The organism is Amycolatopsis sp. NPDC034160 (assembly GCF_055575355.1).
In genome coordinates, this window is record NZ_JBVISU010000004.1 from 1 (window position 1) to 57,671 (window position 57,671).

Sequence of the window (57,671 nt, forward strand, 5' to 3'; positions counted from 1 at the left end):
AGTCTGTCGGGATGGTTCTTCTTCACCCAGCCGGCACCGAGATGTGGCCGGATGGTCAGCGGGCCGAACTCGTCGAACGCGAACACCCGATCCGGGAAGTTGCTGGACACATGCTCGATCCGGGCGAGTTTGATATCGCGGTCGGAATCGTTGGACTCCTTCCACGTCTTGGTGCACTGGAAGGTGATCCCGTGCTTGCGCAGAAACTGCCGCAACCGTTCCCGCCCGACCGTCACCCGGCGGGTCCACGGTTGTGCGTCAGATAGCCGGAGAGTTTCCGCAGGCTCCATCGGGTGAACGGCTGGTCGAGTGTCTCCGGTCGCGTGGTGGCCGTCGCGACGATGAACGCTTCGTCCTCAGGACTGATCAGGCGGGGACGGCCACCCGCCCACTGAGGGTCCAGGCAGGCCAGGCCCATCTCGTTGAACCGGTGGATCACCCCGCGGATCGCGTCCTCGTCACCTTGGACCGACCGGACGATGGCGGGGACGGTGTTTCCGCTGGCCGAGGCCATGATCACCATCGCCCGCCGCAACCGGACCGACGACCCGGTACCTCTGCGCACAATCTGCTGCAAACGCTGTCCCTCCTGATCGGTCAGCCGACGCGCTCGAACTCGTTCTGCCATCCACCCAGACTGACACCCAACGACCAACCACCACGAACATCGACCGGCGTGTCACCAACCCGGCCAACGATCATGGACACAGCACCAGCGGGTCATGGACACCTGGTCAACACCTTCCGCCCGCGAACATGCGTATTCGGCCAGGCCAGGATCCCGACGAGCGTCACCACCAACTCAAGGGAAGCCTGGCACCGGCAGTGGACGTATCTGGTACCTGCTCGACGAGGACAAGCACACGGTCTGGGAATCGAGCAGAACAGCGTCGAGCTGCTGGCAGGGGCGGTCCCGGGATCACAGCAGAGGCTCTACAAGGATTCCTGGATACGCCTTATCACGGGCGCCCAGATGTGGTGGACGTCTTCGAGCTGCTGCTGACCGGGAAGCGCTTTTCCGCTGTAGCGGTACGGTTCCCAGGCGGTGCGGAGGAAGACCATGTCGCCCTCAACGTGGACCACGCCTTCACTGACGAGTGCCCCCAGGGCGCGGTTAAACTGTTCCGGCGGAAACGGCTGACGGCCTTCGAGCTTCTTGATGAACACTCCTCGCTCACCTTCATGACCGTGGTTACGGGTGAGGTTCATGACCTTGTTGAGGAAACGGATCACCCTGTAGTCGAGGTCTTCCTCTTCTTGTAGTTCGGCGCGGTACTCGTACCAGGGGTAGGATAGCTTGAAACCGGCCGGAACCCGCAATTCCAATTCGCCCGGCCGCGGAAGGTGCTCCGAATCCGCGTGCAGATCGAGCCGGTCGGTGGCTTCCAATACGACAGAGGGTTCGTCGTCGGCTGTGCCTCCCGGGCGCCGCGCGAATTCGAGAGACGCGGCTTCGACGACGATCTCGGCCGCGCGCACGAAGAAGTCGGGTCCGATTTCGGCTCCTTGCGGACCGCCTTGCAGCACGACCGTGCGGTGGCTGTGAACGGAAAGCTCCGACAGTGGGCCGAGAAGTCTGAGTGTGTGGTCACCTTCGGTGAGCAAGCTAAAACTGGTCACCCTGCTCGCGGCGCTGGTGGACAGCGAGCCGTTGTAGTGGCTCTCGCCGACGACCTGTGTCAAGCCGGCGCTCGCCGCCGACTCGCTCCACTCGGAGGCGATAAGGGAGGCGTGCAACGCCGCGAACTGCGACTCGGTCAGCACGAGCGACTCGTGTCGATTCATGAAGTCGAACAGAAAACCGGACTGGTGGCCGATTTCCAGAAGTCTGGATGGCGACAGGCAACACGCGTCGAAGACCTTCGACGCGACGTACGCTTCGAAGATCGGACTGGCCCAGCCACGTTCAGTGCGAAACGGGTGTTCGCCCGCGAACTCGGTGACCTTGCGAATGTATTCTTGCCGGGCTTCCACGGCGTCCAGGTACGGCAGGCTCGGTGCTTTGCCTTCTTCAAGGAAATGACAGAGCCAGAGTATTTGCTCTTCGGGGCGGTAGGCCTGCCCTGGCTTCAGGCCCAGCGAGCCGGCGAGGAGCTCGACCTTCGCCTGGTCGCGCTCGAGCAGACGCACGAGGATCGTTTCGAGCAGGTCGACGAGGTCACCGGTCTCTTGACCATGCTGTTCGAACCGCTGCCGGATCGACAGCAGGTTGGGCTTGCCGATCAACATGGCGGCGGCCGCGTCAAGGACGGGCGCGTAGCCGACGAACTCTTCACCGTAGCGGCCTTCCGCGGACTTGCGTAGAGCGTGGATCAACGCGTCCCGGGCGCCGCGATACTCGGCACTGGTCCGGTCCGCGTGGGGATCACGGCGAGCCACGACCTGGTCGACGTAGTCGACACACTGCTGCCGCGCGAAGTGGGAGATCTCCCACCATGCAACTTCGACGCCGCGATCTTCCAGCATCACCCAGACGTCCTCGATCGTCCGCTCGCGGCCCAAGAGCACGAAGCGGAGCCCCTGCTTCGTCCACGTCGCGAGCGAAGCCACGAACTCTTCCCAGGACTTGCCTGAAACGCGGGAGCGTGCTTCGTCGAGCGAGTCGATGACGACCAGCGCCGGGGGAGTGGTGGGCAGCCTGCCCGCGACGTCGTGGCTCCCAAGGTACTTGACCAGTATGTATTCGAACGAGGTGCCGCCGACGGCCTGATCCTTCTCCAGTTTCCACAGTGGCGCGCCCAGGCGTGTGGCCGTTTCGAACGCGGTGGTGCTCTTGCCCGCCGCACCCCTGGCCGATATCAAGGTTACGGCGGCGGTCGGGCTCGAAAGCTTCTCCAGGAGGACTGGAGGGACAAAGAACCCGCCGGTGTTTCGCGAGGGAACGCCAAAGGCTTCCTGGCCGATGCCCGGAAGGGGGGAACACACGATCTTTTCGCAGAATTCGTCGAATTCTTGCCTGGTGCCGGTCATGGAGACTCCGATCGCAAGGTCTTCGGGTTTTCGGCAAGTTGTCCCGAATCGGTGGTCATGTGCTGCCCATCTGCAGGAAGGCCGCCCACTCGGCGATGTCCTCTTTGGGGGCGTCCGGCGGATCGAGCGAAGTGATCAGCTCAGGCAGCGCCGAGGTGTCAGAATTCGGATCGAGCATCCAGAGCTGGGCCTGCCGCAACGACTCCGGGACATTCATGCCCGCGGTCAGGTTCTTGTGGAACTGGTAGCTCAGGTAGACGGCGTTGCGGTCGAAGAGCGACCAGAGGGAGCCGATGACGGAGCGGGCACCGATGACCAGCATCGTGCTGGCCAGGCTCATCGCTTCGTCGTAGTCACTGCCGGAAAGGCTGGTCATGCAGCAGGCGAGTACCACGATCCCGAGGGGCAGCTCGCCGGTCGGATTCAGGTTCAGCAGGGCTTCCACGGTCAGCTCGGTGTCGGCGGCCAGCTCGAAATACGACTGGTGGGGGGCGTCGATCCGGGCCAGTGCGTGGGTGGCGAGGTGTAACAGACCTGCTCCGTCGCGAAGAGCATTGCTCACCTCGGTCGCGGTGCCCCACCCGTCGGGCGCCCGTTCACGAGAGACCTCGTCCATGTGTTCGCCGATACCGCCGAAGAACTTCGCTTCGGGATAGAAGGATTCCCGAAGGCACTTCGCCTCGGGGCCGCTCGAAGGCAGACCGCCTGCCGGGTCGCCGACGAGCACCGTTCCTCCCGCGATCGGGGCGCGCGAGGTCACCTCGGCGAGCATTCTGGCCGAAGGTGTGTAGGACACGCAGACGTCTTCGAGCAGGTGGCGTGCACCGGTTCCGGTCGGCACGCGGATCGCGTGCCAGGGAACCATTCCGAGTATTCCCATCGGGGTGAGCACGAGCTTCGGGACGTTGCCGGAGCGTGCATGACGTCTGGCAAGGCGACCGAGTTCCGTGCCCGCTGTCCGGCCAACGTGGTCGCACAGCTCGCGGAGTTCGACGCGCCAGTCCGCCTCGGCCGCGGCTCGTTCGGGTCCCTCGGGCTTTTCGTACCAGCGGGTGTAGGCGGCGACGTAGTCCGCGATCGGCGAACCGGCGTGCGTGGTCAGGCCGCGCAACGGGACGAGTTCGATCTCGCCCTCGCGTGGCACGGCGACGGCGTAGGCAGACCTGCCCGGGCCGGGCGACACCAGGTACACGAGCAGGTCCGAGCCGTGCGCGGCCAGTGCCTGCCGGATTTCGCCTACGGGTGGCGGGTTCAGCAGGGTGTCACCGAGCGAGCGCAGGACCCGGACCCGCAGGTTGGTGGGCAGCGTGCCGGCGTGGGACAGAACCGGGAGTTCGAGCTGGTCGGTGCCCGCCGTTTCCTTCCACAGCGCGGCCAGCTCCGTTTCGCCCCTGGCGCGTAGCCGGGTGTGCACGTCACGGTTGGAGTTGGCCGCATGCAGGACCAGACCACGCTGGGCTTCGAGGACGCGAACGAGATCCTCGCGCGCATCGTCCTCGACGCACCAGGTCAGGATCTTGTCAGTGGTCGCTATCGCGCTGGTGGCCACCGCGAGTGCGTCGGTCGTACCGGATTGCACCAGCACCCGCCAGGTCAGCGCCGTCATCGCGGCGATGGAGACTTCCCGGCTCCTGTACCGGTCGCCAGGCTCGTCACGAGCACGGAGCAGGCTGCCCAAGGTGGCGGCCGTGGACTCGACGAGGAACGGATTTTCACGGCCGTAGGCGGCGATCAAGTGCTCGTACTCGGTGATCGCTTGGTCGAGCCTTGCCCGGTCGCCCGGGCTGAACGTGCTCAACAAGCCGTCCGCGACGGTGAACAGCCAGGTCGCCGCCGGGCCGAGGATCGGGTGCGTGTGGTCGATGCTCCCGCGCAGGCCGTCCAAGTCGGCCGCGATGCGTGCCACCTCGTTCGCCTGGTGCTTCTTGGCGGCCAGTGTCAAGGAGGGGATCAGGATCCCCAGACGCCGGACCAAGTAGGTCGGGTCGTCCGGTGACACCGGGGTGGCGTCCGACGGCGGGATGCCGGTGTCCTCCGTGGCGATGAGGTTCCTGATCGCCGCCAGCATCGCGGCGAAGGGCGTCGAGATGCTCGGAAAGGAGAACCGCTCCAGCCCCTCCGTCAGTTCGGCGAGTTCCCTGTCCCGATCAACCGGGTTCATGCCGGTCATCGTGTTGGACGTGAACGTGAACAGGCGGGCCAAGATGTCCATGTCCGCCGCGTCCTGTGCACTGGACGAGCCTTTCCCCTGGCGTCGCGCCTCCGAATCGGAGGTTCGCAAGGTGGCGAGACTTCCGTCGCGAAGGCCGTGCACACTCCCCGAGAGCGTGATCAGATCGGTCAACAGGTCCCGTATCTCCTGATCGGCGGTGGTTCGCAAACCGGTGATCAACGCGTCCGTGTCGGCGCCTTCGGCCGCGTCATCGGCGATCGCGGTCACCGTGTCGAGCAGCCCGCGTACCATCGTCCGGAGGAACATGAAGTCCGGCTCGCCGGCGAAGTCATCCGGTCGCACCAAGGCGAGCAGAGCCTGTGCCCGGTCGGCGTTGGCACGGAATCCCGTGGTCGAAGTCGGGATCAATTCGGAGGCCCGCAGCGCGGCGTAAATCGAGCACAGCAGTGCGGCCGTCGACAAGTGCTCACGATCGGCGGCGTGGTCCCGGGAAGCCGCCATGATCAGCTCGACGTCGTGGTCGAGCCAGTCGGCTATCGGATTGCGTTCGAACACGGTCCGCATCTCGTAGCCCGACAGATGCGCCGCCGCCAGCAGGCGACCGGAGATCTCGAACAGGGCGAGCCCGGGTTCGGGAGCCCCGTGGGCGAGCGTGTCCGTCGCCGTCGTCAGCACTTCGGCCCAGTCCGCGTCTTCCCCGGTGCGGACCGCTCGTTCGCGGCATGCCGTCGCGAGCGTCACACACGAAAGCCAATCGGGGCGTGCCGTGGCGTCGACGCGCAGCAGGGGGATGGCGGCACGCAGGTCGTCGACGCGGTCGTCGTCCGCGCCGCGCACACCGAGCAGGAAGCCCAGTGCGCCGCAGACGACCGGATCGTCCTCGGGACGATCGAGCGATTCGTTCACGATCGTCAGGCAATCGATCGCCCTGTCGCGGTCCGCCGGAACCGGTTCGCCGGAGATGTTGAAGCGGGTCGACAGGCTCGTCCCCAGCAACCAGTTGCGGTGGATCCAAGTCGGCGAGTCTGGTGCCGACAGTTCGACGGCCCTGGATGCCGCGGCGATCGCGGCATCCAGGGTGAGCGGCTGGTCGTCGTCGAGATAGCGCCTGCCGAGCAGATCGCCAAGGCTCGCCTGAGCCGCGGCCACGAGATCTCCGTCAGGCAAATCCGCCACGGCGGCGGACAGCGTCTCGATTCCTTGGTGGAGCGCGCTCTTCTGGCCGGTCTCTTCGTGGTGCGCGTACCAGGCCAGCCCGATGAACGCGATGATCTCCGCCCGCCGTCCAGGGGACTTGACCAGCTGTACCAGTGATTCCAGCTCGGTGATGAGCGCCTCGGTCTCGTGTGCGAGCTCGCCCGGGCCGCGTGCCGTCTCGGACCGCACGGACAGCCTGTCCCAGCGGATGTTGACGAGGTCGAGTACGAGTGACTCGAACAACTCACCGTCGCCGAGCGTGGGCCATCGACCCGCCAACGTGTCGCGCAGCGCGGCGTCCGACCACCGGACAGCGTCGTCCCAGTCCTGGAGAACGGTGGCCACCGACTCCTCGCGGTTCGCGGCCTCCGCGAGGTCGGCGGAGTAGGCACGCTCGGTGTAGACCCGGCCGAGATCCCACTTCCACGTGGCGGCTTCCGGATGCTCGCCAGCCTGCCCGAGAGCGTAATGCAGCAAGGCCATGACCACCGGGAGGTGCAGACCGAGGCTCTCGTCCCTGATCGCCAGCACCGCGCCCGCCAGATCGCCCGCTACCGCCGGGTCCACTGTGGATGGATCGGTGGTGATCCTGGCCGCGTAGCCGGCCGCGAACTCCAGTATTTCGTCCTCTGTGGACAAGAAACTTCCTCCGCACTCGGCGAAATTCGGACGTGTTCGACCCGGCGTCCGTGGAATTCCGGCGGACACCTCATGTCTGGTGGGTCTTAGATCCCGCTGTCAGTGTGCTGACGGATGGCTGCGCGAAGCCGTGTCGCTATCACCAGTCGCGCCGTCCCGGCGGTGCGTTACTCCGATGCCGGGTGGCGGGCCGAGATCGAGGGCCGCCCGGTAGTCGGGTTCCTTGGTCCACCGCGCGGGCGGGGACCATTCCCGCGGCCGGGTGAGCAGTTGCTTCTTCCGTTCGTGCACCCGGGTCAATGCGCGCCAGTAACGCATGTCGAGACCGACGACGTGTGCCTCGTAGGTGTCGGCGCGACGCTGGACTTCGCGGAGGTGGTCGCGGACTTCGGCCTCCAGCTCGATGATCGTCACCGAGATCGTCTTGATTTCCTCCTCCTTCGCCGCGACCGTGGTGAGGAACGGCTTCAATCGCTTGCGTTGCTCGTTTCGCCGTCGGGCGGTGATCGTGCTGACCGGCAGTTTCCGCTCACCCGCACCAGGTGCGGAAAGGTCGTCTTTCGCCGCCGACGTCTGCGCTTCGGCAAGGTCCCGGCGTGCCTCGGCGAGCTCGCCGGTCAGGATGGCCACTCGCTCGTAGTCGCCGTCGATCTTTTTGCAGGTCTCGCCGACCATGCCGATGAGCGCCTCCAGTTGCCGCGCGATCACCTCGTCGCGGCGGCTCAGGAGGGTGCGCGTATGCGGCGTCGGGCGCACCGGCGTCAGTTCGCCGTCGTTGTCGTCGAGCACCGGGATGCCCTTCTTACCGTCGCGTCGCCCGTGCCAACGGTGCCGCCATTCTTCCCGGGTGCCGATTCGCAACCACGAGAACACCCCGGGCGCCAAGGATTTGCGTGCTCTCCCGCTCATGCGCGATCTCCCTGTGCTTGCAGATCTTCTTCCGGTGGGTGTTCCATGAGCGCCGAAGTCGCGGCCGGGTCACCGAGAGAATTGGCCATCCAGTGCCGCACGTCTTCCTTGAGACTCACCGATGTGAAAAAGGCCTGCTTCGCGGCGTCGGTGGCTTGTCCGTCGAGGCCTTCGAGCACGCTCTGTTGCACCTTGACGGCTTTGTGGTGGCGGTTTTCGACGTGGTTGGCGTGCCGCAGCAAGCAGCGCAGCCGCCATCGGCGCCGCGCGCTCCGGCGCCGTTCCTTCTGCAGCGGATCGTGGTCGAGCACGACGATGCCCATCGCGACGGCGCCGGTCAGCAGGAGCAGGCCGCTGAGCAGCAACGCCATCCCGACGTCGACGGTGCCTGCCGCCAGTTCACCCGCCGCGTTCCCGGGCGCCGAGCCGCTGGTGATCTCCAGCCTGGGGCCCGACTGGTTAGGGCGGCTGAAGCGGAACCAGGTGGCCACGCCGATACCCGCTGCCCAGCACAAGTAGAGCACCACGGAGAAGAACCGGTGCACCCCCGAACGATGCTCGAGCCAGCGCAGCAGCAGATCGCACGCGTAGCCGGCGGCGAGGGCGAGCGCGACCGCCGAGGCGGCGGCGATCGACCAGTTGGTGAACTCGCCGGACCGGTAGTCGGCCCTGCCGAGCATCGTGTGCAGCACCGGGACGTCGACGACGATGAGCGCGATCAACACCAGCCGGGCGAAGGCACCCGCGAACGGGCTGTCGCCGACGTTGCGCAGACTCGCCCGCAACCGCCGCGCACGCTCGGACATCTTGCTCTCAGTAGGATTCCGCGGGGGATCCCGGCGCTCCTCGATCTGCTTGTCGAGGTCGCCGAGCTTGCTCTCTTCAGCGGTCAGGTCGTCGGCGACGTGTGCGACCCGGCCCGCGGCCTTCTCCTCGCGGAGGCGGTGCCGCTGCGCGATCCGGTAGGTGCGCTGGCCGTATCGTCGTGCTTGGTCCTTGATCAGGGCCTGGTCGTTGCCGAGATCGGCGTCGATCTGCCGGTCGAACAGGGCACCGGTGCCGGCGTCCACGGCGCCGGAGGAGATCGCCGCGTCGCACTTCGCCCGCAGCCGCTTCGAGTAGGCGATACCGGTGATCTTGGGGGCCGGTATCCGGAAGTCGGCCATCAGCCAACGCGGCCGCCACCACCACCGCGCGCCTGCCGGACCCGGCATGGTCTTCTCCCGCTGATCGCCACGCACCGGTCAACGCCTCCCGCTCTGGCAGAAGTCCCATTTCGTCTGTCTACTGTGGACGGCGACGTGCACCGCGCGGTTCTGGGCCGCCTTTTCCGGCACCAGGTTCCCGGCCGCGTCGAGATCCGGCACGTACTTGCAGGAATAGCTGCCCGCACCGTCGGCGCCGACCCGATCGGCCGAGACACCGAGCCCGATGAGCAGCTCGCGGATCACCCCCGCGCGTTGCCGGCTCAAATCGACCTGTCCCTGTTTGTCCCCGTCCCTCGCCGTCGTGCCGAGCAGGCTGACCAGGTCGCCGGTTTCGAGTACGTGGGCGGCCAGGGGCCGCACGGCGTCGATCGCCCTGTTCCGGTCGATCAGCGTCGCCTCCTTCGGCTTGAAGAACGCCGCGGCGGGCAACGGCGCCACGGCGGATCGCGGGCCCGGCTCGGCGATCTTCGCCGGTTCGATGGGTGTCACATACGGGGCATGGGGCCACGCCTTGCCCTTGCGTTCGGTCTTGTCCACGACGACCGGTTTCTCGGCACCCGCCCGTTCCAGGACGGCGACCCAGATCGCGATCAGGTTGGCCCGAGTCGCGATGTCGAGTTCCGCCTGCGGGGCGGCGACGTCGCCGCATCCCCGCACGGTGATCTTGATCCCATGCAGGTCGGGCAACCGCTTGCTGCGCTCGAGAGAGTCGGCGACGTCCTTCGGCTCGGCGTAGAGCATGCCGTCCTCCTGGAACCGCAGGGAACCCTTGGTGGACAGGCAGGACGAGTCGATGGTCATGAGCTTCGGTTCCACGGTCAGCTCCCGCGAAGCCAGGTGGATCCCACCGAGCAGATCCACTTCCGGGACCTTCGGCTCGGCCGAAGCCAGCATGGCGCGGATCTGCGTGCCGAAACCCGCGCGCTCCTCCTCTCGCCCGGGGCCGTTGTTCGCCCAGGACCGCAGGTCGACCGTGGCCAGGTGCCGGGGGGAGCCGTCCAGCGGCACCATGATGAGCTGCCGCTGGTCGTCCACGGCCTGGTCGACGAGCTTGTCGTACACGCCCTGCCGGGAGTTGGCGTGTGCGTCGTAGACATACGCGATCGAGCCGTTGAACGGTGGTTCGCCGGCCTCGCAGCCGGTCAAGCAGGCGGCCAAGATGATCGAACCGAGCAGCCGGAGCCGTCCGTGGAGGCGAGTGGGCGACCAGTGGCGCCGGCGGGGACCGGGAGGCGTCATCGAGGGAGCTCCTTAGTGAGGTTCTTCTCCTGGCCCGCGTCGTCCGACCCGATGCCGGACAGTTCGCGCAGGCAGGTCAACGTGGTCTCGATGCGGCGCCGGTCGGTGAGCAGGGCGGTCGCCGCGCGGGTGGGGAGCAGGCCGCGCGCGACGAGTTCGGTGGCGACGCGACGCAGCGCGGCTTCCTCGCCTCCCGGGCCTGCCTGTCGGACGGCGTTGACGAACACGGCGACTAAGGGGGCTTCCCGGTCGCGAACCGAGTCGGTGATCAGGTCGGCGACCGAGGCGCGCAGCGCGGCCCGGTCGAACTCGGCGGCGGCCGCCGGGTCCGCCGTCGCGGTGGCGAGCCGGCCGAAGTCGTCCAGGCCGGTGAGCAGCCGGCAGGCCGACGGACGCCTGCGACCGAGCGGGCGCTCTATGTGGGCCTCCCAGAAGGAGACCAGCTCGGGGTGGGTGCCGGTGCCGACATTGACGCGCCGCCCGGTCCGGCAAGCGCGCTCCACGACGGAGAGCGCGGCGTCGACGCGGCCAAGGTGATCGGTGACCGTTCCGCCGAGGTGACCGCAGAGGCGTACCGCGATCGTGCGGTGGAGGTGTGCTTGATCGTCAAGCGGTTCGGCTTTGCCCGCCTCGTCGGCGACAAGCTCGAACACCAGCCGATCGAACTCGTCGCGGAGGGCGCGGCCGTAGCGGTTGGTCGCCACCGTCCGCGGTCTGGCGAGTGCCCCACGCCGCGCTCTGGCGGCCCTGTGCAGGTCACGAAATCTGCGTCGCAGATGTTCGCGCACCGCTCCGCCGGGATTGATCAGATCCGGCCTCCTGTTCAGGTAGTGATCGGCCAGCACTAGGGCGTCCACCAGGAGATCGCGACAGGGGCAGTCGCCGGTGACCGCCAGGCTGCGGTCACCGGCCGGGCCCTTCGGCGTTCTGCGGACGCCGAAGCGTGCGCACCGCAGATCTCCGGTGCGCAGCTCGGTGTCACACCGGTCGGCGGTACGCGAGTGGAGGGGTCGTGCTTCGTTCACCACCTCGTACCAAATCGCTTCCGCAACCTGCGGGTTGTCAATGATCATGAGTCCTGCCATACTTTTAAATGTGTTTGCTAGCTCTGTTAGCAGCTAGTAAAGAGTAAACGAGCATATGTGGCAATACTTCAGAAGGTAAAAGTTGCAACCTCTGGATATTTCAGACGGTATACCGGCGATCTGGTTGCCTGGATCGCCCTGTGTGGTAGATCAAGGACGTACGTGAGCGCAGAGGAAAGAAGGAGTCCATGGCCCTGCTGTCGGCCGTCGTCCCGCCGCCGACCGTGCGAAGGTCGGAGCTCGTCCCGGCCAGGCTGGCTCGCCAGGTGGCTCCGTTGTTCGGTGTCCGGTGGGAGGACAGCCCCTTCGGGCGGACCACGTGGGTGTGCGACTTCAACACGATCACGCTCGCCGAGATCTCCCGGGGGGCGCCGTCGCCGACCCGTGCCGAGCTGGCGGAGCTGCGGAAGACGGCCGGAGAACCGGCTGAGCCCTGGTTCCTTCACCAGCGGGCGGTCGTGTCCGGCACCTCACCCGCGCTGCCGAACGAGATCGTCAACGCGACGATGAACCGGTACGGCCCGCACACCAAGTCGGCCGTGCTGCTGACCGCGGCGAATGTGCTGTTCGAGCCCATCACCAAGGCCATGCTCCACGCGTTGCCGTTGCTTCGCGGGGCGGGCGGGACCGTGCACCCGGCGCACGCGATCACCGGATGGGCCACCGTGGTGATCGAGACCTTCCGTTCGCAACCCGCGTTGGCCATCGCCGCTTTCAAAGCCAGGGCCATTCAACGGATCCTGCTGGCCGACCAACGGTTTCCACGCGCGGACCGGCTGCGGGAGCTGCGGATGGCCAGGTCGGAGATCACCGGCGGGACGGGTTCCGCGGAACCGAACCCGGCGACCAGTCCGCGGGACCTGCGGCTGCTCGACGAGACACTGGGAGTGCTGGCCGTACGGCCACCTCGCAACACCCGGACGTCGTTCGACGAGATCGGCGCCGGCCGGATGGACGTGCACACCTTGCGGTCGGCGCTCGCCGAGGGGCTGATCGACCTGTTGCTCGACGCGGCGGAGACGGCAGGAATCGGCTATGTCTGGCTGAGTGAGCGCAGCCCTGACCAGGTTGTCGCCGAGGCACTTCTCCCGTCGGACACGATCGTCGGAGTGCTGCTGTCCCGGGTACTGGCTTCGCAAGGACGGCTGGCCGAAGCGTTCAAGGAGAAGCTGACCCCGCTACGGCTGCCCGAGTCGGCTGAACTCGCGGGCTTGTCCGTACAAGCCAAGCGGGTGCTGGTCATCGCGGCCGTCGGAATCGTGCGCCGGCACCGCGCGGTCGTCGGTGAGGCGATCGGCGTCGACGAGTTCGCGGCCGAGCTCGACGGTGTGGTCACCGTCATCGACACACTCGATCCCGACGACCCCGTCGCCGTCACCGCGAGGTGGCGGCTCGCGGTGATCCGGTTCGACATCGTCCGGCACGGCAGGGACGCCGAAATACCGGCCGCTGTAAGGGATCTGCGCGAGCACATCAAGCGTGGCACGGCCATGAGGGAAGCCGGAAAGCTGGACCGCGGTGTCGTCGCAGACCTGCTGTCCGCCTCCTGCATCGAACTCAACGCCGCGAGGCACACCTTGGCGGACGAGGCGGCGGGGCTGGACGCGGAGGTGAGGCGGCTGTGGGGGACGTTCGCCGAGACCTTGGAGATCGATTTCGCGGCGCTGGACTCGCGACAGCACGAAGGACTCGGCTTCCTGGTCCACAACTACGCGACCTATCTCGGTTCGCACCCGGACTCCGTGGCGGACCTGAGCGAGTCCCGCCGACTGTTCGAAGAGTTCGTCATACCGTTTCGCAAAGCTCTTGACGACCGGGTCGGTGCCCCGATCGCCTACGGCAGGGCGCTCTACCTGGCCGCCAGCACGGCCACCCGGCTTGCCGAACTGGCCGTCGCCGACAACCGGATCACCGACGCCCACGGCTTGCTCGCCGAAATACCCGAGCGTCTCGACTGGGTGCTCGGGCAACCCGACTTCCAGGAACTCCTGGCGAAACCGTCCGCCGACACGATCCCGCTGGTGCTCAACGTCGCGCCCGCACTCCTGCTCACGGTGGAGCTCGATGTGCATCCGGCGCCTGTGCGCGCGCGGGAATGGCTGACCTTGATGATCAAGTCTGCCGAGGAGGCCTTTGGCACGTTGACGAAGGGTTCGGCGGAGGAGTCGAGCCTGTATGAACGCTTTGTCGCGTTGAAGGACCGTGCCTCCGCGATCGAGTGAATCCTGTTCATCCGTCGAACGCTGTGGCCACCCAGTCGGCCCCCGGGCCGGAATAGGCGGTCAGGGCATGGCGTACCGCGCCCGGAGTCATGCCGGCGAGCTGACTCAATGTCGCGTAGTTCTCGACGACGCCCTTGTCCTCCCAGCCACGATGCGGACAGGCCGCGGACGGCCCGGCCTCCGACGGCGCGGATCCGCCGCGCCCGCGAGCACCGCAGTCACACGGACCGTCGCGGCCGGCGGCACCGGTCTTCGTGTTCAACTGGAGTGGTGCGCGAACCGCCAACGCCGCGGCGATCTTCGCCTTGGCCTCGACGCTCGGTGACCTGCGGCCGGTTTCGGCGTACAGCTTGCGTGAGACGGCGATGATCACGGAAGCCCTGGTCGTCCAAAGCGGCGGTACGACCACGTCTGGTATCGCCCGGTTGCCCAGCCCGTCCCCGACAGCCGCCGTAATCAGCTTGGTCAGCCTTTCCCGCACCTCGATCACCCCGTCGTCGTCGTGGCTCGGCAGGTTCAGCACGGGCGGCGTGTCCGGCAGTTCGAGGAATCTGTCGACCAGCCTGCGCAGCCGGTCGAGCCGGAACATAAGTACGTCCGCGCCGGGCTTCCCGCTCGCGTCGTCGGGGATGATCCACTGTCGTATCCAGAGGCATTCGGAGCGCTTGCCGATGCCCGCGTACAGCTCGGCCATGGTCCAGTCGACCAGGCGTGTGACCAGGTCGGGATCGTCGAGCATGCCGTCCTGGTGATGTTTCATGGCGTTGGTCAGAGTGACGGCCGCGATCGCGACGGTGCGGGGCCTCGGACGAGGTGCCCGGCGCAGCACGAGCCCGTCGAGCGTCGGATGCAGTGCGAGAAAGACCCGCTCGGCCTGCTCGCCGTCCGCCTTCCCGCCGAGGAACCGCGCCTGCGCGAACACCACGCGAACGGCGTCCTGGCCGCCGTCCCACCGCTTGGTGTCCCTGATCGCGGAAGCACTGGACATTTTGGCCAGCTCGATGAGGAGCGCCGCCATCTCGCCGTGGTCGAAGGAGCCGGTCGAGCCGTCACGCATCCGATCGATGGCGATTTTCAGCGCGACGGTCTCCGCGAAGAAGATGGGGTTGCCGAGGTTCTTGAAGACCCGGTGAACGATCGTCATGTCGTTGCCGTTCGCGATGAACCGCATCGCCTCCGCGTGTGCCCTGTCCATCAGATCGAGCACCGTGGCGGCGGTCGTCGCGGCGGTCGCCGCCGGATCCGCGACGACCGAGGCGACCATCGTCAGCCGCAGTGGATCGGCAACGGTCCGGGACCTCAGCGACTCGACGACCTCGCTCGCGGCCCTGAGCCGCGCGATCCCCTCATCGGTCAAGCCGTCCGCCCGGACGAGCAGGCCGAAGTCGATATCAGGGTGCGCACGCCGTCGCTCGCGCAACGCGGCGTACCGCTCCGCCGCGTCGTCTGTTTCGGAGTAGACGCGCCCTCGCGCTTCACCGTGGATCAGGGTGGCCGCGACGAGCAGCGGCCGGTCCTTCGGCGCGATGCGTGTGCCTTTGTTCCCCAGGTATCGGACCGTCGCCACGGCGCGTTCGGCCATGGCGGTGGCGAATTCCTCCTTCGCGTAGCCGTCGAGTTCGTAGCGGCCGGGCTCGGTGGCCGTCAGCAGGGCGAGCACCTGGTCCACACACTCTCCGATCCACTCAGGCATCGCCGATCCTCCTGGTACGCAAGCGGATACCGGTCCGGTCGTGGCCCGGTCTGATGCCGAGCACCGCGTCCAGCACGGCGGGATCGGCCTCGGATCTGAACGGCACCCATGGCGAACGGCCGTCGTCGAAGCCTGCGACGAGTTCCAGCTCGGGTTCGTGTGCCGGGTCCACCCGCGTGATCCGTAACGTGATCCGCGGCTTGCGCACGGTCAGTGTCCGCCAGCGCATCGTCGGCTCCACACCGGCCTGGGCGGCGAGTTCCGGTGGCAATTCGACGGTTCGCCACTCCTGTCGCCCTGCCGGTGAACTCCGTTCGACCGACGGCGGGGGAGCGATCAGCGCGGCGGCCACGGCGGTCAAGAGGTCTCCGCCCGCGAGACGGGTCCACAGCCCGTGTACCCAGGTGCCGGCTCGCGCCCTCGCGCCTTTCTGTGAGTCTCTCTCGGCGAGCGCGTTCGCGCGGTAGGGAGCCCAGCGTTCGGCCAGCTCGGCCAGCTCCTCGACACCGAGTTGCAGCATGACGCCTCGTGATTCGCCGTTGATCACCGCGAGCGCCAACGAGGTGAGCCTGCTGCCGAGCAGCCAGGGCAGTTCACCGCCGTGATCGGTTCGCATGTCCATGTCGACGAACGTCGGCGGGCCGTCCGGGTCGTCGGCGACGAACATCGCCGCGAGCCCGTCATGGAACCGTTGGTACACGGTGGGTTCCGGGGTCGTCACGGTGAACAGCAGTCGTTGCTCGTCCCGCAGATAGTCCACTGTGGAATAACCGTTCCATGCGGTGGTCATGCACCGGCTCCTGACGTCGGTCGATCGGCGGCGAACCGCTCCACAACCACCTTGACGGATGGCTGCCCGCCGGAACGCCCGGCACATACCGATGATTCGTGCCGGATTTCCGCCGTTCGCAGGTCTTCGGCCTTCTTCACGACAACCCGATGAACCCGGGCTCGCCCCGGGCGACGGAGAAGGAAGTAGCCGGTCATGACCTTCACCATCAGCAACATCCAGTACGGCGGAGACGACGACATCGACCCCGGCAAGGGCCTCCGCTCGTGAGCCCTGAGAGGAAGAAGCACAAGGATCGCCGCCCGCCTCGCCAGCGAGCGGTCCGGATGGCGGCCTCGCTGACCGGCATCGCGCTCGCCGTGGTCAAGCTCGTCCGTGAGCTGTCCGACCGCTGAGCCGCCGGACCTGGTGGTGCGTTCCGCGCACCACCAGGTTCACGGGCAAGGGGTGGCAGGCGAAGTACCCGGTGCATGTGTGGTCCATTCAGCCGCGGTCATCGGATCGCCTATAGCGGCACAGATCCGGCCGATGGCGGTGGGCACGTCGGCGACGATCAACGAGGCGAGGTGATCGTAGGTGCCGACAGCGAGGGATTTCCCGCTCTCGGTGAAGGCGACCGAGTAGATGTCCCCGGCCGTGGCCGGTGCGGCGGAGAGCACCGGCCGTAGTGGGTCCGTGATCGTCCACAGCCAGACCTGCCGGTCCTTGCCGCCCGCGGCGAGGACCGTGCCGTCCTCACTGATGGCCGTGGTGATGATCGGGCCGCCAGGGCCGGTGAGGACGCTGGTTTCCTTGGGGGCGCGTGGATCCGAGACATCCCAGACGCGGATCGTCTTGTCCGCGCTGCCGGTCACGAGCAGATCCGCCGTCGGGCTGAACGACACGTTGTAGGCATAGTTCGTGTGCGCGGAGATGACGGCCAGCCGTCGAGGTTCGGCCGGATCGCGGATATCCCACAACCACACGGATTTGTCCACGCTCGCACCCGCGACGACCGTCCCATCCCGGTTGAACGCGACCCCATAGACGCTTGCCGAGGGGCCACGGAGCACTCCCGCGGGCCGGCTGGTCCCGGCTCCCCGTACATCGAACAACCGGATCTGGTGGTCGTCCCCGCCGGCGGCGATCATCGTGCCGCTCCGGTTGAACCCCACGATCTGGGTGACTGAACCGGTCGGTGGCGACGGCGATCCGACGAGCAGGGGACGCCCCGGATCGCGAACGTCCCACAACTCGACCGTCCCATCGGCTCTGGCGACCGTCGCCAGCAGGCCGTCCGGCGCCAGGTTCGACGCGCCGGACAGCCTCTTCGCCCCGGCGGTTCCGGTGACCTGACCGATCGGCCGGAGGGTGTCGGCCGCGGAGGCCACGGCCAACATCGCGGTCGCGCTCGTCCCGGCGAGCACTCGGCCGCCGCCTGCCGAGACCGAGAACACGCCGTCGCCCGGTGCCTCCAAGGCGGGGCCCGGCACGCGCCATGCCCGCACGATCCCGTCCCCTCCCGCCGTGAGCACGGTGGTCCCGCCGTCCGCGAACCGAACGGCGGTCACAGGTCCGGGATGCGGCAGCGAGACCGCCACCGCACCGGTCGCGGCATCCGCGAACCGGACCACGTTGTCCGAATTGGCCAGCGCGACGAACCGTCCGTCCTGGCTGAACTCGATGGCGTTGACCCAGCTGGTCCCGCCGCTGAAGGTCCGGACCAGCCCGCCGTCACCGATTCGCCACATCGACACCGACTGGTCGGAGTTGCCCGCCGCCACGGTCGACCCGTCCGGGCTGAACGCGATCGAGCGATAGGTCCGGGTGGCAGGTCCCTGAAGCCTGATGCTCGGTTCGCCCGGGGCCTTCCAGCTGACCACCACGCCGTCGGTTCCGGCGGCGGCCAGCCGCTTTCCGTCCGGTGCGAACCGGACCGCCTGTACCTCGGTCCCCGCGTCGAGCGTGCTCGAGAGCTTCCCGTCGGCCTGGTAGAGCCGCACTTGGTGGTTGCTCAGGCCGACGGCCAGCGTCGTGCCGTCGCGGTTGAAATCCAATCCGTGCACCGGCGCGGGCGAACCGGGGAGCGCGGGCCGCTCGAGCAGACGAAGATCGTCGGTGACGGTCCAGCGGTGCACGATCCCGGCCAGACCGCCGGCGACCAGGGTGGTACCGCCGGGGTCGACAGCGAGCGCGTAGAGCTCGCCGTGCGGCTCGGTGGAGGCCTGAAGCCGCCGATAGCGTCCTTGGTCATCGCGCTGCCACATCCAGATTCGCCCATCGGTTCCGGCCGCGGCGATCACCTGGCCGCCCCTGAGCGTCACCACGGCTTGCGCCACTCCCGACGGTCCCGTCAGCCGTGACACCGTGGGCAACCGGGTGGTACTGAGCACGGCGGAACGCGCCTCCACCGTCTGCGCGGTCCGGTATGCCGCGACCGCCAGCTGTGCGGCGAGCGCGGGATCCGAGGGCAGAAGTGTCGCCGACCGCAGCGCCAGTAGGCGAGACAACGCGAGATCACGTTGTGCGGCGGTTTCGCTTCGTTGCCGTGTGGCGTCGACGCCCAGCACGCTGGCGATCACCAGCAACAGTGCGAGGAACACGGTGAGCGCGCGTAGCCGACGGCCTGCCCGGCGTCGTCGGCGCTGCTCGTCTGCTGCCTGTTCCTCGCTGACCGCGAGGAACGCCAGCTCCTCCGAGCTCAAGGAAAACCGGGCGGAGTCACGCAACGCGACAGCCTGTGCGAGGGGTACTCCACGCAACGTGGAGGCAGGATCCTGCCCGTGCCGATGCCATTGCGTCGCCGCGACCGTCAGCCTGCGGTGGGCCAGGAGGCCCGCCCGGTCCTCGTCCAGCCACGACTGGAACCGTGGCCAAGCGGAGATCAACGCCTCGTGGGTGATTTCGACACTGTCCCGGTCGGTGGTGACCAGGCGCTGCTCGACGAACACTTCTAGCACCTGGGCGAGGTCGGCCTCGTCCGCGCCACCGAGGAACTCGTCGACCTCCACCCGCCGACGAGTGTCCGCGACACCGTCGCCGATATGCACCAGCCGCAGGAAGACGGATTTCGCCAGCTCCTTCTGCGCTGGGTTCAGCAGTTGGTAGGCGGCCTCCGCGGTAGTCGCGACCGCTCCCTCGATGCCGCCGATCGCCAGATAGTCGGCCACCGTCAAGGCCGTGGCCGGTCCGTGCTTCCAGGACTGCATCAACGCATGCGACAGGAGGGGCAGAGCTCCGGCCTCGTGGGCGGCGACCCCATCCGGGTCCCGGGTCGACGGAGCGAGATCCCGCAGCAGCAGATCGACCAAGCCGGGTTCGACCGCTACGCCTGCCTTGTCCGCGGGGCCGGTAATCGCCGCGACCACACCGTCATGACTCATCGGCGTCACCAAGTGCTGCCTCTGCTGGAGAACTTCCAGCAGCGATCGATGGCGTAACGCACGGGGGTAGAAGTCCGCCCGTAAACCGAACACGACCACCACGCCTGATCCGGGCAGGCCCGCCATCCAGTCGAGATAGGCGCGTCGTTGCATTTCGGTCACCTCGCCGCCGAACACCTCCTCCAACTGGTCGACGACGATCAACGCCGGCCGCTCGGCCGGGAGTTCAGGTCGTGCTTGCGTGGGGCTCGTGAGCACAACCTGCCAGCCCGGTCTCAGGGTCGAGACGAGCCCGGCTCGCAACAAGGACGACTTGCCCGACCCGGATGCCCCCACCACCGGCACGACGCCACCGGAATTCCGCAGCTCGGTCACCTGCGCGACCAGCCTGCTGATCTGGCCCTCTCGCCCGAAGAACCACTCGGCGTCGTCCGGTTCGAAGGCGGCGAGACCTCGATAAGGGGATGTCCCTTCCGGTGTGCTGTGCCCGGACCGCCGCACCTGGATCAACGCTTCGTTCAGCCGACGTACTTCTTCGATGTCGTCGACTCCGCACGCGGCGAGGATCTTCGGCAGTACGTCCGGCTGGCTCAGCGGTGGCAAATGTCTACCGCTGAAGTAGCCACCGACCGTGCTGAAATGCAGGTCGGCATCCTTGGCCACCTGCCGGATCGTCCGGCCGGCCCTTTCCCGCAGCTGCGTCAGCTCTTTCGCGAATCCCTCTCGGGTACGGACTTCTGTGGACCGCTCATCCTTCGATGCCATGCTCACCCCGGCTCGTGCACCACGTACGGACTTGTACGGATTCGTCGTGACCCCTCGTGCGCTGGCGCTTTGGTGTTCTTCAATGAGCTGCCGAGGGAGTCCGGCTCGGCGTGAATCGCTCGCTACTTACTTCTTGGCGGACGGCAAGAGGGTCGCGTCCAGGCTCGTCTCTGTTACGTGCATCGCTTCCGTCGCCACGACTTCGAAAAGATCGACTGTCTCTGAGCCTGCCGTCCTACTTAAGTCACGGGAGAGTCCTATGAACGTACTAAGTTCTGGTGACGACGACGACAAAGGCTTTCCTCCGCCCCCTCGGGGGCAGTTGTGGAGGGAAGGCGGAAAGATCACTTCCTGATATTTCCCAAGCTCGATTGTTGCCGATTCGTGAGGACTCGGTCTTGTTCAGTCCGCATCGGCTGAAGCGGACTATCGCCGGTAGCTGTGAATCGAGGCGGCCGGAATTTCGCCATTTTCGAAGTATTCGGCGGCTGCGGTTATGGGTCGGGCGATGAGGCCCAGGGCGCCTCGCATACGTTTTTCGGCGTTCTGGCCGGTTCGGTCAAACGGTGGCGATGGCAAGTTCACCCAGACCTTCGAAAAGCGAAGCGGATTCGGTCCCGTGTCGCTTATGCGCTCGCTTGAGGAGGGTCACCTCGGCCACCGGTGCGCCTCGCCGCGCAGGTCTTCGCGGAGACCGCTGTTCCACTGCGGACTCAGTCGACGCAGGGACCGTCATCGGTCTCGACGGCGAAAAGCTCCGGCAGACCGCCTGCTGGGTGGAGGTCACCGCGACCTCAAGACCCCCTTGAGGATTCAGCAAGATCACCCGGCCGCCGTCACGCCGAGTAGATCCGTGCACTCCTCGGCCGGGAAGTCGAGGGACTCGGAAATGTCGAAATCAGCGACCAAGGTGTCGGCGAGCCTGACGAACGTTCACGACACCCTCCGCTCCCGATCGTGAGCCATCGTGTGCAGGGTGCGGTCTCTCCCGGTCCGCCGACCCCGACGCGCGCATGCTCACTGTGGCCAGCGTGGAGCGCCTCGAGCAGGGGCGTACGGCCCTTGTCGTGTACTCCGCATCTTGACAAGGATTTCCTGGGGGGTGCTAGTGGTCAGGCCATGGCGTGCCCTCCTGAGAGGGCGGATTCTCGGAAAGTTGGTGCAGTTCAGTGAAGACCGCACCTATAAGGCTTTGTCCGGGTTCGCCGAGGGGCATGGAGTCTCTCCCGAGTGAAAATTGTGGTCCCCCGCGAAGGAACAGCCGATGAAGCCCGATAAGCCCAGCGTTCCCCATCCGGTGCGGGGTCGATCGCATCCACATGAGGTCCTCTCCAGACCAGAGGACTTGCCACGCCGGCGGCTGGAGCTGCACGAGCTGTTATCCAATGTCTTGCCAGACGCAGGGTTCACAGCCGACATGGTTCCGGACGCCGATGACCCACAGCCCTGGCACACCATGACCACGAGCTGCTGGCGGCGTTGCGTGAGGAGGGGTTCGACGGATTCACCTGGTCGGAACTGTCGCATCGCCTCGCCGGCTACGGGCTGAGCATCATCGGCGCCTGGATCTGCAACGGCGAGATCTACCGGCGCACTGCGGAGAAAGGCAGGCCGGTCGAGCCGCCCTCACCTGTGCTGACCCGCGACGAGCGACAAGCCCTGGCGAATGACTCGGTCACCATGGGGATCAACATGTTCCTCAAGAAAGGGTTGATCGGCAACGACTGGGATCCACTGCGGGGAGCGCGGCTGTCGACCTACTTCATCGGCGCATGCGTGCTGTGCTTCGCCAACCTGTGCCGTCGCCAGCTCGACCAGCGAAAACGCAGCGATCAAGACGTCTTCATCCCCGACTTCGCCTGGGACGCCGCGGTACCGTCGGCCGAACGGGTTGCCTTGGCCAGGATCGGGCTCGGCACCATCCTCGCACCCAAACCGAAGGCCAAGAACACAGTTCAGTACCCGGCCGACGTCGTCGACCTGGTCGTCACCTACTCCGTGCTCGGCTATCACTCGACCGAGATCGCCGAAATGTTCAGCAGCGAGGCCGCTCGCTACACCGCGAGCACCGTCCGCACGATGCTCAGTAGCTACCGCAAACAGGCCAAGAACCAACTCGAGGGAGGCCAGGCATGAGCGCCACCGCCGTCCTGTCAGGGAAGTCCGCCGAACGGCTGGTCAACCGTTCCTCGGTTGGGACCCGAGGCGCCCGCAAACTCGCGGACCGCGCTGACCCCGACGCCGTGGCCTGCGTACTCGACCGCATCGACAGCGCCACCGTCCCACCGGCCGTGCCCGGTGACGCGGCGCCGGACAGAATCCCGGGCTACACCACACCGGAAACCCTGCCCCGGCCCGGCGGAAGGCTCCTCAAAGAGGATCTGGACCCCCTGGTTGAAACCGCCGGCGATGGTGATCCCGCCGCGATCCAAAGTTTGCTCCGGATGATCGGGCCGGTCGTCGTCCGGTACTGCCGTGCGCGGATGGGAGGACGCGACCTGGCCTACCTCGCCGCCGATGACGTCGCGCAGGAAGTGTGCATGGCGATCCTCAAAGCGCTTCCGGGCTACCGCGACCGGGGTGGTTCGTTCCTGTACTTGGTTCATGCCATCGCGGCCAACAAGGTCGCCGATGCCTATCGGGTCGTCGCCGCCGAACGCGCCGAGCCTGTGCCGGAACTGCCGGAGCGGCCCTCCATCGGCGAAGGCCCGGAAGCCAAGACACTGCACCTTGATCTCGGGCAAAGACTGAGCCGGCTGCTCCGCACACTGCCACGGGTTCAGCAGGAGATCCTCGCCTTGCGGATCGCTGTGGGCCTTTCCGCAGCGGAGACCGCCGAGTCCCTCGGCATCTCCGCCGGCAACGTGCGGGTCACGCAGCACCGCGCGCTCGCGCGTCTCCGGACGATGGTCAAGGAAGATGAGTTCTAGGCAACAGCGGCCCCAGGAAAGAATCAGCGATCCTCGACAAGGGAGTCGTGGAGAGCGAGCGGCGCCGGTTCACGAAAACGGCCCTGCGTGGAGAAGGCGGGAGACAGCCCGGTTCTCCGCTCCGCCGATCATCCAGGGCCTGACTCGAAACAGAATCGGATCCGACGGCGCACACAGTAGAGCCAACGCTGCGCGGGGCAAACTCACCGCCGAAAGCCAGAAGCAGTCCGGACCTAACCGGAACACCTATGGGACAAAGGACACGACGATGAACCTCACCAGATGGACCCCTTCCCCGCCTGCCCCGTGCACGTGTGTCGCTCTCCCGCAGCGATTCCGCCACGCGGCCGCCACACTCCTGACTATCGCAGTGCTCGGTCTCGGCACGATGCTGCAGATGTCCGGTCACCCCGCCGAGCAAATCCTGCACCCGTTCTCCGGGCTTGCCGTCGTCGCGGCTGGACTCAGCTGGGCCTCAAACACAGGCCGCCGACTCCCCACGCTGCTGACCCGACCGGTGATGGCGTGGTGAATCGGGCAACCGCGCCCGGCCAGGTCCGCGCGCCGCTCAACCGGCGCCGGTGGCACCGCGGCCGCCGACCGCGATCCACATGCACTCGAAGCAGCCGAGGCAGTTACGGCGTGTCCGGTCGGCGACCTGACCCGAGTTTGTGGACTGAGCTGGACTACTCACGCGAACTGGCTGCGCCCGGTGCGGTGGACATAACGGTGGCGACGCCATCCGTACCGGATGTGCGGTTTGGAGCACCAACCGCAGGCGCGGTATGCCGCGACCCGCCGGGATGCCCGGTCGGGGATATCGGGCTGGGCGCTGGCTGTCATTGCAGCATGCGGTCGCACCCGAAGCGGATGCGCAGGAAGAACGACCGCGCCGGGGCTAGGCTCTGCGATGCTGTCCACGTGGGGCGCGGCATGCGACGGGGCTCACCATTGCTGTGCTGTGCTACGACGGTAACAGTGGTCGGAGGTAAAACCGCTGGTCACAGAGGCTAGTGCGGTCGTGGAGCGTGACAGGACCGTGTTGCCATCCACTGGTTTTTGGGTGGCATTGAGGCACGTTTACCTCTACACTGAATCACAGGCCTAAGGCACGATTCAACCTCGGAGGGGGCTGTGATGGCCAACGTCAGGGCACTGATCGAACGGGCCCTTAAGCAATCGGGTCTCTCCCAGCGTGCTCTCGCGGCGTCGACGGGTATCTCGCAGTCGACGTTGTCGCGGATTGTCGCCGGCGAGAGGGATGCGAAACTGCCGGAGATCGCAGCGATCGCGCAGGCCACCGGTCATACCATCGCTGAGCTGACTGGCACTGGGACATTGGCTGACCGGGTGCAGTGCGCGCCACGATCGACGAACGAATCGGACATGCAGGAGATGCGTACGACGCTGCTGCACTTCCTGGAGCTGGACGCCTATCTGGATGACCAGGCTGTTCCGGCGACGGTGTGACTGGCTGACACGAGATGGACGTTGAAGCTGAAGGTCGCGCCGCGGCCGAGGAGTTCCGTGCCACGCATAGCCTGGGCATCCAGCCGTTGGGTGACCTGGTAGCGCTGATCGAGCAGACGACAGGCGTCGATGTCGCAGTGCTGGATGCGGGTCCTGACGAACACGGCCTGACGATGCGTGACCCACAGCGCAGTGCCGTTTTCATCGGTGTCGCGCGCAGTCTCCGCCCGATGCGCCAGCGCAGCAATCTCGGACATGAACTGGGCCATGTGATCTTCGGCGACTGGGTGGAGCCGCGAGACGTCAAATGGGGAGTTCGGGACGACGTGGAGCGGCGGGCCGATGTGTTCGCTCGGCATCTGCTGGTCCCGCTTGCTGGCCTGGCTGATTTCCTGGCCGAACAGGGCGCAGTCTCACAGGTGACGTTGTCGACTGTGGTGCAGCGCTTCCTCGTCTCACCGGCGTTGGCGGCCATCCAGCTGTGCGAGGGCGGGCACATCGATGTTGAGACCAAGCGGGAGTGGATACGTGTGACCACTCCTGAGCTTGCTACTCGGTTCGGGTGGAGTGATCAGTACCAGGCTTTGCAAGAGGAAGCCAATCATCGACGGGCGCCGCAACGTCTGCTTGCTCGCGCAATCAGGGGCTACGCCGAGTCCGTGGTATCGGCGCAGGCGATTGCCACGCTGCGAGGTGCTCCGCTGGCCGAAGTCGAGGAGGATTTGCGGGCTGCTGGTGTCGTTTCTGTAGATCGACCTGTGACGTGGGCCAATCCGGCTGATCTGCCCGTCGTGGACGTTGACCATGCCGAACTGGACGCCATCCTCGGTGCGCTGGATGAGTCGCAACAGTCCGACGATCGTGGGGCTGAATGAGTCATCGGCCGATCATCGATGCTGGCCCGAGCCTGAACTTCTTCTCCGTTGGTCGAGAACGGCTGCTGTTTGCAGTGGTGGGTCCGCTCGCTGCACCGGAGAGCGTCCAGGGCGAAGTATTGAGTAAGGCGTTGCGCGACCAGCGTTTCGCTCCGGCTGCGACCGTGTGGAGGAAGCTCCCGCAGAAGTTGATCGAAGTTCTGCCCGATAATCCGACGCCGCAGTTGGAACAGGTAGTCCAGCGGATCACGACGCTGCCGATGAGTCAGCGCCTTCGGCAGCCTAAAGACCTGGGTGAGCTGATGGTGGTCGCTCACGCAGTTGTGGCGGCTGAATCCGGCGACGATGTTCGCGTCCTCATCGACGACGGCAACGGTGCAAAGACGGCCGAGTTCGAGCGAGTCCGTCTCCAGCGCATGCGCGATCGCGGCGACGTGGTGGGCTCGCTCATCTTGATGAACACCACCACGGTTCTGGAGCTGGCGGTTCGTCAGAACATGATCGCAGATCGTGGTGAAATGGCGCGGGCTGTACGGGCGGTTGCGCGGACTCGACGACGGACTGGTACCGATCGAATCCACCGAACTGCTCTCTCAAAAATTGTGGATGCCACCGTCGGCTTAACGCTGCCTGGTGCTGGACCGGATCGAGCTCAAGCTTTGCCCGCCGGGAATCAGGAACTCTGAACCGCAACAGCTCTGCTCGCGCAGCCTTCTGAACACTGTCTGTCACAACCCGAGCGGATGCGGCCGACGGTGAGGTTGTACCTGTAGGTCGGGATTCGGTTGCGTCACCTGCAACGTTGGACGGCTTGTTGATCCCGTGAGGCGGTGGTGCCCAGGCTGTCGCCAGGCCGTCGCAGGTCGAACCAGGGTGAGTCTCGTTGAGTACCCCTGAGGGGGTTTGAGCAGGTCAGAATGGGCGCGTCTGGGTAAACCCCCTGGTCACAGCCTTGCCGAAACAGTAGTCGTACCACTCGACGGAGGAGGCGAGTGCCGCGGCGGTGGCGGCCCTCCTTCGCTGGGACACGGTGATCGTCGGTTCGGGGGCGGTTTCAGGGGCGTGCTGTGCACTGTCGGCCATCTGGATGCCCTTCCCTCGGCGCTGCTGCGGCGATGCAGGTCCGGGCAAGTTAACAACCGCTTAGTATGTGGTCAACGTCTCATCGGGTAATTCTCGATACCGACCGGTTGGTATGTCACTCTGGTGGCGGTATCGCCGACGGAGGTCGATCAATACTGGTCAGGAGAGTTTCGTGCCGAGCATGCGAAGCACCAGCTCGCTGTACTCCTGGGCCAGCTGCTTCGGCGTCTGGCGAGCGCGCTCGGTGTACCAGCGGGCGACGTCCACGCCGAGCGAGAGCACGGCCCGCGCGGCGGTGCGCGGATCGCCGACGGTGAACACGCCCGCGTCCGTGCCTTCGGCGATGACCTCGCGCACGACCCGCTCGATGCGGCGCCGCAGTTTCGCGACGACCTCGAACTCCTCGTCCGGCAGCGCGTGGAGTTCGTACTGCACGACGCGCGCCACGGTGTGCCGCCGAGCGTGCCAGGCGACGAAGTCCTCGACCAGCAGCCGGATCCGCTCGACCGGGTCGGTCTCGCGCGCCACGACGCTCTCGACCAGTGAGAGCGTCTGCTCGTGGCCGTATTTGGAGATCGCGAACAGCAGCGCGGCCTTGGACGGGAAGTGCACGTACAGCGCCGCGGGGCTCATGCCCGCGGCCGAGGCGATGTCCCGGGTGGTGGTCGCGTGATAGCCGCGCCGGGCGAAGGATTCGACCCCGGCCAGCATCAGCCGTCGTGCCGTCTCCGGCTGGACGTCGGGCCACAGTTCGGCCGACAGCGACATGGTCATCCGCAGATCCTCTCAGAGGCTCGCACCGGATGGTGGGCTTGACACCGGCGCCGGACGTTTCCATTGTAAGTGAGCGCTCGCTTAGTGATTGCGGTCGCCAGTGAACACAGAGGAGATCGAAGAGTGAACTCGTTCAAGGACCGCGTCGCGATCGTCACCGGCGCGAGCCGGGGTATCGGTCTCGGGATCGCCAAGGACCTGGTCGAGCGCGGCGCGAAGGTGTGCATCACCGCGCGCAAGCCGGAACCGCTGGCCGAAGCGGTCAACGAACTGGGTGGCCCCGGTGTGGCCATCGCCGTCCCCGGCAAGGCCGACGACACCGCGCACCAGGACGAGGCCGTCGCCAAGACCATCGAGGCCTTCGGGCGACTGGACATGCTGGTCAACAACACCGGCATCAACCCGGTGTACGGGCCCACACTCGACATCGACCCCGAAGCCGCCGCCAAGATCTTCGCCGTCAACGTGCTGGCGCCGCTTTCGTGGACCCGCCGGGCACGGGACGCGTGGATGGGGGAGCACGGTGGCGCGGTGGTGAACGTCGCCTCCGTCGCCGGGCTCGGCGCGTCGCCCGGGATCGGCATGTACGGCGTCAGCAAGGCGGCGCTGATCCGGCTCACCAAGGAACTCGGCTTCGAACTGGGCCCGAAGATCCGCGTGAACGCCGTCGCGCCGGCCGTGGTGAAGACCAAGTTCGCGACCGCGCTCTACGAAGGCCGTGAGGAAGAGGTTTCCGCGTCGTACCCGATGAAGCGGCTCGGGGTCCCGGCGGACATCGCGAGCGCGGTCTCGTTCCTGCTGTCGGATGAGGCGGGCTGGATCACCGGGCAGACCGTCGTCCTCGACGGCGGCGTGACGCTGGCGGGTGGCCTGTGACCGCGTCGCTCAGCGGATCCGGTGTCGTCGTCACCGGCGGAGGCGGCGGCATCGGCGCCGTCCTCGCCCGCCGGTTCGCAGCCGAAGGCGCCCGCGTCGTCGTCGGCGACCTGAACGGGGATGCCGCGGCCGAGATCGCCAAGGAGATCGGCGGAACCGCCGTCGCCGGTGACGCCGCGAGCGAGGCGGGTGTCGCGTCACTGATCGAGACCGCGCGCGAAACCCTCGGCGAGATCGACATTTTCTGTGCCAACGCCGGCATCGCGCCGATGGGCGGCGTTGACGCGCCCGAGGAGGACTGGGCGCGGATCTGGGACGTGAACGTGATGGCGCACGTCCGCGCGGCGCGGCTGTTGCTGCCGCCGTGGCTGGAGCGCGGCCGCGGGCACTTCATCTCGACGGTGTCGGCGGCGGGATTGCTGACCAGCCTCGGTTCGGCGTCGTACTCGGTGACGAAACACGGCGCGCTCGCCTTCGCCGAATGGCTTTCGGCGACCTACCGGCACCGCGGGCTCACCGTGCAGGCGATCTGCCCGCAAGGCGTGCGGACGGCGATGCTGGAGAACAGCGGGCCCGCGGGCGAACTGCTCATGGGCGCGGCGGCGATCCAGCCGGAGCAGGTCGCCGACGCGTTGTTCGAGGCCATCGCCGAAAAGCGGTTCCTGGTGCTGCCGCATCCCGAGGTCGCGGACTACTACGCCGCGCGGGCCACGCAAACCGATCGCTGGCTCGGCGGGATGAACAAACTGCAGCGGAAGGTGGAGCAGGCCTTCGGCGAGTGAGCCGGTTCTGGGGTGGGGCTGTGAAGGCCTCCTTCCTCGGCTGATCCGAGAAAGGGGGTCTTCACGGCTTTTCTGACCGGCGGTCGAATCGGGTTACCTAAAGCGGGTCTTACGCGGTGGTTTTGCGGGAGTTGGTCATTCATGGCCACTCCGGCTGGACAGTCCGCATCGCCACCGACGCGCGACCTGAATTCGTCCCGCTTCAATACTTGGACCCACTACAACAAGGTCTGATCAGGATGGTCGCCCGGGGCGGGTGGTCCCGGGCGACCTAATCCCCTTGGTAGGGCGGGAAGTTCGGCGGACGGCGTTCGTTCCAGCTGGCCAGGCCCTCGGGCAGTTCGGGAAAAGTGAAGGAAGTGTGCATCAAGGCGGTGGCTTCGCGCGCGGATTCTTCCAGGGAGAGACCGGCTTCTCGGGTGACCTGTCGTTTGATCAGCGCCATCGAGCGAGGCGCGCTGTAGGTGGCCAGTTCCGCGGCGTACGCGTGCGCGCGTGACGCGAGTTCTTCCGGCGGCACGACTTCCTGGACCAGGCCGTACTCGTACGCTTGTTCGGCGGTGAAGGTGCGGCCGGACAACAGCAGGTCGAGCGCCCGGCCCCGGCCGACGAGTTCCGGCAGGAGTTTCGCGACGCCGTACTCGGCGATGAGGCCGCGGCGTACGAACGCGGTGGTGAACTTCGCTCCGGCGGCGGCGAAGCGGACGTCCGCGGCGCAGGCGATCACGAAACCGAGGCCGGCGCAGCCGCCGTTGACAGCCGCGACCACGGGCACGTCGGCATAGGCCGCGGCCAGGACGTTGCGGAAGCCTTCGTGGCCCGGTGAGGCCGCGGTGCTGGAGGAGACGTCGGCCAGCAGGCCCAGATCGGCGCCGGGGCAGAACGAACGCCCGCTGCCGGTGACCACCACGGCGCGCACCGCGGGGTCGGCCGTCGCCTCGCCCAGCAGTTCCCCGTAGCGGATCTGCATTTGCTGATCCATCGCGTTGCCGCGCTCGGGTTTGTCGAAGGTGATCTTGGCGACGGCGCCGTCGACGGCGAACCGGACGGTGTCCAAATTGGACTGAGTCACGTCGGCCTCCTTGCCTCATAGCCATACTAAGCGGATGCTTAGGTCTTCGTCGAGCCCTTGACGCGCACTGATACCTGCTCATACGGTCTGTCGTACCGACTGGTCGGTGTGGGGATTGTCAAGGAGGACGCCTGCATGAGCCCCTACGATGCGAAGCCGTGGCTGGCCGCTTACGACGACCGGATGAAGGCCGCGGCGACACCGGAGGCGACCACTGTCCCGGCGTCCTTCCGGCGCGCGGTTCAGCATTCGCCGGACGCCACCGCGATCGCCTACTTCGACGGCAGGATGAGCTATCGCGAGGTCGACGAGCTTTCCGACGGTATCGCGCGGCATCTGATCGCTTCCGGATTCGCTCCTGGTGACCGGCTCGCCGTGATCCTGCAGAACATCCCGCAGTTCGTGTTGGCCCTGCTCGGTGCCTGGAAAGCGGGCGGGATCGTCGTCCCGGTCAACCCGATGTACCGCGAACGGGAACTCCAGCACGTCTTCGACGACGCCGGGGTGAGCGCGGTCGTGTGCTCGCAGAGCGGGTGGAACCGCCGTGTCGCCCCGCTCGTTCCCGGCAGCGGCGTGAAGATCGCGCTGACCACGAGTGAACTCGATCTGCAGACCCGCGACGACGCACGCGTGTTCGGCGGGGTCGTACGGGAGCCGACTCCCGGCGCGGCCGACCTGCTCAAGGTGGCGCGGGCCGCCGCGGGGGATCCGCCCCCGGACCTCGGCCTCGGCCTGGACGACGTCGCGCTGATCAGCTACACCTCGGGCACCAGCGGGACGCCGAAGGGCGCGATGAACACCCATGGCAACCTCGGTGCCAGCGGGGTCGTCCTTCGCATTTTCAGCGGTCTCGGCGAAGGCGCCACGTTGTTCGGCCTGGCGCCGCTGTTCCACATCACCGGCATGGTCTGCGAGATCGCCTCCGCCATCGACATCGGCGGCACGCTCGCGCTCGCGTACCGGTTCGAGCCCGGTGTCGTGCTCGACGCCTTCCTGGAACACGAACCCGTCTACACGGTCGGCCCGTCGACGGCCTACATGGCCTTGATGGCGCAACCCGACGTCGGTCGTGCGCATTTCGCGTCGTTCCGGTTGCTGTACTCCGGCGGGGCCGCGCTGCCGCCGGCCGTCGTCGACGTGTTCCGCGAGCGGTTCGGGCATTACATCCACAACGGTTACGGCCTCACCGAGACGTCCGCGGGCTGCATCGTCGTGCCGGGCAGCTTGGAGGCGCCCATCGACGAGGAGTCAGGGACGATCTCGATCGGCTTGCCCGTACCCGGCACCGTCGTGCGCATCCTCGGTGAGGACGGCGAGGAACTGCCGTTGGGGAAGGCGGGCGAGATCGCCGTCGAAGGGCCGACGGTGGTCCCCGGCTACTGGAACCGGCCAGAGGCGACCGAAGCCGCCCTTCCCGGCGGAAGGCTTCTGACCGGCGACATCGGCTTCATGGACCCGCGTGGCTGGGTCTACGTCGTCGACCGCAAGAAGGACATGATCAACGCCTCCGGCTTCAAGGTGTGGCCGCGCGAGGTCGAGGACGTCCTGTACACGCATCCGGCGGTGCGCGAAGCGGCCGTCGTCGGTGTCCCGGACGACTATCGCGGCGAGACCGTGAAGGCCTACATCAGCCCGGCGCCGGGCAGCATGCCCGACCCGCAGGATCTCGTCGCGTACTGCAAGGAGCGCCTCGCCGCGTACAAGTACCCGAGGGTGGTCGAGGTGCTGGACGAGCTGCCGAAGACGGTGAGCGGCAAGATCCTCCGCCGTGAACTCCGGGCCAGGGGCTGAGCCGATGAGCCTGGTCGAAACCGTCCGCGGTCCCGCCGACACCGCCGAACTGGGCCGCGTCCTCATGCACGAGCACCTGTTCGTGCTCAGCCCGGAGTTCATGGCGAACCATCCCGAACACGACGGCTTCCGCGAAGACGAACACGTCGCCGACGCGATCCGGCGGCTGAACGAACTGAAGGCCGCCGGGATCGACACGATCGTCGACCCGACCGTGCTCGGGCTCGGCCGCTATATCCCGCGCGTGCGGCGGGTCGCGGCCGAAACCGAGCTCCGGATCATCGTCGCGACCGGCCTGTACACCTACAACGACGTTCCGCACTACCTGCACCATCGCGGGCCCGGCCTCATCTTCGACGACGGCGAAGACCCGTTGATCGGCCTGTTCACCGGCGACATCATCGACGGGATCGCCGGCACCGGGGTGAAGGCGGCCCTGCTGAAATGCGCGACCGACGAGCCTGGGGTCACCCCGGGCGTCGAGCGGGTGCTGCGCGCGGTCGCGAGGACGCACCGGGAGACCGGAACGCCGATCATGACCCATACGCACGCACCGACCCGGCGTGGACTCGAGCAGCAGGCGATCTTCGAGGCCGAAGGCGTCGACCTGAGCCGGGTGCTGATCGGGCACAGTGGGGACAGCACCGACCTCGCCTACCTGACCGAAATCGCCGACAAGGGCTCGTTGCTCGGGATGGACCGGTTCGGACTGGACCCGTTGCTGTCGTTCGAAGAGCGCGTCGGCACGGTGGCGGCGATGTGCGAGCGCGGCTACGCGGAAAGCATGGTGCTATCCCATGACGCCTCCTGTTTCATCGACTGGTTCGATCGCGACCGGATGGCCGAGATGGCACCCAACTGGCATTTCCTCCACATCACCCAGGACGTCCTGCCCGCCTTGCGCGAGCGTGGCGTCAGCGAATCCGACATAACGACGATGCTGGTCGACAACCCCCGCCGGTTCTTCGAGCGCACCGGCGCGTAGGGTCCCGTTCCCCGGACCTCGACAAACCGGCCGGTATGCTGAGCGTCCGCACGAAAAGGAGCCGGCCATGACACGAGCGACCACCCGCAGGGCCGGGACGGCCGAGTCGAGCGGCGACGACCAGGCCGCCGTGCCGCGACGGCTGCTTTCCCACGCCACGAAACTCTTCGCCAAGAAGGGTTTCGACCGCACCTCCGTGCAGGAGATCGTCGAGGCGGCCGGGGTCACCAAGGGTGCGATGTACCACTACTTCGGCTCCAAGGACGACCTCCTTTACGAGATCTACGCCCGGGTGCTGCGCGCGCAGACCGAGCAACTGGAAAAGGTGGCTTCGAGCGAGGCGCCACTGCGGGAGCGGCTGCGCTCGGCCGCCTCCGATGTCGTCGTCAGCACGATCGACAACCTCGACGACAACACGATCTTCATGCAGTCCATGCACCAGCTCAGCGTGGAGAAGCAGAAGGCCGTCCGCGCGGAACGCCGCAAGTACCACGAACGGTTCCGCACGCTGATCGAGGAAGGCCAGGAGTCCGGCGAGTTCCGCGCCGACAAACCGGCCGACGTGATCGTCGACTTCTTCTTCGGCTCGGTGCACCACCTCGGCTCCTGGTACCGGCGCGGTGGCGCGCTCTCGGCCCGCCAGATCGGCGACCACTACGCGGATCTCCTGCTGGCCGCGCTGCGACCCGAATAGCGGCGATCCCGGTGAGCACCGGGATCGGAGGGGCTCAGCCCGGTGGTGCGGGTACGAGACGTTCGGCGAACAAGTCGCGGCGGCGTTCGAGCACCGTTCCCACCTCCCATCCGGAGGTGAAGACCAGCATGCCTCTCGCGACTTCGGCGGCGGCTTCCGGTGGCCAGCCCTGTGCGGCCAGACTCGACCGCATCGCTTCGGCATAGTCGGAATAGGTGAAGTCGGGCAGTTCGGCGACGAGCGCCGTCGTCGTCCCTTCGTGCGAGTTCAGTCCGCAGAACGACCGGCCGCAGCCGCAGGCGGAATCCGGCGACGTGTCGCCTTCGACGCAGCACGGGGCGATCCAGATCAGTTCGCCTTCGACGCAGTCGTTGAAGTCGTTCTCCCGCGCACCCTGGGTCTTCGAGGTGGCCACGAGCAGTTTCATGGTGACTCCCTGTTCGCTCTGATGTTCGAACAGGTTTTACCGGCGGGGTCCGACACTTTCCGGGGCGGACCCCGCCGGGGGATCAGGCGGGCAGGTCGATCAGTGGGGCGAGGGCCGCGCGATGCCGCCCAGGAGTGCCCAAAGCGATCTCGTCGCTCTTCGCGCGCTTCAGGTACAGGTGTGCGGGGTGCTCCCAGGTCATCCCGATCCCGCCGTGCAGCTGGATCGCTTCTTCGGTGGCGTGGACGGCGATGGGGGAGTTGCGGGCCTGCGCCACCGCGACGGCGATCGCGATGTCGTCGCCGGAAGCCAGGCAGTCGGCGGCGTAGCGGGCGGTCGCCCTGGCGTTGACCAGATCCGTGTACAGGTTCGCCAGTCGGTGCTTCAGCGACTGGAACGAGCCGATCTGACGACCGAACTGGTAGCGCTCCTTGAGGTAGCGCACCGTTTCGGTCAGCGCCCATTCGGCGATCCCGAGCTGTTCCGAAGCGAGCAGACCCGCCGCGGTCACCAGCGCGGTGTCCAAAGCGGACGGTGCGGCGGAAGAGTCGGCGACCCGCTTCGCCGTCACGTTCTCCAGGGTGACGTCGGCGATGCGCCGGGTCAGGTCCAGTGAGATCGCCTCGGTGACCGTCACCCCCGGCGAAGCGGCGTCGACCGTGTAGAGCCCGGGGCCGTCGGGGCCCACCGCCGGGACGACGATCAGTTCGGCCACCGAGGCGTCGGCGACACTGCGGACCCGACCGCTGAGCGTGCCGTCCGCGGCCGCCGTGACCGTCGAAGGGAAGTCGGTGCCGGGTGCGGTCGACAGCGGTACGGCCAGCGCCCCGATGAGCTTGCCCGCGGCCAGTTTCCCCAGTGGTTCGGCCACTTCCGCCTGTGTCGTGTCGGTCGCCAGCAAGGCCGTCGTCGCCAGCACGGCACTGCCGAGATAGGGGACGGGGGCGACGCTGCGCCCGAGTTCCTCCATCACCACGGCGACTTCGCGCGCCGAAGCACCGTGCCCGCCCAACGCCTCGGGGACGGCGAGGCCCGCCGCGCCGAGATCGGCGGCGAGGGTCCGCCACAGCTTGAGGTCGTACGGTTCGGCCGTTTCGGTCCTGGCGATCAGCGACGCCGGTTCCGCGCGGTCTTTGAGCAGGTCGCGGACGCTCGCGCGAAGGTCCTCTTCGACCTCGGAGTACAGCAGGTCGCTCATCGGGGCAGGTCCTTCCAGGCGACGTCCTTGTCGATCCGCGGTTCGGACGGGAGTCCCAGCACGCGTTCGGCGATGATGTTGCGCAGGACCTCCGAGGTGCCGCCCTCGATGGAGTTCCCCTTCGCGCGCAGATAGCGGTAGCCGGCTTCGCGGCCGAGGAAGTTCACGCCGTCGGGCCGCCGCATCGTCCAGTCGTCGTAGCGCAGGCCTTCCTCGCCGAGCAGTTCGATCTCCAGCCCGGAAGCGGCCTGGTTCAGCTCGGAGAACGCGACCTTGACCGCCGAACCCTCCGGCCCCGGCGCGCCGGCGGCCAGTTGCTGTCGCAGCCGCGAACTCACCAGCCGCAGGCTCTCGCCCTCCACCCACAGTTTCAGCAGGCGATCGTGCAGTTCCGAAGTCCGCAGTTCCGGTCGCTCGCGCCAGGTTTCCGTGACGACGCCGACCATGCCGCCGTCACGCGGGAACTCGGTCCCGCCGATGGCGACGCGTTCGTTCATCAGCGTGGTCTGCGCGACCTTCCAGCCCTCGCCGACCGCGCCGAGACGGTGCGCGTCGGGAATGCGGACCTCGCTGAGGAAGACCTCGTTGAACTCGGCCTCGCCGGTGATCTGGCGCAGCGGCCGGACCTCCACTCCCGGCGCGGTCATGTCGCACAGGAAGTACGTCATGCCCCGGTGCTTCGGCACGTCGGGATCGGTGCGGGTGACCAGGATCGCCCACTGTGACTTGTGCGCGCCGGACGTCCAGACCTTCTGCCCGGTGACCACCCAGTCGTCGCCGTCGCGGACCGCGCGGGTGCCCAGCGCGGCGAGGTCGGATCCGGCGCCCGGCTCGCTGAACAGCTGGCACCACACCTCCCGTTCGGTCCACAGTGGACGCAAAAAGCGCTGGTGCTGCTCCGGGGTGCCGAAGGCGAGGATGGTCGGCGCGGCCATGCCGAGACCGATCCCGATCCGCCGTTTGTCGTTGTCCGGCGCGCCCGCCGCGGCGAGCTCTTTGTCCACGACGGACTGAAGAGAACGCGGCGCGCCGAGTCCGCCGAGTCCTTCGGGAAAGTGGATCCACGCGAGCCCGGCGTCGAATCGCGCGTCGAGGAAGTCCTGGCGTGGTGTGCTTTCCGGCGGATACGCGGCCAGCAGCTCGGCCACGCGCCGGTTGAGATCGTCCACAGTGGTCATGTTTTCGAATGTCACCGTTGGGCCTCCCCGCGGTACTTCTTCAGTTCACGGTGCGCCAGCGAACGCTTGTGCACCTCGTCCGGACCGTCGGCCAGCCGCAGCGTCCGCACCTGCGCCCACATCTCGGCGACCGGGAAGTCCTGACTGACCCCGCCCGCGCCGAACAGCTGCACGGCCTTGTCGAGGATCCACTCGACGGTGATCGGCGTGGAGATCTTGATCGCCTGGATCTCGGTGTGCGCGCCCTGATTGCCGACGGTGTCCATCAGCCATGCGGTTTTGAGCACCAGCAGCCGTTGCTGTTCGATCTTCACCCGGGCCTCGGCGATCCAGTCCTGCACCACGCCCTGTTCGGCGATCGGCTTGCCGAAGGTCTCGCGGGAAAGCGCGCGGCGGCACATCAGTTCCAGCGCGCGTTCGGCCATTCCGATGGCACGCATGCAGTGATGGATGCGGCCGGGGCCGAGCCGGGCCTGCGCGATGGCGAACCCATCGCCCTCACCGGCGATGAGGTTCTCGGCGGGTACACGGACGTTTTCGAAGATCACCTCGGCGTGCCCGCCGTGGTCGCCGTCGGTGTAGCCGAACACGCGCATGCCGCGTTTCACGGTCATGCCGGGGGTGTCGCGGGGGACCAGGATCATGCTCTGCTGCTTGTGCGCAGGCGCGTCCGGATCGGTCTTGCCCATCACGATGAAGATCTTGCAGTTCGGGTTCATCGCGCCGGAGATGTACCACTTGCGGCCGTTGATGACGTATTCGTCGCCGTCACGGCGGATGCTCGTGGCGATGTTGCGCGCGTCGGAGGAGGCTACGTCGGGCTCGGTCATCGCGAAGGCGGACCGGATCTCGCCGTCCAGCAAGGGCCGCAGCCACTGCTTCTGCTGCTGCTCGGTGCCGAACATGGTGAGGACTTCCATGTTGCCGGTGTCCGGCGCCGCGCAGTTGAGCGCGGTCGGGGCGAGCCGGAGACTGCGGCCGGTGATCTCGGCCAGCGGCGCGTACTGCAGGTTCGTGAGGCCCGCGCCGTGGTCACCGGGGAGGAAGAAGTTCCACAGACCGCGTTTGCGGGCCTCGGCCTTCAGTTCTTCGACGATCGGCGGCTGGCTCCACTCGCTGTCGCGCTCGGCCAGCTGCCGCTCGAAGACGGATTCGGCCGGGTAGATGTGCGAATCCATGAACTCGAGGAGTTTTCCCCGCAGTTCCTCGGTTTTCGCGTCGAAGGCGAAGTCCATCTTGCTATCCCTCTTCCTTGAGAGTCTGACCTGGTGATGGGCCGGTGCGGTTGGTCGTGAGTGGCGATTCGGGTTATCGAGGGGTAAGTCAAATGTGGCAGGGTTCCGGACTGGGCGACGGAGTCAGCCACGCGCTCAATGTCCACAAGGGACACTGTCCGCCGACTCGGTGTCCGATTGATGTTGGTATGTGCGGTTTCGAGCGAAGTCGTGAGTGCCAAGTAGGGTTAGAACGCTATTTGGCACTCACGACCCTCTTGCGAATTCGAGCAAGAGTCCCGAAACGGGCGCCTTTACTGCGAAAAATGTCCCTTGTGGACAGGCTTGAGGTCGTCTGGTCTCTTCGGCGGGTCTGCATCCGCCTCCGACTTCGGCAAGTCATGTTTGCCTACCTCTCTATAGAGCCCGAATCGCCACTCGCGACCCGCGCGCGTCGGGCCAGGGGTGCACTCTCTATCCCTCTTCCTTGAGAGTCTCATTGCCATGCGCGATCAACGGGACGACGCCCGCGCCGATGCCGTCGAATCCGGCGCCGACCGTCTGGCCCTTGCTGTAACGAAGGTGGATGCCTTCCAAGATCACCGCGAGTTTGAAGAACGCGAAGCCCACGTACCAGTTGAGCCGCGAGACGTCCCGGCCGGACCGTTCGGCGTATCGCGCGACGACCTCGTCGTTGCCCGGATAGCCGGGCGCGGAACTGGCGTTGGACACGAACTGCAAGGAGACCTTGTCACGTTCGGCGTAGGCCACCAGCAGCGCGAGGTCGGTCAGCGGGTCGCCGAGAGTGGACATCTCCCAGTCCAGCACCGCGGTGATCCGGTCGTCGGCGTTCACCAGCACGTTGTCCAGCCGGTAGTCACCGTGGACGATCGACGGCCGCCCCGATTCGGGGACCGACGAGGCGAGCCGGTCGTGGAGTTCGTCGACACCGGGGAGATCGCGGCTGCGGTTGCCGTCGAGCTGCTTCTTCCAGCGCCGCAACTGGCGTTCGAGGAACCCTTCCGGACGGCCGAAATCGCCGAGGCCCACCGATTCCGGATCGACCGCGTGCAGCTCGACCAGGGTGTCGACCAGCTCGTCGGCGATCGCCCTCGTCCTGGCGGGGCCGAGCGCGGCCAGTTCGGTGTCCGTGCGGAAAGGCGTGCCCTCGACGAATTCCATCACGTAGAACCGCGAGCCGATGACGTCGGCGTCCTCGCACAGCAACACGGTTTTCGGTACCGGGACGGCGGTGTCGCGCAGTCCGGAGATCACCCGGAACTCGCGGCCCATGTCGTGCGCGGTCGGCAGGACGTGGCCGAGCGGCGGACGGCGGACCACCCAGCGGGACCGGCCGTCGCTCACGATGTAGGTGAGGTTGGACCGGCCCCCTTCCACGACCTGGCCGCTCAGGTCGCCCTGGACGAGGCCCGGCCGCTGCTCGTCCAGGTGGGCCTTGAGCCTGGCCAGGTCGAGGCCCGGCAGGTCGGTCTGGTTCATCGCGCCTCCAGCGTCTCGCTTTCCGGTTACAGTACCGACCAGTCGGTATGTCGGGTAGTGGTGGCCCGGCGAGGTGCCGGAGGTCACCTGGTCAGGCGATGAGCCGGACGACCATTTCGGCGACACAGGCCGGTTTGGCTTCGCCGTCGATCTCGATCGTCCACCGGACGACCGCCTGCTTGCCACCGGAGACGTCGGTGACCTCGACCAGTTCGGCGCCCGCGCGGATCTTCGAACCCACCTTGACCGGCTGGGGGAAGCGGACCTTGTTGAGGCCGTAGTTGATGCCCATCTTGAGCCCGTCGACCCGGTAGATCTTCCCGACGAAGCCCGAAATGAGCGACAGCGTCAGGAAACCGTGGGCGATCGGTGCCCCGAACGGGCCTTCGGCGGCCTTCTCGACGTCGACGTGGATCCACTGGTGGTCGTCGGTGGCGTCGGCGAACAGGTTGACCCGCTCCTGGGTGAGCGTCATCCATTCGCTGTACCCGAAGTGCTCGCCGACGGCGTTCTCGAAGTCCTGCAAGGAGGCGAATTCGCGCATGGCTCAGTCCTTCGGTCCGCCGGCGACGTAGATGACCTGGCCGGAGATGAAGCCGGCACCGTCGCTCACCAGGAACGACGCGAGGTTGGCGATGTCTTCGGGGGTGCCGACGCGCTGCACCGGGATCTGCGACGCGGCCGCCGCCTTGAAGTCCTCGAACGACATGCCGATCCGTTCGGCGGTCGCCGCGGTCATGTCGGTGGCGATGAAGCCGGGGGCGATGGCGTTCGCGGTGACGTTGAACTTGCCCAGTTCGATCGCGAGGGTCTTGGTGAAGCCCTGCATGCCTGCCTTGGCCGCGGAGTAGTTGGCCTGCCCGCGGTTGCCCAGCGCCGAGGTGCTCGACAGGTTGACGATGCGGCCCCACTTCTCCTTCGTCTGGTACTTCTGCACCTCACGGGTCATCAGGAACGAGCCCTTCAGGTGCACGCCCAGTACCGAGTCCCAGTCCTGTTCGGTCATCTTGAACAGCAGGTTGTCGCGGGTGATGCCGGCGTTGTTGATCAGCACCGTGGGCGCGCCGAGTTCCTCGGCCACCCTGGTCACCGCGGCCTCGACCTGCGAAGCGTCGTTGACGTCCAGCGCGACGCCGACGGCCTTGCCGCCCTCGGCGACGATCGCTTCGGCTCCCTGCTTGACGCCTGCCTCGTCGAGGTCCAGCAGGCCGACGGCGAATCCGTCGGCGGCGAGCCGCTTGGCCACGGCGGCGCCGATGCCACGGCCGGCCCCGGTGACGATCGCTACGCGAGAAGGGTGTTCGGTCACGGGTGACTCCTCATCGTCGAGTTGAACTGACGCCGAGTCTGCCGTACTAAGCGGTCGGTTTATAGAGAGACTCGGGGACTTTGTGTGTGTGACTGGAGTCACCTCGCCGCGGGCGGTGTTCCGCCCGCGGTGAACACGGCCGTCACCGGGTTCGGCGATCACTACAGTCCGCTTTCATGACGACGGTTACGACGCGCACGGTCGAGTATCCGGCCGATGGCGTGACGATGGTCGGGCATCTCGCGCTCCCGGCGGGTGAGGGACGGCGGCCCGCCGTCCTGATCGGGCCCGAGGGGACGGGGTTGAACGATTTTCAGCGACGGCGAGCCGACGCTCTGGCCGAACTGGGGTATGTGGCGCTGGCCTTCGACATCAACGGCGGACGGTGGTTCACCGACCCCGAGGAGATGCTGGCGTACGTGATGCCGCTGCTCGCCGACCCCGGCCGGATGCGGGAAATCGGTCACGCGGCCCTCGACGTGGTGCGCGCCGAACCGCGGACCGACCCCGAGCGGATCGCCGCCATCGGCTACGGCACCGGCGGCGCGATCGCGCTGGAACTCGGCCGTGACGGCGTCGACCTGCGCGCGATCGGGACGATCAACGCGGTGACCACGGGCCGTCCCGGCGAGGCGGCGCGTATCCGCTGCCCGGTCTGGGCGGGGGTCGGCTCGGAAGACCCGATCATGCCGCCGTCGCAACGGGAGGCGTTCACCGCGGAGATGCAGGACGCGGGCGTCGACTGGCGTCTCGTCGTCTACGGCGGCGCCTTGCACGCTTTCCACCATCCACCGGTCGAGCAGACCGTGCTCCCCGGCGTCGGCCACCATCCGGTGCACGCGCGGCGAGCGTGGCGCGACATCGTCGGCCTGCTCGACGAATGCCTGCCGGTGACGGCCTAACCCGGCGCCCGCGCGACGATATGCCGGGCAGCGGGCCGGTGCCGCCATTCGCCTTCCGGGGCACGGCGCACGAACTCCTCGCGCAGCCTCGCGATGAACTCTTCACCGCGCGCGTTCACCAACGGCCGCATCGGACCGGAAAGGGTGTGCGCGGTGAAGAAGGCGTCCGCGTCCGGGTGGACCATCGGGAACGACACCTGTTCGTCCCGCTCCACGACGGCGCCCTCCAACGCGGGTACGAGCCGGTCCTCCCAGGAGCGGTCGCCGGCCGGGACGTGGGCCCGGAGGACGTCGGACAGCACCGTGAACGGCCCGCCCGGTTCGGTGCTGTGCGGCCAGTAGACGACCGAAAGCAGTCCGCCCGGACGCAGCGCCCGCGCCCAAGAGCGGAGCGCGGTGTCGGGTGTGGGCAGTTGCTGCAGGCCGAAGACCGACACGACCGCGGCGGCGGAGGCCGGGTCCAATTCCGAGGCATCGCCCTCGACGACGCGCACGAGTGAATTGCCCGCGGCACGTTCCCGTGCCCTGGCCGCCATGCCCGAGGACAGGTCGATACCGACGATCTCGCGGCCGGGCAGCCGCTCGACGAGCACGTCGAGTTCCGGGAAGGTTCCGCAGCAGGGAACGAGGACGGGGCCGTCGGGCAGGTCCGAGGGGAGCGCCCGCGTCGCCGCCGCGACCCAGGGCGCGAACCGGGGGACGTAGTAGGCCTCGTAGCCGTCGGCGGCTTCGTCCCAGCCTCGGGCCAAGCGGGCGAGTTGTTCGGTCACTGTGGTGTCTCCGATGACGTCTCGAGTGCGGCCAGCCGTCGCCGCAACCCCGCTCGTTCGGGTTCGGTCGCGGCCAGGTCCAGCGCTTCGCGGTAGGCATCGGCGGCTTCCCGGTGCCTGCCGAGCCGCTGCAGCAGATCGGCCCTGGCCGCCGGGAAGGGAGGGTAGTCGCGCAGCATCGGCTCGCTGGTCAATTCGTCCAGCAGCGCGAGCCCCGCGGCAGGGCCGTCGCGCAAGGCGACGGCCGCGGCGCGGTTGAGCGCGACGACCGGCGACGGCGCCAACGCCATCAGGACGTCGTAGAGGGCCACGATCTGCGGCCAATCGGTGGTGGCGAGGTCGGGGGCCTCGTCGTGCAGGGCCGCGATCGCCGCCTGCACCCCGTACGGCCCGGGCGGACCGCCGCTCAGGGCGGCGACCACGAGGCCGCCGCCCTCCTCGATCAGGTCCCGGTTCCACCGGCCGCGATCCTGATCTTCGAGCAGGATCGGTTCGCCGTCCGGGCCGGTGCGGGCGTCGCGCCGCGCGTGGACGAGCAGCATCAGCGCGAGCAGCCCAGCGACCTCCTGGTCCGACGGCATCAGCCGCCGCAGGATCCGCCCGAGCCGGATGGCCTCCTCGGCCAGGTCGACCCGCTGCAGCCGTGGCCCCGAACTGGCCGCGTAGCCCTCGGTGAAGATCGAGTACATCGCCTGGAGCACGGCAGGCAGCCGCTCCGGAAGTTCGTCCGGCGCCGGAACACGGAACGGGATGCGAGCTTCGCTGATCTTCTTCTTCGCCCGCGCGATCCGCTTGGCCATGGTCGCCACCGGGACGAGGAACGCCCGCGCCACTTCCGGCGTGGTCAGTCCGGCGAGGAACCGCAGCGTCAGCGCACCTCGGTCCTCGCTCGCCAGGGCGGGGTGGGCGCAGGTGAAGAACAACCGCAGCCGTTCGTCGAACAGGCCGTCACCGACGTCGGCCGCGGGGGCGGGATCGGCGCGGTCGGCCTCCACCTGCAGTATCGCGAGCTTGGCCGCGTAGGCCTGATCCCGGCGCAACCGGTCGACCGCCTTCCGACGCGCGGTGGTCATCAGCCACGCGCCCGGCCGGGGAGGGACTCCCTCGGACGGCCAGCGCTCCAGCGCCGCTTCGATCGCCTCCGACGTGACCTCTTCGGCCAGGTCGAGATCCCCGAAGCGGCGCACGAGCGCGGCCAGGAGCCGTCCCCGTTCCTCGCGGAACACCGCCTCCACCGACGCCATTCCGGCGTCAGGCCTCCGCTCGGCCACGATCAGGCGGCGAAGTCGGCCACCGGGCGGACCACGACCGACCCGTCCCGCGCGCCGGGGCAGCGGGCCGCCCAGTCCAGCGCGGCGTCGAGATCCGGTACGTCGATGACGTAGAAGCCGCCCAGCACCTCACGAGTCTCGGCGAACGGGCCGTCGGTCACCGTCCTCTTCCCGTCGCGATCGACCTTGACCGTCGTCGCGGTGACCAGGTCGGCCAGTGACTCGCCGGCCGACCAGATGCCCGCGTCCTTGACCTGCTTGTCGTAGGCCATCCAGTCCTCGAAAGTGCACTGGGGCTCGGCGTCGCCGGTCGCGGCCTGGATCAGCAACATGTACTTCACGGTGGTGCTCCCATTCTGATTTCCGTGCAACCCGCTTGCCGCACGACATCACTACGAGCGGGAGACCGTCAAATGGACACGGCGCCGGAAAGAACTTTCAGGAGGTCGGTTCCAACGCCGCCACCTGCTCGGTCACCGGCGCGGCGGCCACCCGTGCCGGGATGAGCAGCGACGCCAGCGCGATCAGCCCGGTCAGCGCCATCGCGCGTTCGACGAGGCCCAGCGGGATCGCCTGCCACCACGGCCTGCCGCCGTTCATCGAGACCACGATCGCCCCGAGGATCACGCCGAACCAGGCCAGCGCCGCCACCGCGAGCACACGCGTCACCGCACGGCGCGCGGGGGAGGTGGGGAAGACGGCTTTCGCGGCGAACCACACGGCCAGCGGCAGTGCGATGAAGGCGACGACGCTCGCGATGCGGTGCACCGTCCCGCCGGTGCTCGGCCCGATCGCCCAGTTGTTCTTCGGGAACGCCACGATCACCACCAGGCTCACCGTCCAGAGCGCGCAGAAGATCGAGGCCACGGACAGCGCGGGAAGATGCCTGCGGCGGATGAGCGCGCCGAAGCCGATCGCCGAGCCGAGCGCGACCAGCAGGACCGCGACGTCGAAGATCCACTTGTGCTCGCTCAGCGCGTATTCGCTGATGGTGCGGCGGACCGGGCTGATGTCGCTGGTGGCGGGGAGTACCTGCAGCAGCAGGATCAGCAGCGCTCCGCCGGCGACCGAGACCACGGCGGTCAGCAGGGCCAGCGGTGACCTGGCGGAGACCTGGGACGTCGTCATGGTTGAAAGGTAACCGCCGAACCTGAGGGTTTTCTTAGGCCAACCTGTCGGGGTCGACAGGAAAATCCCATTCCACGGCGTGGTCGGTGGTGATCGTTCCGGCACGGTCGGTGAGATCGTTGGGCCGAAAGGGGCGTACGCGACTTGTGGCGGGTCCCTCGGGTGGGGTCTCGGGTCTAGGGTCTCGCTACCGGTGACCTCACCCGGTCACCGGACTGTCCAAGGAGGTCAGTCTGTGGGGTATTCACCAAACCGGCGAAGAGCGGGATGGACGGCGGCGACACTGGTGCTCGCCGGCGCTTTCGTGGCACTTCCGTCGGCCACGACGGCGGGGGCCGCGGACAACGTGGTGCGAGCCGACCGGGCCGTGGCGCGGTCCTGTTTCGCCGCGTTGCAGAAGCCGGGCACGTCCGGCGCCGATCGTCGCGAGTTCACGTCCACAGTAGACGGTCTGCTGCAGGCGCGGATCGCGCCTCGTGGCGGCGGTGAGGGCGACTGGGATCTCGCGGTCTTCGACAAGGCCACCGGCGCCGTGGTCGCGGCCTCCGCCGCGTTGCGCAGTCACGAGCTCGCCGAAGGGTTCGTTAAGAAGGACCAGAAGCTGGTCGTGCAGACCTGCCGGTACGACGGGCAGACGCGCGACGCGATGCTCGGTGTCGATTTCCTCGCGCTCACGCCGCAGGGCACCCCGACCGGCGCCGCGTCCGCGCCACAGCGCGCCGAACTGGTCCGGGTCGAGACCCCGGCCAAGCAGGACAAGGACAAGCTTCTCCGGCTCGGCTTGGACGTCACCGAGAAGGCCGACGCCACCGGTGTCGAGGTCGTCCTCGCCAACGACGCCGACCGCAAGACGCTGGCGGACACCGGCTTCAAGTCGAAGGTGATCGAGCCCGATCTTTCGGCGAAGTCGATCGACAACGCCAAGACCGACCGCGAGTACGACGCCAAGACACAGGTCTCGAGCCTGCCGTCCGGGCGTACGAGCTACCGGCACCTCTACGACTACCAGTTCGAGGTCAAGGAACTGGCCCGCAAGAACCCCAAGCTCGTCACGGCGTTCACCTTGCCGCAGCCGACCTGGGAAGGCCGCGACGTCCTCGGCCTCGAGATCGCGTCCGACGTCAAGAACATCGCCGACGGCAAGCCCGTCAACTTCACCATGGGCGTGCACCACGCCAGGGAGTGGCCCGCCGGCGAGCACGCCATGGAATGGGCCCACGAACTGGTCAAGGGTTACACCGGCGGCAACGCCGAAATCCGTGGCCTGGTCGGCCGGACCCGCAACATCATCGTGCCCATCGTCAACCCCGACGGCTTCGAAATCTCCCGTGAAGCCGAGCCCAGGGGCGACTTCTCGCGTTTCGACTACGAGATGAAGCGCAAGAACTGCAACGTCAACGACTCGCCCAAGGAGTTCGCGACCGGCGTCTGCAAGGCCAACCCCGCCGGCCGGGAACGTGGCACCGACCCGAACCGCAACTACGCGGGCTTCTGGGGCGGCGCCGGTGCGTCCACCCTGTGGCGCAGCGACACCTTCCGCGGCGCGGGCCCGTTCTCCGAGCCCGAGACGCAGAACATCCGCTCGATCGTGTCCAACCGCCAGGTGACCAACCTGATCACGCTGCACACCTACTCCAACCTGGTGCTGCGTGTCCCGGGCGTCGCCGCCGTCCGCCCGCCGCTCGACGAGCCGGCGTACAAGGCGCTCGGTGACAAGATGGCCTCGCGCAACGGATACACCAGCCAGCCGTCGTGGGCGCTCTACGACACGACCGGTTCGACCGAGGACTGGTCGTACTGGGCCACCGGTGGCTGGGGCTTCACGTTCGAGGTCGGCCCCAACGAGTTCCACCCGCCGTTCTCCGACGGTGTCGTGGCCGAGTACACCGGTTCCGCCCCCGCGGCGGGCGCCGGCAAGGGCGGCAACCGTGCGGCCTTCATCGACATGCTGGCCAACACCGCCGACCCGGCGGCACACTCGACGCTGATCGGTACCGCGCCGAAGGGCTACCAGCTGAAGCTGCACAAGACCTTCCAGACGCCGACCTCGCCGGTGGTGCAGCCGGACGGCTCGACGAAGCCGCCGATCTACGTGACCGACAACCTGAACTCGTCGCTGGCCTCGACCGGTGGCCGGTTCGCGTGGTCGGTCAACCCGTCGACCCGGCCCTACGTCGCGGGCCGCTACGGCCGCGAGCCGCAGGGCCCGGCACAGCCCGCGATCCAGGTGGCCAACCCGGCCGGGGTCCCGGCGATCAACACGAACTACCCGACCGACCCGACGTCCGAGAGCTTCAAGTTCCGCGTCGACGGGCTCCCCAAGGTGGACAACGGGAAGTTCAGTGTCGACGTCAAGTGGGCCAGCCAGGACTCCGACTGGGACCTGTACGTCTTCGACGCGGCGGGCAACATGGTCTCGTCGTCGGCGAACGGTTCGACCACGGAAGAGCACGCGATCCTGTACGACCCGCCCGCCGGGGAGTACACGGCCGTGCTGGTCAACTACGCGCAGGCCAACCCGTCCACTGTGGACGATTGGACCGGCGGAGTCTCGTTCCAGTCGCCGATCCCGCCGACCTACGGCCCCAAGGAGGCGTACCAGCTGACCTGTACGTCGCCGAAGGGCAAGCTCGTCGGGCTGGCGGACGTCTACCTCGACCGCGGCCAGACGGTCGACGTCGGTGAGGTCTGCACCCGTTCCGCGCGTGCGAACAAGGAGCGCTCGGTCCGGTAGTTCTTCTTTGCGCGTGAAAGCCCCCTTCCCCCGGCTCAGCTGGGGGAAGGGGGCCTTCACGCGCTGGACGTGCATCGCGTTTCGTCCTCTGAATGCGGTAGTTGGCAACGTGAACTACCGCATTCAGAGGACGAAACGCGGGCAGCCGCTAGACGGTGCCCACGACGCGGTCCCGCACGGTCCGCATCGTCGCCGAGTCCACAGTGGGCGGCTCCGCCGCCAGCCAGCCGCCGATCTCGTGTAGGAACTGCTCCGGCGTCATCGGCGGCGCGGGGGCGGGGTCCTCGTGCTCGGTGGTGACCTCGCCGGTCCGGCTCGGGTACACGATCATCGCCCCGCGCACCGCGACTCCCGGCAGGATTCGCCGGTATTCGGCGACGCTTTCGGTCAGCCTGCTCCCTCCGCCGCGGAAGGCGCGGCCGTTGCGCAGCAGACGGCCGTCGTCGTCGGTCTCGTAATGCCCGGGCAGCCACAGCTTCGATTCGATGAGCACGAGCCGCTTGCCGCACAGCACCGCGTGGTCGATGTCGGCGAAGACCGAGTCCGGCCACGAGAGGCCGTGGAAGATACGCGCGCCGGGCAGGCGGGTCAGATAGCGTTCGAGCAGGTCGGCGGTGAGCCGTTCGGCGAGTTCGTCGGTCTCGGTGCCGGGGGTGCCGAACACGCGTTTCCCGCCGAATTCGGCGGCGAACCGGGTCCTGGCGCGGGAAGCGGCGAGATAGCCGCGTGCGAGCCGTTGCACCAGCAGGGCCGTTCCGGCGGTCAGGATCAGCCAGACGATCAGGGTGGGGGCCGAGAATCCGACGCCGGTGAGCACCGGCAGCAGGACCAGCACCATCCCGCCGACCGCCGCCACGACCGGCGTATGCCCGGGGCCGCGCCGCCGTCCGTGGCGCACGCGTTCGTCCTGCGCGGCGAATTCCCACCATTCGAGGTCTTCCGGATCGATCACGACCGGCTCGGGCTCGTAACCCGGTTCGTCGCCGAAGCGACGTCTCGGCCGCGGCCGGATCGGCGCGCGTACGGAGCGCCCGCCCGCGTCGTAGCCCGCGCGCCGCAGCGGATCGCTGAGCGTGTCGTAGGCCTCGCGGACCAGCTGGAACGTGAGCGCGGACCCCCCGGTGTCCGGATGGTGCGACTTCGCGAGGCGCCGGTAGGCGGTCTTGATCTCGTTGACCGAGGCGGCCTTGCCCACGCCGAGCACCTCGTAGTAGTCGACATCGGGCACGGGCGGTTCACCTCCAAAGGGCCGGGCCGCAACACTATTCGGCCGCCGACGGACGTCCGCAACCACCTCCGCGGCGCGTCGGGGTGACCTCGTGGGCATACTGTTTCGCTTGTGGCGGAACGAGGTCCACCTCCGCCACGTCCTGGATATCGTGGAGATCGACAGCGCACGGGGAAGGACAGCGGTGGGAGAACCGGTTACCGGCACGGCCTCGGGGGTTCCGTTCACCGTCTTGCCGCCATCGGCCGAGGTCAGCGGCCCCGCGCCGGTGGTCGTCGCCTGGCACATGATCGACGCGCCCCGCTCCGACGCCGCGTTCGCGGCCGCGTTGCCGCTGGTGGGGGTGCCGGCGTGGCGGGTGTACCTCGGAATGCCGTTGTGCGGCGCGAGAATGGTCGACGGCTCGATGGACGCCCTGCTCGAGCGCGCCCGGCGTGACGCGATGCTCGCCTACGTCGACCCGGTCGTCGCGCAGGCGGCGATGGAGTTCCCCGCCGCGCTGGCCCGACTGCGCGAACGCTTCGGCTTCGACACCTCCCGGATGGCCGTCGTCGGCGGTTCGCTGGGCGGCGCCGTGGCGTTGACGATCCTGGCCACGCGGGAGATCCCGGTCCGCGCGGCGGCGCTGGTCAACCCCGCGATCCGGGCGCGTTCGGTGATCGGCCTGGTGGAAGACATGCTGGGGCAGGCGTATTCGTGGAACGACGAAGCAAATCAGGCGGCCGCTCAGCTCGACTTCGTCGCACGATCGGGTGAAATATCGGCGCGGGAAAAGCAGGTTCCGCTGTTGCTCGTCAGCGGCGAGGAGGATTACCCGTCCTTGCGTGCCGATGCCGATGATTTCGTCGCCGCGCTTCGCGGGCAGTACACCCGTCCGGACGACGTCCGCCTGAACCGGGTACCCGAGCTCGCGCATCCGCTGGCCGAGGAGCCGGGGATCGATCCCGCGCCGCAACTGCCGATCGCGAAGGTCGTCGACGAGCTGGTCTCCGAGTGGCTGGCGCGCCACCTGCTTTGACCCGCGTCAGCAGCCGGGCGGCGGCGCCGAGCGGGGCGGGCCGAATTCGAGGCGCAGCTTGTCGGTCTTCGGGATCACGAAGGCGGTACCCGTCGAGGGCCGCCAGTTCGCCGGGAGGAAAACGTACTGGCCACCGGACTGGAGCAGAAGCTTCAGTCCGGTGTACCGGTACTTGTAGGCCGCCGCGGGATCGGCGCATTTCACCTGCAAGACACCGTTCGCGGTGAGGTTGAGGCTTTCCGCGCTGTACAGGGTCGCGGCCGGTCTGGTCGGGATCACTCGCGAGGCCTCGAAGGCGCGGCTCGTGCCGACGGCGCCCGAATAGTCGCCGACGGCCCAGAAGAGGCCGATGCTCACCAGAACGTAACCGGTCACCAGCTCCGCGACACTCGATCGGGTGTTTCCCGTCTTACCTGAAGTCCCTTGGCGCCAGGCGAAGAGTGTCATCAGGACGCCGATCGCGAAGCCGAGGCCGGGAACGCCGGGATGGTCGCGAAAGGGTTCCGGGTCGAGGATGATCGCCGTCGTCGAGGCCAGGAGCGCGACGCCGAGCACGCCCGCCACCGGGGTGCAGATCCGCAGCAGGCGGTTCCAGGTCCCATCGCCGAGCCGCGTCTTCAGAAACCGGGTCAGGATCAGGAAGAGCAGCACCGCGCCCGCCGCACCGGTCAGGGGCAGGAGCATGCCGTCGACCCCTCGCCCGAAGATCTCGTCCGGTGTCTGGCCGAGCAGCGTGTAGTGCACGCGGAAGTAGATGAAGTACGTCTGGGTGTAGACGAGCCCGAAGTAGTAGAGCAACGCGGTGAGCAGGGTGGTGTTGGCCAGTGCGGTGCCGATCAGCCTGAGCGCGCGCGACGGGTCCGCCGCCGGCTCGGCGGCGGGCTCAGGTCTGCGGAGGCCTCGACGGAGTGGCCGCCGGACGGTCATCCGCTCGTGGTTTGGCTCGGCTTCGTGCTTTGCGACTTCGGGGGCGCAGAGCTTTCCCTCGTGGTCTCGGTTTTGCACGCCCTGGCCAGGATCACGATTCTGCCGCCAGGTGGGACTGGATTCGGGCCGATACTGAGAATGCAGTCACCCGCGCTCGCGTTCTTGATCTCCACCGAGACGCCGCACCGCCGGGGACTCTTGCAGAGATCCGCGAGGTTCCGCTCGATCGCGTTCTTGGCGGTGGCGGGGTCGGTGCCGAGCAGGTCGCTGTTGTACTTGATGGGGCTTCCGGGGACGACGGGCGGACGCGGTTCCTCGGTGCGGCGGGGGCCTGGTGCGGTCCCGTCGGTCGGGGGCGTGCCGGAAGACGCCGTCGGGGCGGTCTCCGTCGTCACCGCGCTGTCCGTGGTCAAATCCGCCGGAGCGGTGTCGCGGGGAGTCGACGCTCCGCCGCAGCCTGCGGCGCAGACAAGGGCGACGATCGCCGTCACCGTGCTGATCAGCCGTTTCATGGACCTCACCGTCCTGGGAAGACGTCCTTTCGGATAAGGACGCGGAACGACGGCCCCCGGATACGTCCCGCACTGGTCCGTTTAGGGGTATTTCGGCGATTCCGCCCTTTCGGGCAGTGCCAACCGGACCGGTGCGCGACAACTTCGCCGCCTGGCCTTCCGACACGCCGGAAATTATGTTAAGAAACTTTACTAACTAATAGGGAGGCGCGTTTTGAGTTCATCCCCGCAGCCGGGGCTCGAGCGGAGGATCGGGCCGCTGCAGGCGACCGCCATCAACATGACCCAGATGTGCGGGATCGGCCCGTTCGTCACCATCCCCGCGATGGTGGCGACCCTCGGCGGTCCGCAGGCGATGTTCGGCTGGCTCATCGGCGCGGTCATCGCGCTGGCCGACGGTCTGATCTGGGCCGAACTCGGCGCCGCGCTCCCCGGCGCCGGCGGCACCTACGTGTACCTGCGCGAGGCGTTCGGCTTCCGGACCGGCAGGCTCATGCCGTTCCTGTTCGCCTGGAGCGCGGTGCTGTTCATCCCGCTGATCATGTCCACCGGCATCATCGGCCTCGTCCAGTACCTCGGGTACCTGATCCCGGGGGTGGCGGACGAAGGCGGGACCACCGGACTCGGCAAGATCATCGGCCTCGGTGTCATCGTCCTGATCGTGCTGGCGCTGTTCCGCAAGATCGGCGAGATCGGGAAGCTGACCACCGTCCTGTTCGCGGTCATGCTGTTCGCCGCGCTGTCGGTGATCGTCGCGGCGTTCACGCGTTTCGACGGCGCGCAAGCGTTCGCCTTCACGCCCGGCGCCTTCTCGCTCGACGGCGGCGCGTTCTGGGCCGGGCTCGGCGCGGGCCTGATCATCGCCATCTACGACTACCTCGGCTACAACACCAGCGCCTACCTCGGCGGCGAGGTCCGCGACCCCGGCCGGACGTTGCCGCGCTCGATCGTCTTCTCGATCCTCGGCATCATGAGCCTGTACTTCCTGCTGCAGCTCGGCGTGCTCGGCTCGATCCCGCTGGAGGAGCTGAAGAACGCCACGTCGGTCGCCTCGACCGTGCTGGAACAGGCGTGGGGCACGGGCACGGCCAAGGTCATCACCGTGTTCATCGTGATCGCCGCGATAGGTTCGGTGTTCGCCGGGTTGCTCGGCGGCTCGCGGGTCCCGTTCGAGGCCGCGCGCGACAAGGTGTTCCTGCCGGTGTTCGCCAAACTGCACCCGAAACTGCACCTGCCGACCGCCGGCGTGCTGACGATGGGCCTGATCACCGCCATCGGGTCGCTGTTCACCCTGACCGCGGTGATCAACGCGGCGGTGACGGTGCTGGTGATCGTCCAGTCGCTCGCGCAGGTCGCGGCGATCGTGGTGCTGCGCCGGCGGCGGCCGGAGCTGGCCCGGCCGTACCGGCAGTGGCTCTACCCGATCCCCACGATCATCGCGCTGCTCGGCTGGGTCTACATCTACTTCTCCGCCACCTGGCTTTCGATCGGGCTTTCGGTGGGCTGGATCGCGCTCGGCGTGGCGGCGTTCCTCGTCTACGCGAGAGCGGAACGCGTGTGGCCGTTCGGGCCCAAGGGGATTCAGGAATCGTTCGCAGGGGCGGCAGAGGGGACTGGGAAGTGACGGGGGAAGACCTGATTCTGGGGATCGACTTCGGCGGGACGAAGGTCGCGATCGGGCTGGCCGACCGGACCGGGAACCTGCTGGCCACCCGGCGGCTCGACACCGACGCGCAGGCGGGCGCCGGACAGGTGGTGAGCCGCGCGCTCGCCGCCGCGCGGAAACTGCTCGCCGACGAAGGGGCCACCGACGGTCTCGCCGCGATCGGCGTCGTGAGTCCCGGCATCGTGCTGGAGGACCGCATCCTGCTGGCCCCCAACGTGCCGGGCTGGGAGGAACTGCGGCTGGCCGAACTCGTCGCGGACGAGTTCGGCGGCGTCGGGATCGAAGTGGGCACCGACGCCAAAGCGGCGGCGCTCGCGGAATGGCGGTGGGGGGCGCTCGCGGACACCGACCCGGCGGTGTTCCTCTCACTGGGGACCGGGATCGCCGCGGCGGTCCTGGTCGGTGGCCGGCTGCTGGCCGGCGCGAACGGCGCTGCGGGAGAGATCGGGTACAACCTCCTCTCACCGCAGGACACCGACGGGTTCGCCAGCGGAGCGGCGCCGCTGGAGGAAGCCGTCGGTGGGCGTGGGCTGGGCGGCCGGGCGAGTGTGCTGCTCGGCCGCCCGGTGACCGCGGGTGAGCTGTTCGCCCTCGCCAGGGAGAACGCGCAGGCCAAGGAACTGGTCTCCGCGGCGCTCGACGAACTCTCGATGCATGTCGCGAACCTCGCCATCGCGCTCGACCCGCGGCGCATCGCCGTCGGCGGGGGACTGGTGCGCTCGGCCGACGTCCTGCTGCCCGCGCTGCGTGAGCGGCTGGCGCAGGCCGTGCCGTTCCCGCCCGAACTGGTGTCGGCGAAGTTCGACCAGGACGCTTCCCTGCTGGGCGCGATCGCGATCGCGCTGGACGCCGCGTAGCAGACAGGCGATCACCGACCGAAGCCGCCGGGCTTTCGCTAGATCCGATCTAGCGAACGCCCGGCGGCTTTCTCGCGCCTGAAGGGTGAGGCGAGGGGAGGTCGGTCATGAACAACAGCCCGCTGCGAGTCGCGGTGATCATCGGCAGTACCCGCGAAGGGCGGGTGGGGGATGCCGTAGCGAAGTGGTTCACCGGCCGCGCGGACGACCGGGACGACCTCTTCCTCGACGTGCTCGACCTGATCGACTTCGAGCTGCCCGCCGGGCTGCCGGAGCAGGCGACCGCGGAGATGAAGCGGTTCACCACGCGGATCGACGAGGCTGAGGCGTACATCGTCGTCACCCCCGAGTACAACCGCAGCTTCCCGGCGTCGCTCAAACAGGCGGTCGACTGCGCCTACGACGAGTGGCGCGCGAAGCCGGTCGGCTTCGTCTCCTACGGCTACCGATCGCAGGGCCTCTACGCGGTGGAGCAGCTTCGCTCGATCTTCACCGAGCTGCACACGGTGACGATGCGGGACACGGTCGCCTTCAACCTCCTCGACGGCTCCTTCGCCCGCGACGGCACCCCCTTCGACAGCGACGGGCAGGGACAGGCCGTGACCACCTTGCTCGATGAACTCCTCTGGTGGGGACTCGCTCTGCGCGAGGCACGCGCCGCCCGTCCGTACGTCTGCTGAAAGCTTCTGAAAGGAACAACGAAAATGAGTGAACTGGCCATCGAAGCCTCGGGGCTGGTCAAAGTGTTCGGGGAGAACCGGGCGGTCGACGGGATCGACCTGAAGGTCCCCGCGGGCACCGTGTACGGCGTCCTCGGGCCGAACGGCGCCGGCAAGACCACCGCGGTGAAGATGCTCGCGACCCTGCTCCGTCCCGACGGCGGCGAGGCTCGCGTCTTCGGCAAGGACGTCGTCCGTGAGGCCGACGCCGTCCGGTCCATGGTGAGCCTGACCGGGCAGTACGCCTCGGTCGACGAAGATCTGACCGGGACCGAGAACCTGGTGCTGATCGGCAGGCTGACCGGGCACCGCAAACCGGCCGCCCGCGCACGGGCCGAGGAACTGCTCGCGGCGTTCGGCCTGACCGAGGCCGCGGGGCGGCAGGTGAAGAACTACTCCGGCGGGATGCGGCGGCGGATCGACATCGCCGCGAGCATCCTCAACACCCCGGACGTGCTCTTCCTCGACGAGCCGACGACCGGACTCGATCCCCGCAGCCGCAACCAGGTCTGGGACATCGTGCGCGCGATCGTGCGGCACGGCACCACCGTCCTGCTGACCACGCAGTACCTCGACGAGGCCGACCAACTGGCGTCCCGGATCGCGGTCATCGACCACGGCAAGGTCATCGCCGAAGGCACCAAGGGCCAGCTGAAGGCGTCGGTCGGCGCGGGTGCCGTCCACGTCCGGCTGCGCGACGCCGATCAGCGTCCCGAGGCCGAAACACTGCTCATCCGCACTCTGCAAGCGCAGGTGGTGCTCGAATCGGACCCACTCGCGCTGACCGCCCGGCTTTCGGGTGAGAGCACCGAACAGGGCGCCGCCGAACACGCCGCGCGGGCGCTGGCCGAACTGGCCCGCGAGGGAATCGTCGTCGACACCTTCTCCCTCGGCCAGCCGAGCCTCGACGAGGTCTTCCTGGCATTGACCGACCGCACCGCCACGCCTGAGGAGAGTGCAGCTTGAGCACCACAGCCGTCAAAGAAACCGAACCCGTCCTCGCGGCGCCGAAGCCCGAAGACCTCGCCGCCGTCCTGATCGCGAAGAACCGCCCTCAGCGTCCGAGCGCGTTGTCGACTTCGGTCACCTTCGGGTGGCGCGCGATGCTGAAGATCAAGCACGTGCCCGAGCAACTGTTCGACGTCACCGCGTTCCCGATCATGATGACGCTGATGTTCACCTACCTGTTCGGCGGCGCGCTGTCCGGTTCGCCGACGCAGTATCTGCAGTTCCTGCTGCCGGGCATCATGGCGAGCAGCATCCTGATGATCACCATGTACACCGGGATCTCGGTGAACACCGACATCGAGAAGGGCGTGTTCGACCGGTTCCGCACGCTGCCGATCTGGCGGCCGTCGGCGATGGTCGGGTATCTGCTCGGCGACCTGTTGCGCTACCTCATCGCGTCCCTGGTGATCCTCGGGGTCGGCCTGATCATGGGCTTCCGTCCCGCCGGCGGGGTCGGCGGCGTGGCCGCGGCGATCCTCCTGCTGCTGGCGTTCTCGTTCGCGTTCTCGTGGATCTGGACGATGTTCGGTCTGCTGTTGCGCAGCGAGAAGTCGGTGATGGGGGTCAGCATGATGGTGCTGTTCCCGCTGACCTTCCTCAGCAACATCTACGTCAACCCGGAGACGATGCCAGGCTGGCTCCAGGCCTTCGTCAATGTCAACCCGGTGACCCACGTGGTCGCGGCGGTCCGGTCGATGATGGACGGCGACTGGGACGGCGGCGAGATCACCTGGGTGCTGATCGCCGGAGCGGTCATCCTCGCGGTGTTCGGAACGCTGACGATGCGTCTCTACAACCGGAAATGAGCTGGGGGTGACAAGGTCCCCTGGTGGCTCACAGCCGCCAGGGGACCTTGTCGTCCGGCGCGTAACGGCACGAAGACCCGGTGGTGACCGAAGCGCGCAGGTGCGCGCCCAGCGCCGGATGCTGCTCGTCGAGTTTGCGCAGGGTGTCCCGGATCCGGGCGGTGACCGTCTTGCGGGCGCGTTCGGCCTCGTCACCGAGCCGCCGGGTGCGGCCACCCAGTCCGGCGGCGGACCGCAGTTCCGCCAGTAGCGCGTCGCGCTCACGGTCCAGCGCCGCGGCGCGCGCGTCCTGGCCCAGCTCGGTCGCGGTGTCGATCAGGTCGTCGAGTTCGGCCAGCCGCGCGCGGTAGCGGCCCTTCGCCTCGTCGTCGAGGACGGCGTCGCCGCCGAGGCTTTTGGCGGCGACCACGACCTCGCCGCCCTCGGGATCGAGCAACCGCACGGACGGCACGTCCGAACCCGGTCGGCCGAGCAGGAAATGCAGATCCCGCAAGCCTTTCGAGTCCGGAAGACGGGTGGTGACGCCGTCGAAGCACAGGGTCCACACGGCGTCGTCGCGGCGGAACTCGGCCGACCGTGCCGCCGGAGCCCGCAGGCCCTTCCGCGTTTCCGCTACCCTGCTCCTGACCTGCCGCATGCCGAACGCCTTGGCTTCTTCGTCCACTTCGGACAGCAGTGTCGCCGCGGCGGCTACGTCGCCTTCGAGGTTTCGGCCGAGCAAAGCCGCCGTCAGCCAGGACTTGGCCTCGGTGGCCCAGACCGTGGCCCGCAGCCGGTCCGCGGAGAGCACGGCGCCGCGCAGCCGGTCCACCGCGTCGTTCCACCGTTCCTGGGCCAGATCGAGTCTGCCGAGCCAGAGGTCGACCGGGCCGGAGATCTCGCACCCGTACAGCGAAACCAGCCATTCCCCGCTGTAGGGCGCGAGGAGCGCGCGTGCGGCTTCGCACCGTTCGGGATCCCGCGAGACCGCGGCCGTCTGGGCCTGGCAGCGCAGCCACATCGCTTCCAGATCGCGAGGGTACGGTCTCGCCTCTGCCGCGAGATCGGTGAGCCGCACGGCTTCTCCGACGTCCTCACGCTGCGCCGCGGTGATCGCCTCCATCAGCCGGCTGAAGGAGTACCCGCCGCGGGAGATCTCGCGGTGCAGCTGGGCGAGCTCGTCGAACCGCCCCTCGAGGCACCACCGGACCCACCGCTGCAGCTGATTCAGGTCACCGAAATGGGCATACTCGGGCCCCTCGTGCTCCGAGATCACCTGCTGGATGTACGCCTCGGCTTCGGTGAACCGGCCCTGAAGCGTGGCGATGATGCTCTGGTCGATCCGGGAGGCCAGCTGCGAACTCGGGGCGCGGCCGGTGCTCGCCAGTGCGAGGAATTCCTGATATTGCTCGAAATACCGGGGATCACCCTGTTCGAGCAGGGCCACCCACTTGAACGACGCCGCGTAGTGCTCCAATTCCGGGTTCGCCGTACGGCGGCCGACCACGACCAGTTCGTCGGTGAGCCGTTCCCGTTCCGCGGCGCTGCCCGGACCCCAGATCGCGTCGTGCCGGGCCCACAGCCCGAAGAGCAGAGCGGAATCGTCCTGGTGGTCGCGGGCGGTCATCATGACGCGCGCGGAGAGTTCCTGCGTCATCTCCTGAACAGTGAGTTCCTGTCCGGGCTCGCGGCCACAAAGTCGCGCGTGCGCTTCGGTGAGCACCTTGACCGTCTCG

47 protein-coding genes and 1 pseudogene (1 of these 48 running past the window's edge) are annotated in these 57,671 nt (G+C 67.7%); 20 read left to right on the top strand and 28 right to left on the bottom strand.

Annotated features, from left to right (window positions below; all coding sequences use genetic code 11):
- From ACZ54P_RS11650 to ACZ54P_RS11685, 8 genes and pseudogenes are all read right to left on the bottom strand, one after another.
- Positions 1 to 236: pseudogene (locus ACZ54P_RS11650) on the bottom strand (IS630 family transposase); the annotation flags it as partial.
- The gene (locus ACZ54P_RS11655; RefSeq protein WP_465461466.1) at positions 233 to 628 is read right to left on the bottom strand and encodes a helix-turn-helix domain-containing protein; all 396 of its coding nucleotides are present in this window, start codon (positions 626 to 628) and stop codon (positions 233 to 235) included. The pseudogene ACZ54P_RS11650 and the gene ACZ54P_RS11655, both read right to left, overlap by 4 nt.
- Before the next feature lie 305 nt (positions 629 to 933).
- Positions 934 to 2,970, bottom strand: coding sequence for a hypothetical protein (locus ACZ54P_RS11660; protein ID WP_465461467.1), 2,037 nt, complete (start codon positions 2,968 to 2,970; stop codon positions 934 to 936).
- 55 nt (positions 2,971 to 3,025) lie between these two features.
- Positions 3,026 to 6,979 (bottom strand): CHAT domain-containing protein, encoded by a 3,954-nt coding sequence (locus tag ACZ54P_RS11665; RefSeq protein ID WP_465461468.1) that lies wholly within the window; start codon positions 6,977 to 6,979, stop codon positions 3,026 to 3,028.
- 99 nt (positions 6,980 to 7,078) lie between these two features.
- Positions 7,079 to 7,888, bottom strand: coding sequence for a hypothetical protein (locus tag ACZ54P_RS11670; RefSeq protein ID WP_465461469.1), 810 nt, complete (start codon positions 7,886 to 7,888; stop codon positions 7,079 to 7,081).
- Positions 7,885 to 9,129, bottom strand: coding sequence for a hypothetical protein (locus ACZ54P_RS11675; RefSeq protein WP_465461470.1), 1,245 nt, complete (start codon positions 9,127 to 9,129; stop codon positions 7,885 to 7,887). The genes ACZ54P_RS11670 and ACZ54P_RS11675 overlap by 4 nt, the downstream gene beginning before the upstream one ends.
- A gap of 3 nt (positions 9,130 to 9,132) precedes the next feature.
- On the bottom strand, positions 9,133 to 10,335 hold the full coding sequence (locus tag ACZ54P_RS11680; RefSeq protein WP_465461471.1) for an OmpA family protein: 1,203 nt from the start codon (positions 10,333 to 10,335) through the stop codon (positions 9,133 to 9,135).
- The gene (locus tag ACZ54P_RS11685; RefSeq protein ID WP_465461472.1) at positions 10,332 to 11,360 is read right to left on the bottom strand and encodes a hypothetical protein; all 1,029 of its coding nucleotides are present in this window, start codon (positions 11,358 to 11,360) and stop codon (positions 10,332 to 10,334) included. The genes ACZ54P_RS11680 and ACZ54P_RS11685 overlap by 4 nt, the downstream gene beginning before the upstream one ends.
- A 248-nt stretch (positions 11,361 to 11,608) precedes the next feature.
- Between ACZ54P_RS11685 and ACZ54P_RS11690 the strand changes: the two genes are divergently transcribed.
- Positions 11,609 to 13,642 carry a hypothetical protein gene (locus tag ACZ54P_RS11690; protein WP_465461473.1) on the top strand — a complete coding sequence of 678 codons (2,034 nt, stop codon included), beginning with the start codon at positions 11,609 to 11,611 and terminating at the stop codon, positions 13,640 to 13,642.
- A 7-nt stretch (positions 13,643 to 13,649) separates the two neighbouring features.
- On the opposite strand, the gene ACZ54P_RS11695 is transcribed toward ACZ54P_RS11690, so the two are convergent.
- Positions 13,650 to 15,335, bottom strand: a complete 1,686-nt coding sequence (locus ACZ54P_RS11695) for a hypothetical protein (protein ID WP_465461474.1) — start codon at positions 15,333 to 15,335, stop codon at positions 13,650 to 13,652.
- Entirely contained in the window at positions 15,328 to 16,125 is a 798-nt protein-coding gene (locus tag ACZ54P_RS11700; RefSeq protein ID WP_465461475.1) for a hypothetical protein, read from the bottom strand. The genes ACZ54P_RS11695 and ACZ54P_RS11700 overlap by 8 nt, the downstream gene beginning before the upstream one ends.
- A 266-nt stretch (positions 16,126 to 16,391) precedes the next feature.
- Between ACZ54P_RS11700 and ACZ54P_RS11705 the strand changes: the two genes are divergently transcribed.
- On the top strand, positions 16,392 to 16,520 hold the full coding sequence (locus tag ACZ54P_RS11705) for a hypothetical protein (RefSeq protein WP_465461476.1): 129 nt from the start codon (positions 16,392 to 16,394) through the stop codon (positions 16,518 to 16,520).
- 39 nt (positions 16,521 to 16,559) lie between these two features.
- Here ACZ54P_RS11705 and ACZ54P_RS11710 read toward each other — a convergent pair whose 3' ends face one another.
- Positions 16,560 to 20,252 (bottom strand): nSTAND1 domain-containing NTPase, encoded by a 3,693-nt coding sequence (locus ACZ54P_RS11710; protein WP_465461477.1) that lies wholly within the window; start codon positions 20,250 to 20,252, stop codon positions 16,560 to 16,562.
- A 1,479-nt stretch (positions 20,253 to 21,731) separates the two neighbouring features.
- Between ACZ54P_RS11710 and ACZ54P_RS11715 the strand changes: the two genes are divergently transcribed.
- From ACZ54P_RS11715 to ACZ54P_RS11735, 5 genes are all read left to right on the top strand, one after another.
- On the top strand, positions 21,732 to 22,388 hold the full coding sequence (locus ACZ54P_RS11715) for a hypothetical protein (protein WP_465461478.1): 657 nt from the start codon (positions 21,732 to 21,734) through the stop codon (positions 22,386 to 22,388).
- Entirely contained in the window at positions 22,385 to 23,182 is a 798-nt protein-coding gene (gene shbA / locus ACZ54P_RS11720) for an RNA polymerase sigma factor ShbA (protein ID WP_465461479.1), read from the top strand. The genes ACZ54P_RS11715 and shbA overlap by 4 nt, the downstream gene beginning before the upstream one ends.
- A 1,137-nt stretch (positions 23,183 to 24,319) precedes the next feature.
- Positions 24,320 to 24,652, top strand: coding sequence for a helix-turn-helix domain-containing protein (locus ACZ54P_RS11725; protein WP_465461480.1), 333 nt, complete (start codon positions 24,320 to 24,322; stop codon positions 24,650 to 24,652).
- Positions 24,653 to 24,666: 14 nt separating this feature from the next.
- Positions 24,667 to 25,527 (top strand): ImmA/IrrE family metallo-endopeptidase, encoded by an 861-nt coding sequence (locus ACZ54P_RS11730; protein ID WP_465461481.1) that lies wholly within the window; start codon positions 24,667 to 24,669, stop codon positions 25,525 to 25,527.
- Positions 25,524 to 26,213, top strand: a complete 690-nt coding sequence (locus ACZ54P_RS11735; RefSeq protein WP_465461482.1) for a PIN domain-containing protein — start codon at positions 25,524 to 25,526, stop codon at positions 26,211 to 26,213. The genes ACZ54P_RS11730 and ACZ54P_RS11735 overlap by 4 nt, the downstream gene beginning before the upstream one ends.
- 556 nt (positions 26,214 to 26,769) lie before the next feature.
- Here the strand turns inward: ACZ54P_RS11735 and ACZ54P_RS11740 are convergent.
- Positions 26,770 to 27,384: a TetR/AcrR family transcriptional regulator gene (locus ACZ54P_RS11740; RefSeq protein WP_465461483.1), complete on the bottom strand. Its 615-nt coding sequence runs from the start codon at positions 27,382 to 27,384 to the stop codon at positions 26,770 to 26,772.
- A gap of 123 nt (positions 27,385 to 27,507) precedes the next feature.
- Here ACZ54P_RS11740 and ACZ54P_RS11745 point away from each other — a divergent pair, with 123 nt between their 5' ends.
- Positions 27,508 to 28,260, top strand: coding sequence for an SDR family oxidoreductase (locus tag ACZ54P_RS11745; RefSeq protein ID WP_465461484.1), 753 nt, complete (start codon positions 27,508 to 27,510; stop codon positions 28,258 to 28,260).
- Positions 28,257 to 29,042 (top strand): SDR family oxidoreductase, encoded by a 786-nt coding sequence (locus tag ACZ54P_RS11750; protein WP_465461485.1) that lies wholly within the window; start codon positions 28,257 to 28,259, stop codon positions 29,040 to 29,042. The genes ACZ54P_RS11745 and ACZ54P_RS11750 overlap by 4 nt, the downstream gene beginning before the upstream one ends.
- A gap of 271 nt (positions 29,043 to 29,313) precedes the next feature.
- Here the strand turns inward: ACZ54P_RS11750 and ACZ54P_RS11755 are convergent, their stop codons facing one another.
- Positions 29,314 to 30,114 (bottom strand): enoyl-CoA hydratase-related protein, encoded by an 801-nt coding sequence (locus tag ACZ54P_RS11755; RefSeq protein ID WP_465461486.1) that lies wholly within the window; start codon positions 30,112 to 30,114, stop codon positions 29,314 to 29,316.
- A 135-nt stretch (positions 30,115 to 30,249) separates the two neighbouring features.
- On the opposite strand from ACZ54P_RS11755, the gene ACZ54P_RS11760 reads away from it, so the two are divergent.
- From ACZ54P_RS11760 to ACZ54P_RS11770, 3 genes are all read left to right on the top strand, one after another.
- Positions 30,250 to 31,905 carry an AMP-binding protein gene (locus ACZ54P_RS11760; RefSeq protein WP_465461487.1) on the top strand — a complete coding sequence of 552 codons (1,656 nt, stop codon included), beginning with the start codon at positions 30,250 to 30,252 and terminating at the stop codon, positions 31,903 to 31,905.
- Between the two features lie 4 nt (positions 31,906 to 31,909).
- Positions 31,910 to 32,890 (top strand): phosphotriesterase family protein, encoded by a 981-nt coding sequence (locus ACZ54P_RS11765; RefSeq protein ID WP_465461488.1) that lies wholly within the window; start codon positions 31,910 to 31,912, stop codon positions 32,888 to 32,890.
- A 67-nt stretch (positions 32,891 to 32,957) separates the two neighbouring features.
- A complete protein-coding gene (locus ACZ54P_RS11770) occupies positions 32,958 to 33,584 on the top strand; it encodes a TetR/AcrR family transcriptional regulator (RefSeq protein ID WP_061980759.1) in 627 nt (208 codons plus the stop codon).
- Between the two features lie 34 nt (positions 33,585 to 33,618).
- Here the strand turns inward: ACZ54P_RS11770 and ACZ54P_RS11775 are convergent, their stop codons facing one another.
- The 7 genes from ACZ54P_RS11775 to fabG form a co-directional block, all read right to left on the bottom strand.
- The gene (locus ACZ54P_RS11775) at positions 33,619 to 34,011 is read right to left on the bottom strand and encodes a DUF7715 family protein (RefSeq protein ID WP_465461489.1); all 393 of its coding nucleotides are present in this window, start codon (positions 34,009 to 34,011) and stop codon (positions 33,619 to 33,621) included.
- An 82-nt stretch (positions 34,012 to 34,093) separates the two neighbouring features.
- Positions 34,094 to 35,209, bottom strand: coding sequence for an acyl-CoA dehydrogenase family protein (locus ACZ54P_RS11780; protein ID WP_465461490.1), 1,116 nt, complete (start codon positions 35,207 to 35,209; stop codon positions 34,094 to 34,096).
- Positions 35,206 to 36,387: an acyl-CoA dehydrogenase family protein gene (locus tag ACZ54P_RS11785; protein WP_465461491.1), complete on the bottom strand. Its 1,182-nt coding sequence runs from the start codon at positions 36,385 to 36,387 to the stop codon at positions 35,206 to 35,208. Before ACZ54P_RS11785 ends, ACZ54P_RS11780 begins: the two co-directional genes overlap by 4 nt.
- Positions 36,388 to 36,398: 11 nt before the next feature.
- Positions 36,399 to 37,622, bottom strand: coding sequence for an acyl-CoA dehydrogenase family protein (locus tag ACZ54P_RS11790; RefSeq protein ID WP_465461492.1), 1,224 nt, complete (start codon positions 37,620 to 37,622; stop codon positions 36,399 to 36,401).
- A 453-nt stretch (positions 37,623 to 38,075) separates the two neighbouring features.
- Positions 38,076 to 39,101 (bottom strand): phosphotransferase family protein, encoded by a 1,026-nt coding sequence (locus ACZ54P_RS11795; protein ID WP_465461493.1) that lies wholly within the window; start codon positions 39,099 to 39,101, stop codon positions 38,076 to 38,078.
- A gap of 91 nt (positions 39,102 to 39,192) precedes the next feature.
- Complete coding sequence (locus ACZ54P_RS11800; RefSeq protein WP_465461494.1) at positions 39,193 to 39,645, bottom strand: MaoC family dehydratase; 453 nt, start codon at positions 39,643 to 39,645, stop codon at positions 39,193 to 39,195.
- A gap of 3 nt (positions 39,646 to 39,648) precedes the next feature.
- The gene (fabG, locus tag ACZ54P_RS11805) at positions 39,649 to 40,410 is read right to left on the bottom strand and encodes a 3-oxoacyl-ACP reductase FabG (protein ID WP_465461495.1); all 762 of its coding nucleotides are present in this window, start codon (positions 40,408 to 40,410) and stop codon (positions 39,649 to 39,651) included.
- A 176-nt stretch (positions 40,411 to 40,586) separates the two neighbouring features.
- On the opposite strand from fabG, the gene ACZ54P_RS11810 reads away from it, so the two are divergent.
- Positions 40,587 to 41,312 carry a dienelactone hydrolase family protein gene (locus tag ACZ54P_RS11810; RefSeq protein ID WP_465461496.1) on the top strand — a complete coding sequence of 242 codons (726 nt, stop codon included), beginning with the start codon at positions 40,587 to 40,589 and terminating at the stop codon, positions 41,310 to 41,312.
- On the opposite strand, the gene ACZ54P_RS11815 is transcribed toward ACZ54P_RS11810, so the two are convergent.
- The 4 genes from ACZ54P_RS11815 to ACZ54P_RS11830 all read right to left on the bottom strand — a co-directional run bounded on the left by ACZ54P_RS11815 (position 41,309) and on the right by ACZ54P_RS11830 (position 44,481).
- Positions 41,309 to 42,082, bottom strand: coding sequence for a class I SAM-dependent methyltransferase (locus ACZ54P_RS11815; protein WP_465461497.1), 774 nt, complete (start codon positions 42,080 to 42,082; stop codon positions 41,309 to 41,311). The genes ACZ54P_RS11810 and ACZ54P_RS11815 overlap by 4 nt on opposite strands.
- Positions 42,079 to 43,326: an RNA polymerase sigma factor gene (locus ACZ54P_RS11820; protein WP_465461498.1), complete on the bottom strand. Its 1,248-nt coding sequence runs from the start codon at positions 43,324 to 43,326 to the stop codon at positions 42,079 to 42,081. Before ACZ54P_RS11820 ends, ACZ54P_RS11815 begins: the two co-directional genes overlap by 4 nt.
- Positions 43,327 to 43,355: 29 nt before the next feature.
- Positions 43,356 to 43,694 (bottom strand): YciI family protein, encoded by a 339-nt coding sequence (locus tag ACZ54P_RS11825; RefSeq protein WP_465461499.1) that lies wholly within the window; start codon positions 43,692 to 43,694, stop codon positions 43,356 to 43,358.
- Between the two features lie 97 nt (positions 43,695 to 43,791).
- Positions 43,792 to 44,481 carry a DUF998 domain-containing protein gene (locus ACZ54P_RS11830; RefSeq protein ID WP_465461500.1) on the bottom strand — a complete coding sequence of 230 codons (690 nt, stop codon included), beginning with the start codon at positions 44,479 to 44,481 and terminating at the stop codon, positions 43,792 to 43,794.
- 235 nt (positions 44,482 to 44,716) lie between these two features.
- Here ACZ54P_RS11830 and ACZ54P_RS11835 point away from each other — a divergent pair, with 235 nt between their 5' ends.
- Positions 44,717 to 47,215 carry a M14 family zinc carboxypeptidase gene (locus ACZ54P_RS11835; protein ID WP_465461501.1) on the top strand — a complete coding sequence of 833 codons (2,499 nt, stop codon included), beginning with the start codon at positions 44,717 to 44,719 and terminating at the stop codon, positions 47,213 to 47,215.
- Between the two features lie 148 nt (positions 47,216 to 47,363).
- Here the strand turns inward: ACZ54P_RS11835 and ACZ54P_RS11840 are convergent, their stop codons facing one another.
- Complete coding sequence (locus tag ACZ54P_RS11840; protein WP_465461502.1) at positions 47,364 to 48,443, bottom strand: J domain-containing protein; 1,080 nt, start codon at positions 48,441 to 48,443, stop codon at positions 47,364 to 47,366.
- A 184-nt stretch (positions 48,444 to 48,627) separates the two neighbouring features.
- Here ACZ54P_RS11840 and ACZ54P_RS11845 point away from each other — a divergent pair, with 184 nt between their 5' ends.
- Positions 48,628 to 49,461, top strand: coding sequence for an alpha/beta hydrolase family protein (locus ACZ54P_RS11845; RefSeq protein WP_465461503.1), 834 nt, complete (start codon positions 48,628 to 48,630; stop codon positions 49,459 to 49,461).
- Between the two features lie 6 nt (positions 49,462 to 49,467).
- Here ACZ54P_RS11845 and ACZ54P_RS11850 read toward each other — a convergent pair whose 3' ends face one another.
- Both ACZ54P_RS11850 and ACZ54P_RS11855 read right to left on the bottom strand, forming a co-directional pair.
- Entirely contained in the window at positions 49,468 to 50,388 is a 921-nt protein-coding gene (locus ACZ54P_RS11850; protein ID WP_465461504.1) for a hypothetical protein, read from the bottom strand.
- Positions 50,385 to 50,900, bottom strand: a complete 516-nt coding sequence (locus ACZ54P_RS11855; protein ID WP_465461505.1) for a hypothetical protein — start codon at positions 50,898 to 50,900, stop codon at positions 50,385 to 50,387. Before ACZ54P_RS11855 ends, ACZ54P_RS11850 begins: the two co-directional genes overlap by 4 nt.
- Positions 50,901 to 51,114: 214 nt before the next feature.
- On the opposite strand from ACZ54P_RS11855, the gene ACZ54P_RS11860 reads away from it, so the two are divergent.
- The 5 genes from ACZ54P_RS11860 (at position 51,115) to ACZ54P_RS11880 (ending at position 55,956) form a co-directional block, all read left to right on the top strand.
- Positions 51,115 to 52,524: an APC family permease gene (locus ACZ54P_RS11860; protein ID WP_465461506.1), complete on the top strand. Its 1,410-nt coding sequence runs from the start codon at positions 51,115 to 51,117 to the stop codon at positions 52,522 to 52,524.
- Positions 52,521 to 53,423 (top strand): ROK family protein, encoded by a 903-nt coding sequence (locus tag ACZ54P_RS11865; RefSeq protein WP_465461507.1) that lies wholly within the window; start codon positions 52,521 to 52,523, stop codon positions 53,421 to 53,423. The genes ACZ54P_RS11860 and ACZ54P_RS11865 overlap by 4 nt, the downstream gene beginning before the upstream one ends.
- A gap of 107 nt (positions 53,424 to 53,530) precedes the next feature.
- Positions 53,531 to 54,103: an NADPH-dependent FMN reductase gene (locus tag ACZ54P_RS11870; protein WP_465461508.1), complete on the top strand. Its 573-nt coding sequence runs from the start codon at positions 53,531 to 53,533 to the stop codon at positions 54,101 to 54,103.
- A gap of 24 nt (positions 54,104 to 54,127) precedes the next feature.
- Positions 54,128 to 55,108, top strand: a complete 981-nt coding sequence (locus ACZ54P_RS11875) for an ATP-binding cassette domain-containing protein (protein WP_465461509.1) — start codon at positions 54,128 to 54,130, stop codon at positions 55,106 to 55,108.
- A complete protein-coding gene (locus tag ACZ54P_RS11880) occupies positions 55,105 to 55,956 on the top strand; it encodes an ABC transporter permease (protein WP_465461510.1) in 852 nt (283 codons plus the stop codon). Before ACZ54P_RS11875 ends, ACZ54P_RS11880 begins: the two co-directional genes overlap by 4 nt.
- Positions 55,957 to 55,984: 28 nt before the next feature.
- Here the strand turns inward: ACZ54P_RS11880 and ACZ54P_RS11885 are convergent, their stop codons facing one another.
- Positions 55,985 to 57,671 carry the 3' portion of an ATP-binding protein gene (locus ACZ54P_RS11885; protein ID WP_465461511.1) on the bottom strand. The gene runs 1,436 nt beyond the window's last position, so 1,687 of the gene's 3,123 nt are visible here — the last part of the coding sequence; its start codon lies off the right edge, out of view; its stop codon occupies positions 55,985 to 55,987.

Coding starts and splice junctions, on each gene's coding strand:
- ACZ54P_RS11655 (WP_465461466.1), bottom strand. CDS start 628: ATGGCAGAACGAGTTCGAGCGCGTCGGCTGACCGATCAGGAGGGACAG.
- ACZ54P_RS11660 (WP_465461467.1), bottom strand. CDS start 2,970: ATGACCGGCACCAGGCAAGAATTCGACGAATTCTGCGAAAAGATCGTG.
- ACZ54P_RS11670 (WP_465461469.1), bottom strand. CDS start 7,888: ATGAGCGGGAGAGCACGCAAATCCTTGGCGCCCGGGGTGTTCTCGTGG.
- ACZ54P_RS11680 (WP_465461471.1), bottom strand. CDS start 10,335: ATGACGCCTCCCGGTCCCCGCCGGCGCCACTGGTCGCCCACTCGCCTC.
- ACZ54P_RS11690 (WP_465461473.1), top strand. CDS start 11,609: ATGGCCCTGCTGTCGGCCGTCGTCCCGCCGCCGACCGTGCGAAGGTCG.
- ACZ54P_RS11695 (WP_465461474.1), bottom strand. CDS start 15,335: ATGCCTGAGTGGATCGGAGAGTGTGTGGACCAGGTGCTCGCCCTGCTG.
- ACZ54P_RS11700 (WP_465461475.1), bottom strand. CDS start 16,125: ATGACCACCGCATGGAACGGTTATTCCACAGTGGACTATCTGCGGGAC.
- ACZ54P_RS11710 (WP_465461477.1), bottom strand. CDS start 20,252: ATGGCATCGAAGGATGAGCGGTCCACAGAAGTCCGTACCCGAGAGGGA.
- shbA (WP_465461479.1), top strand. CDS start 22,385: ATGAGCGCCACCGCCGTCCTGTCAGGGAAGTCCGCCGAACGGCTGGTC.
- ACZ54P_RS11725 (WP_465461480.1), top strand. CDS start 24,320: ATGGCCAACGTCAGGGCACTGATCGAACGGGCCCTTAAGCAATCGGGT.
- ACZ54P_RS11730 (WP_465461481.1), top strand. CDS start 24,667: ATGGACGTTGAAGCTGAAGGTCGCGCCGCGGCCGAGGAGTTCCGTGCC.
- ACZ54P_RS11735 (WP_465461482.1), top strand. CDS start 25,524: ATGAGTCATCGGCCGATCATCGATGCTGGCCCGAGCCTGAACTTCTTC.
- ACZ54P_RS11740 (WP_465461483.1), bottom strand. CDS start 27,384: ATGACCATGTCGCTGTCGGCCGAACTGTGGCCCGACGTCCAGCCGGAG.
- ACZ54P_RS11760 (WP_465461487.1), top strand. CDS start 30,250: ATGAGCCCCTACGATGCGAAGCCGTGGCTGGCCGCTTACGACGACCGG.
- ACZ54P_RS11765 (WP_465461488.1), top strand. CDS start 31,910: ATGAGCCTGGTCGAAACCGTCCGCGGTCCCGCCGACACCGCCGAACTG.
- ACZ54P_RS11770 (WP_061980759.1), top strand. CDS start 32,958: ATGACACGAGCGACCACCCGCAGGGCCGGGACGGCCGAGTCGAGCGGC.
- ACZ54P_RS11775 (WP_465461489.1), bottom strand. CDS start 34,011: ATGAAACTGCTCGTGGCCACCTCGAAGACCCAGGGTGCGCGGGAGAAC.
- ACZ54P_RS11780 (WP_465461490.1), bottom strand. CDS start 35,209: ATGAGCGACCTGCTGTACTCCGAGGTCGAAGAGGACCTTCGCGCGAGC.
- ACZ54P_RS11785 (WP_465461491.1), bottom strand. CDS start 36,387: ATGACCACTGTGGACGATCTCAACCGGCGCGTGGCCGAGCTGCTGGCC.
- ACZ54P_RS11790 (WP_465461492.1), bottom strand. CDS start 37,622: ATGGACTTCGCCTTCGACGCGAAAACCGAGGAACTGCGGGGAAAACTC.
- ACZ54P_RS11795 (WP_465461493.1), bottom strand. CDS start 39,101: ATGAACCAGACCGACCTGCCGGGCCTCGACCTGGCCAGGCTCAAGGCC.
- ACZ54P_RS11800 (WP_465461494.1), bottom strand. CDS start 39,645: ATGCGCGAATTCGCCTCCTTGCAGGACTTCGAGAACGCCGTCGGCGAG.
- ACZ54P_RS11810 (WP_465461496.1), top strand. CDS start 40,587: ATGACGACGGTTACGACGCGCACGGTCGAGTATCCGGCCGATGGCGTG.
- ACZ54P_RS11820 (WP_465461498.1), bottom strand. CDS start 43,326: ATGGCGTCGGTGGAGGCGGTGTTCCGCGAGGAACGGGGACGGCTCCTG.
- ACZ54P_RS11830 (WP_465461500.1), bottom strand. CDS start 44,481: ATGACGACGTCCCAGGTCTCCGCCAGGTCACCGCTGGCCCTGCTGACC.
- ACZ54P_RS11850 (WP_465461504.1), bottom strand. CDS start 50,388: ATGACCGTCCGGCGGCCACTCCGTCGAGGCCTCCGCAGACCTGAGCCC.
- ACZ54P_RS11855 (WP_465461505.1), bottom strand. CDS start 50,900: ATGAAACGGCTGATCAGCACGGTGACGGCGATCGTCGCCCTTGTCTGC.
- ACZ54P_RS11870 (WP_465461508.1), top strand. CDS start 53,531: ATGAACAACAGCCCGCTGCGAGTCGCGGTGATCATCGGCAGTACCCGC.
- ACZ54P_RS11875 (WP_465461509.1), top strand. CDS start 54,128: ATGAGTGAACTGGCCATCGAAGCCTCGGGGCTGGTCAAAGTGTTCGGG.